Source organism: Streptomyces atroolivaceus, from assembly GCF_000717025.1.
In the GTDB taxonomy this organism is placed as follows: Bacteria; Actinomycetota; Actinomycetes; order Streptomycetales; family Streptomycetaceae; genus Streptomyces; species Streptomyces atroolivaceus.
In genome coordinates this window covers 516,271-573,941 of sequence record NZ_JNXG01000001.1, presented here as the reverse complement: position 1 = coordinate 573,941, position 57,671 = coordinate 516,271, and the positions used below count along the sequence as shown (strand labels likewise).

Annotated in this window: 46 protein-coding genes, 3 tRNA genes and 3 pseudogenes (2 of these 52 only partly in view); 28 read left to right on the top strand and 24 right to left on the bottom strand. The window is 69.7% G+C overall.

Features of this window, described 5'->3' with window-relative positions:
- Together OO67_RS02555 and OO67_RS02550 are read left to right on the top strand one after the other, a co-directional pair.
- Positions 1-223: the 3' portion of a type II toxin-antitoxin system VapB family antitoxin gene (locus OO67_RS02555; protein ID WP_003955420.1), read on the top strand. It extends 74 nt beyond the left edge of the window; the window shows 223 of its 297 coding nt (coding positions 75-297); its start codon lies off the left edge, out of view; it ends in the stop codon at positions 221-223.
- Between the two features lie 141 nt (positions 224-364).
- Positions 365-961, top strand: coding sequence for a LytR C-terminal domain-containing protein (locus tag OO67_RS02550; protein WP_033297021.1), 597 nt, complete (start codon positions 365-367; stop codon positions 959-961).
- Between the two features lie 39 nt (positions 962-1,000).
- Here OO67_RS02550 and upp read toward each other — a convergent pair whose 3' ends face one another.
- Entirely contained in the window at positions 1,001-1,636 is a 636-nt protein-coding gene (gene upp, locus OO67_RS02545; RefSeq protein ID WP_033296892.1) for a uracil phosphoribosyltransferase, read from the bottom strand.
- 115 nt (positions 1,637-1,751) lie between these two features.
- On the opposite strand from upp, the gene OO67_RS02540 reads away from it, so the two are divergent.
- The 6 genes from OO67_RS02540 to OO67_RS02520 all read left to right on the top strand — a co-directional run bounded on the left by OO67_RS02540 (position 1,752) and on the right by OO67_RS02520 (position 4,347).
- Positions 1,752-1,988 (top strand): hypothetical protein, encoded by a 237-nt coding sequence (locus OO67_RS02540; RefSeq protein WP_033297020.1) that lies wholly within the window; start codon positions 1,752-1,754, stop codon positions 1,986-1,988.
- 205 nt (positions 1,989-2,193) lie between these two features.
- Positions 2,194-2,766: a tRNA adenosine deaminase-associated protein gene (locus OO67_RS02535; RefSeq protein WP_033296891.1), complete on the top strand. Its 573-nt coding sequence runs from the start codon at positions 2,194-2,196 to the stop codon at positions 2,764-2,766.
- A gap of 81 nt (positions 2,767-2,847) precedes the next feature.
- Positions 2,848-3,276, top strand: coding sequence for a tRNA adenosine(34) deaminase TadA (tadA, locus tag OO67_RS02530; protein WP_033296890.1), 429 nt, complete (start codon positions 2,848-2,850; stop codon positions 3,274-3,276).
- A gap of 79 nt (positions 3,277-3,355) precedes the next feature.
- Positions 3,356-3,440: transfer RNA gene (locus tag OO67_RS02525), tRNA-Ser, on the top strand.
- A gap of 198 nt (positions 3,441-3,638) precedes the next feature.
- A complete protein-coding gene (locus OO67_RS38520; RefSeq protein ID WP_157841647.1) occupies positions 3,639-4,055 on the top strand; it encodes a hypothetical protein in 417 nt (138 codons plus the stop codon).
- Positions 4,048-4,347: a hypothetical protein gene (locus tag OO67_RS02520; protein WP_157841646.1), complete on the top strand. Its 300-nt coding sequence runs from the start codon at positions 4,048-4,050 to the stop codon at positions 4,345-4,347. Before OO67_RS38520 ends, OO67_RS02520 begins: the two co-directional genes overlap by 8 nt.
- Positions 4,348-4,395: 48 nt before the next feature.
- On the opposite strand, the pseudogene OO67_RS02515 reads toward OO67_RS02520, so the two are convergent.
- The 3 genes and pseudogenes from OO67_RS02515 to OO67_RS02505 all read right to left on the bottom strand — a co-directional run.
- Positions 4,396-4,898, bottom strand: a pseudogene (locus OO67_RS02515) (tyrosine-type recombinase/integrase); the annotation flags it as partial.
- Between the two features lie 9 nt (positions 4,899-4,907).
- Positions 4,908-5,339, bottom strand: coding sequence for a hypothetical protein (locus OO67_RS02510; protein ID WP_033296888.1), 432 nt, complete (start codon positions 5,337-5,339; stop codon positions 4,908-4,910).
- Positions 5,340-5,728: 389 nt separating this feature from the next.
- A complete protein-coding gene (locus OO67_RS02505) occupies positions 5,729-6,025 on the bottom strand; it encodes an SDR family NAD(P)-dependent oxidoreductase (protein ID WP_157841645.1) in 297 nt (98 codons plus the stop codon).
- Positions 6,026-6,118: 93 nt separating this feature from the next.
- Between OO67_RS02505 and OO67_RS02500 the strand changes: the two genes are divergently transcribed.
- The 6 genes from OO67_RS02500 to OO67_RS02480 all read left to right on the top strand — a co-directional run bounded on the left by OO67_RS02500 (position 6,119) and on the right by OO67_RS02480 (position 11,510).
- Positions 6,119-6,766, top strand: a complete 648-nt coding sequence (locus tag OO67_RS02500; RefSeq protein ID WP_033296886.1) for a TetR/AcrR family transcriptional regulator — start codon at positions 6,119-6,121, stop codon at positions 6,764-6,766.
- Between the two features lie 118 nt (positions 6,767-6,884).
- A complete protein-coding gene (locus OO67_RS02495; protein ID WP_244300031.1) occupies positions 6,885-8,513 on the top strand; it encodes an MDR family MFS transporter in 1,629 nt (542 codons plus the stop codon).
- Between the two features lie 386 nt (positions 8,514-8,899).
- Complete coding sequence (locus tag OO67_RS38880; RefSeq protein ID WP_014155101.1) at positions 8,900-9,064, top strand: hypothetical protein; 165 nt, start codon at positions 8,900-8,902, stop codon at positions 9,062-9,064.
- 10 nt (positions 9,065-9,074) lie between these two features.
- Complete coding sequence (locus OO67_RS02490; protein WP_033296884.1) at positions 9,075-9,368, top strand: Dabb family protein; 294 nt, start codon at positions 9,075-9,077, stop codon at positions 9,366-9,368.
- A 186-nt stretch (positions 9,369-9,554) separates the two neighbouring features.
- Complete coding sequence (locus OO67_RS02485; RefSeq protein WP_033296883.1) at positions 9,555-10,412, top strand: RNA polymerase sigma factor SigF; 858 nt, start codon at positions 9,555-9,557, stop codon at positions 10,410-10,412.
- Between the two features lie 234 nt (positions 10,413-10,646).
- Positions 10,647-11,510, top strand: coding sequence for an RNA polymerase sigma factor SigF (locus OO67_RS02480; RefSeq protein WP_033296882.1), 864 nt, complete (start codon positions 10,647-10,649; stop codon positions 11,508-11,510).
- Between the two features lie 337 nt (positions 11,511-11,847).
- Here the strand turns inward: OO67_RS02480 and OO67_RS02475 are convergent, their stop codons facing one another.
- Positions 11,848-12,063: a hypothetical protein gene (locus OO67_RS02475; protein WP_033296881.1), complete on the bottom strand. Its 216-nt coding sequence runs from the start codon at positions 12,061-12,063 to the stop codon at positions 11,848-11,850.
- 337 nt (positions 12,064-12,400) lie between these two features.
- On the opposite strand from OO67_RS02475, the gene OO67_RS02470 reads away from it, so the two are divergent.
- The 5 genes from OO67_RS02470 to OO67_RS02450 all read left to right on the top strand — a co-directional run bounded on the left by OO67_RS02470 (position 12,401) and on the right by OO67_RS02450 (position 17,902).
- The gene (locus OO67_RS02470; RefSeq protein ID WP_033296880.1) at positions 12,401-12,913 is read left to right on the top strand and encodes a MarR family winged helix-turn-helix transcriptional regulator; all 513 of its coding nucleotides are present in this window, start codon (positions 12,401-12,403) and stop codon (positions 12,911-12,913) included.
- A gap of 101 nt (positions 12,914-13,014) precedes the next feature.
- Positions 13,015-15,432 (top strand): MFS transporter, encoded by a 2,418-nt coding sequence (locus OO67_RS02465; RefSeq protein WP_465269764.1) that lies wholly within the window; start codon positions 13,015-13,017, stop codon positions 15,430-15,432.
- Between the two features lie 198 nt (positions 15,433-15,630).
- Entirely contained in the window at positions 15,631-16,446 is an 816-nt protein-coding gene (locus OO67_RS02460) for a YceI family protein (RefSeq protein ID WP_033296878.1), read from the top strand.
- 29 nt (positions 16,447-16,475) lie between these two features.
- Entirely contained in the window at positions 16,476-16,946 is a 471-nt protein-coding gene (locus OO67_RS02455) for a PPOX class F420-dependent oxidoreductase (protein ID WP_033296877.1), read from the top strand.
- An 11-nt stretch (positions 16,947-16,957) separates the two neighbouring features.
- Positions 16,958-17,902: an NAD(P)-dependent oxidoreductase gene (locus tag OO67_RS02450; protein WP_208860942.1), complete on the top strand. Its 945-nt coding sequence runs from the start codon at positions 16,958-16,960 to the stop codon at positions 17,900-17,902.
- 18 nt (positions 17,903-17,920) lie between these two features.
- Here OO67_RS02450 and OO67_RS02445 read toward each other — a convergent pair whose 3' ends face one another.
- From OO67_RS02445 to OO67_RS02410, 8 genes are all read right to left on the bottom strand, one after another.
- Positions 17,921-18,694: a TetR/AcrR family transcriptional regulator gene (locus tag OO67_RS02445; RefSeq protein ID WP_033296875.1), complete on the bottom strand. Its 774-nt coding sequence runs from the start codon at positions 18,692-18,694 to the stop codon at positions 17,921-17,923.
- 79 nt (positions 18,695-18,773) lie between these two features.
- Entirely contained in the window at positions 18,774-20,273 is a 1,500-nt protein-coding gene (locus OO67_RS02440) for an MFS transporter (RefSeq protein ID WP_033296874.1), read from the bottom strand.
- A 198-nt stretch (positions 20,274-20,471) separates the two neighbouring features.
- Entirely contained in the window at positions 20,472-22,670 is a 2,199-nt protein-coding gene (locus tag OO67_RS02435; RefSeq protein WP_033296873.1) for an ArnT family glycosyltransferase, read from the bottom strand.
- Positions 22,667-23,977, bottom strand: a complete 1,311-nt coding sequence (locus OO67_RS02430; RefSeq protein WP_033296872.1) for a bifunctional glycosyltransferase family 2/GtrA family protein — start codon at positions 23,975-23,977, stop codon at positions 22,667-22,669. The genes OO67_RS02435 and OO67_RS02430 overlap by 4 nt, the downstream gene beginning before the upstream one ends.
- Positions 23,978-24,002: 25 nt before the next feature.
- The gene (locus tag OO67_RS02425; RefSeq protein ID WP_033296871.1) at positions 24,003-25,643 is read right to left on the bottom strand and encodes a HAMP domain-containing sensor histidine kinase; all 1,641 of its coding nucleotides are present in this window, start codon (positions 25,641-25,643) and stop codon (positions 24,003-24,005) included.
- Positions 25,644-25,647: 4 nt separating this feature from the next.
- Entirely contained in the window at positions 25,648-26,385 is a 738-nt protein-coding gene (locus OO67_RS02420) for a response regulator transcription factor (protein ID WP_033296870.1), read from the bottom strand.
- An 82-nt stretch (positions 26,386-26,467) separates the two neighbouring features.
- Positions 26,468-27,349: an amidohydrolase family protein gene (locus OO67_RS02415; protein ID WP_051709076.1), complete on the bottom strand. Its 882-nt coding sequence runs from the start codon at positions 27,347-27,349 to the stop codon at positions 26,468-26,470.
- Between the two features lie 90 nt (positions 27,350-27,439).
- Positions 27,440-28,327 (bottom strand): DUF2797 domain-containing protein, encoded by an 888-nt coding sequence (locus tag OO67_RS02410; protein ID WP_033296868.1) that lies wholly within the window; start codon positions 28,325-28,327, stop codon positions 27,440-27,442.
- A 260-nt stretch (positions 28,328-28,587) separates the two neighbouring features.
- Between OO67_RS02410 and OO67_RS02405 the strand changes: the two genes are divergently transcribed.
- The 4 genes from OO67_RS02405 to OO67_RS02390 all read left to right on the top strand — a co-directional run bounded on the left by OO67_RS02405 (position 28,588) and on the right by OO67_RS02390 (position 32,192).
- A complete protein-coding gene (locus OO67_RS02405; RefSeq protein WP_033296867.1) occupies positions 28,588-29,343 on the top strand; it encodes an LppU/SCO3897 family protein in 756 nt (251 codons plus the stop codon).
- Between the two features lie 122 nt (positions 29,344-29,465).
- On the top strand, positions 29,466-29,885 hold the full coding sequence (locus OO67_RS02400; protein WP_033296866.1) for a hypothetical protein: 420 nt from the start codon (positions 29,466-29,468) through the stop codon (positions 29,883-29,885).
- A 74-nt stretch (positions 29,886-29,959) separates the two neighbouring features.
- Positions 29,960-30,904 (top strand): RNA polymerase sigma-70 factor, encoded by a 945-nt coding sequence (locus tag OO67_RS02395; RefSeq protein WP_033296865.1) that lies wholly within the window; start codon positions 29,960-29,962, stop codon positions 30,902-30,904.
- Positions 30,905-30,995: 91 nt separating this feature from the next.
- Positions 30,996-32,192 carry an NAD(P)/FAD-dependent oxidoreductase gene (locus OO67_RS02390; protein ID WP_033296864.1) on the top strand — a complete coding sequence of 399 codons (1,197 nt, stop codon included), beginning with the start codon at positions 30,996-30,998 and terminating at the stop codon, positions 32,190-32,192.
- A gap of 587 nt (positions 32,193-32,779) precedes the next feature.
- Here OO67_RS02390 and OO67_RS02385 read toward each other — a convergent pair.
- Both OO67_RS02385 and OO67_RS02380 read right to left on the bottom strand, forming a co-directional pair.
- Positions 32,780-32,852, bottom strand: a tRNA-Arg gene (locus OO67_RS02385).
- A gap of 205 nt (positions 32,853-33,057) precedes the next feature.
- A tRNA-Ser gene (locus tag OO67_RS02380) sits at positions 33,058-33,148 on the bottom strand.
- A 465-nt stretch (positions 33,149-33,613) separates the two neighbouring features.
- On the opposite strand from OO67_RS02380, the gene OO67_RS02375 reads away from it, so the two are divergent.
- A complete protein-coding gene (locus OO67_RS02375) occupies positions 33,614-34,084 on the top strand; it encodes an SSI family serine proteinase inhibitor (protein ID WP_033296863.1) in 471 nt (156 codons plus the stop codon).
- A 345-nt stretch (positions 34,085-34,429) separates the two neighbouring features.
- On the top strand, positions 34,430-38,560 hold the full coding sequence (locus OO67_RS02370; protein WP_033296862.1) for a PAS domain-containing protein: 4,131 nt from the start codon (positions 34,430-34,432) through the stop codon (positions 38,558-38,560).
- 145 nt (positions 38,561-38,705) lie between these two features.
- Here the strand turns inward: OO67_RS02370 and OO67_RS02365 are convergent, their stop codons facing one another.
- The 3 genes from OO67_RS02365 to OO67_RS02355 form a co-directional block, all read right to left on the bottom strand.
- Positions 38,706-40,352: a long-chain fatty acid--CoA ligase gene (locus tag OO67_RS02365; protein WP_033296861.1), complete on the bottom strand. Its 1,647-nt coding sequence runs from the start codon at positions 40,350-40,352 to the stop codon at positions 38,706-38,708.
- A gap of 188 nt (positions 40,353-40,540) precedes the next feature.
- Positions 40,541-41,095, bottom strand: coding sequence for a SigE family RNA polymerase sigma factor (locus tag OO67_RS02360; protein WP_033296860.1), 555 nt, complete (start codon positions 41,093-41,095; stop codon positions 40,541-40,543).
- Positions 41,096-41,310: 215 nt separating this feature from the next.
- Positions 41,311-41,628: a hypothetical protein gene (locus tag OO67_RS02355; RefSeq protein WP_033296859.1), complete on the bottom strand. Its 318-nt coding sequence runs from the start codon at positions 41,626-41,628 to the stop codon at positions 41,311-41,313.
- A gap of 252 nt (positions 41,629-41,880) precedes the next feature.
- On the opposite strand from OO67_RS02355, the gene OO67_RS02350 reads away from it, so the two are divergent.
- The 3 genes from OO67_RS02350 (at position 41,881) to OO67_RS36165 (ending at position 44,641) form a co-directional block, all read left to right on the top strand.
- The gene (locus tag OO67_RS02350; RefSeq protein WP_033296858.1) at positions 41,881-42,762 is read left to right on the top strand and encodes a bifunctional DNA primase/polymerase; all 882 of its coding nucleotides are present in this window, start codon (positions 41,881-41,883) and stop codon (positions 42,760-42,762) included.
- A gap of 100 nt (positions 42,763-42,862) precedes the next feature.
- On the top strand, positions 42,863-43,168 hold the full coding sequence (locus tag OO67_RS02345) for a hypothetical protein (protein ID WP_051709075.1): 306 nt from the start codon (positions 42,863-42,865) through the stop codon (positions 43,166-43,168).
- 564 nt (positions 43,169-43,732) lie between these two features.
- Complete coding sequence (locus OO67_RS36165; protein WP_078597564.1) at positions 43,733-44,641, top strand: restriction endonuclease; 909 nt, start codon at positions 43,733-43,735, stop codon at positions 44,639-44,641.
- Positions 44,642-44,969: 328 nt separating this feature from the next.
- Here the strand turns inward: OO67_RS36165 and OO67_RS36160 are convergent.
- The 6 genes and pseudogenes from OO67_RS36160 to OO67_RS02310 form a co-directional block, all read right to left on the bottom strand.
- A pseudogene (locus OO67_RS36160) lies at positions 44,970-45,305 on the bottom strand (IS701 family transposase); the annotation flags it as partial.
- Positions 45,306-45,729: 424 nt separating this feature from the next.
- Complete coding sequence (drmB, locus tag OO67_RS02330; RefSeq protein WP_033296855.1) at positions 45,730-47,532, bottom strand: DUF1998 domain-containing protein; 1,803 nt, start codon at positions 47,530-47,532, stop codon at positions 45,730-45,732.
- Complete coding sequence (locus OO67_RS02325) at positions 47,513-49,993, bottom strand: helicase-related protein (protein WP_244300002.1); 2,481 nt, start codon at positions 49,991-49,993, stop codon at positions 47,513-47,515. Before OO67_RS02325 ends, drmB begins: the two co-directional genes overlap by 20 nt.
- A 695-nt stretch (positions 49,994-50,688) precedes the next feature.
- Positions 50,689-52,206, bottom strand: a complete 1,518-nt coding sequence (locus tag OO67_RS02320; protein WP_033296853.1) for a nuclease-related domain-containing DEAD/DEAH box helicase — start codon at positions 52,204-52,206, stop codon at positions 50,689-50,691.
- Entirely contained in the window at positions 52,203-56,924 is a 4,722-nt protein-coding gene (locus tag OO67_RS02315; protein ID WP_033296852.1) for a DEAD/DEAH box helicase, read from the bottom strand. Before OO67_RS02315 ends, OO67_RS02320 begins: the two co-directional genes overlap by 4 nt.
- A 603-nt stretch (positions 56,925-57,527) precedes the next feature.
- Positions 57,528-57,671 (bottom strand): annotated as a pseudogene (locus tag OO67_RS02310) (hypothetical protein) (it continues 164 nt past the right edge of the window).

The window sequence follows — 57,671 nt, the reverse complement described above, 5'->3', positions numbered from 1 at the left end:
TGTCGCGCCGCGTCCGGTCCGCCTGGACCAGCTGGTGACCACCAAGGGCCAGCTGGACCTCGAGACCCTGCTCGCCGAGGACTCCACGTTCTACGGCGACCTGTTCGCCCACGTCGTCAAGTGGCAGGGCGACCTCTACCTCGAGGACGGGCTGCACCGCGCCGTACGCGCCGCTCTGCAGCAGCGCCAGGTGCTGCACGCCCGCGTGCTCGAACTGGGCTGAGCGCGCCACTCCCACCCGTGGAGCATTTCGGGCCTTTCGGGTGTTTTTATGCACGTACGGGTGCCATAGGTTGATCGTTTAGTACGCATCTTCACCGGGTCGCACTACGCTGCGCCCATGAGCATGCTGACCCCTCCCGGCTTGGGCGGAAAGTACCGCATCACGGGTAACACCTACCCCCGCATGCGGCGCCCCCGTCATCGCCGCAAGCTGGTACTTTCGGTCGCCGCCGCCGTGGTGGCCCTCGGCCTGGCCGGCTGGGGCACGCTTCAGCTCATCGACGTCTTCACCGGCGGGAACAAACAGGCGAACGCGGCCGACCGCCCGAAGGTGTGCCCCTCCGCGAGCGCCGCGGCGCCCGCGAAGGCGCTCCCGAAGCCGGCCACCATCAAGGTCAACATCTACAACGCGACGCCACGCAGCGGGCTGGCCAAGGCCGCCGCGGACGAACTCAAGAAGCGCGGCTTCGCCATCGGCAAGGTGGACAACGCACCGGCCGCGTACGACAAGAAGGTGCCCGGCACCGGAATGCTGCTCGGCGGTCCGACGGCCATGAACGGCTCCTTCCCCGTGCTCGCCACCCAGCTGCCGGGAGCCGCGCAGAAGACCGACGCCCGCAGGACCGCGGACGTGGACCTGATCATCGGTACGAAGTTCAAGGCGTTCAGCACCCCCGCGGCGGCGGCCTCGGCACTCACCGCCCTCACGAAGCCGGCCCCGGCACCGTCCTCCTGCTGAGGCGGCGGGGGCCGGTCCGGGGAGCCGGGTCCGCGGGGATCAGTCGGCGGTGCCGTACATCCGGTCACCGGCGTCGCCGAGCCCCGGCACGATGTAGCCGTTCTCGTTGAGCCGCTCGTCGACCGAGGCCGTGACGACCGTGACCGGCGTGCCGGCCAGCTCGCGCTCCATCACCTCGACGCCCTCGGGCGCCGCCAGCAGCACGACCGCGGTGACGTCGTCCGCGCCGCGCTTGATCAGCTCCCGGATGGCCGCGACGAGCGTGCCGCCGGTGGCCAGCATCGGGTCCAGGACGTAGACCTGACGGCCGGAGAGGTCCTCGGGCATCCGCGTGGCGTACGTCTCCGCCTGGAGCGTCTCCTCGTTGCGGATCATGCCGAGGAAGCCGACCTCGGCGGTGGGGAGCAGCCGCACCATTCCGTCCAGCATGCCTAGACCGGCGCGCAGGATCGGGACGACCAGGGGGCGCGGATGCGACAGCTTCACGCCGGTCGTGGGCGTCACCGGGGTCTCGATGTCGACCAGCTCGGTCCGCACATCCCTGGTGGCCTCGTACGCGAGGAGGGTGACCAGCTCGTCGGCGAGACGCCGGAAGGTCGGGGAGTCGGTGCGCTTGTCGCGCAGTGTGGTGAGTTTGTGCGCCACCAGCGGGTGGTCGACGACGTGGATCCGCATGCCGTCAACAGTAACCGTGCCCCGGGCGGGGTTCCCGCCAGTCCGCACTGGCATCAAGCACCTGTTCGGGGGGAAGGTGGGGACATACGTACCCAGGCTTGGGGTGGTGTGTCGATTGCCCGATGGGGAGCAGCGGAATCAGCGGCAGGCCGGACGCGACGCGCGCGACCTGCCCGACGCGCGGGAGAGCGTGCCTGACGCCCAGGAGAGTGACGCGGCGCGCCGGAGACGCAGGGCGCAGTTCCTCCGCGAGCTCCACGAGGCGAAGCAACTGCGCGACCGGGTTCAGCCGCGCAGGGCCCGCGCGGCCCGTATGCGCCAACAGATGCGGATGCGTACGTTCCGCTGGTGAGGACGGTTCCGGCGCGGCAGGACCGGCTCCGGAGCACCGTCGGCGGACGCGCACCCGGAACAACTGATGGCCGACGCAACGGTCGAAGAGGTCTCGCATCGCGCTCGTTTCTGCCACGATGCCGATTGGGCGGGGCCCAGAGCAGCCGGATGACCGTCTGCCCTCCCGTCGGACCGATTCACCTATGACCAGTGGGAGAGTCACGGTGTACTTCGCCGCACTGCTCGCGCGCACCGAAGACGGGTGGGAAGCGAGCGACACGGAGCTCGACGATGTGGAAACCCTGTCCGACCTGACGGATCTGGCCCGTGGGGCCTCGGTGGACGAGGACACGGTCCTGGTCTACATCGAGCAGGAGGACGCCTGGTTCGGCGTCATCCGGGTGGACGGTGAGGAGGACCCCCGTATCTACGTCTCGGACGCGTCCGCCGCCGCCCGCTCCTCGTACGGGGAGATCCTGCTCACCGATGAACTGCTCGGCCGCGAACCGGGGGCCGAGGACGAGATCGCCGCACTCGAGGAGCTCGTCGACCTCGACGGTACGGAGGACGGCGAACCGGAAGAACCCCAGTCCGATGCCGGCAGCGTCCCAGCCGCTGTCACCGGACCCGACCTGGATGACGACCCCGACGCCGTACCGGCGGGGCCGCTCGGCGATCTCGGGGTCCTCGCCGACCTCGGGGTGTCCGAGAAGGATCTGCTGACCCTGCGCACCGACGCCCTGGCGGAGATCGCGGACGCGCTGGGAGCGGCCGAGGTACTGGAGGCCGTCCGCTAGGGTCCGCGGGTGAACGCACCATCGCCCACACCCTCCTCACCGCCTCCGGGGGATCCCGTACGGGACCCGTGGCAGGCACCCATGCGCCAAGCCCTGGACGAGGCCGCGCAGGCGGCGTCGGCCGGCGATGTGCCGGTCGGCGCCGTCCTCCTGGGCCCGGACGGCACCCTGCTCGCCCGGGGCCACAACGAGCGCGAGGCGACCCACGACCCGACGGCGCACGCCGAGGTGCTCGCCCTGCGCCGCGCCGCCGCCGCCCTCGGCTCCTGGCGGCTGACCGGCTGCACCCTGGTCGTCACCCTGGAGCCCTGCACGATGTGCGCGGGCGCGCTCGTACAGTCCCGCGTCGGACGGGTGGTCTACGGGGCACGGGACGAGAAGGCCGGCGCCGCCGGTTCGCTCTGGGACGTCGTACGCGACCGGAGGCTCAACCACCGCCCCGAGGTGATCCACGGCGTCCTGGAGGACCTCTGCGCGGACCTGCTGACGGCGTTCTTCCGGGAGCGCTGAGGCCGCCCGGCACGCGCTCCGGGCCGTCACCCGGAATCGGATTTCGAACCAGGGCCCGGCATGGTCTAAGCTCTCTCTCGGTAGCGTGTCCGAGCGGCCGAAGGAGCTCGCCTCGAAAGCGAGTGTGGGGAAACTCACCGAGGGTTCAAATCCCTCCGCTACCGCAGGTAGATGAAGGGACCGACCCGTTTAGGTCGGTCCCTTCACTGCGTTCCGTCTCAGTTTGCGTCTCACTTGCTGCTCTAGGACCGCCCAACGCGCCGACGCAGACGGGGTACGCCTGAGCGTCCCGTGACGCACAATCGTGGGTGCGGAGTGACGCAGTCGTCGCGTTCACTCCCATCCTGGGGGAGGGGTGGGGCTTGCAATTCGACTTGGTATCCACGCTCGCGGCCGTCTCACTGGTCGGCATCATCAGCGTGGTCAGTGACTCATTGCGCAGCATTCTGCGCGCGATCTTCCGGCGCCCTCGTAGAACCTCCCTGATCGTCGAGATCGACGGTAAGCGCGTGGAGGTGAGTGGTTCCAGCCCAGAGGAAATCCAGACAAGGCTGAATGAGCTACTCAGCAAAGAGACGGATGACGGTGACACGTCCCACGGAAGCACCAGCCAAAGCCATCCTGTAACAGCGGTACCTCAAGACGGCGTCTTCATCGGCCCTGTAGCGGGAGATGCCGCAGCGGCGAACTCGACCACCATCCGCCAGACAGCGCAGCAAGTTGCCCCACCAGTTGTAAACGGCTCCGAGCCTGCCCAAGGGGGCGGGTCAAGTGAGTGAAGGACTCGCGACTCCCAGCGCTGTGAGTGCCGCGCCGGCGGTAGTCACAGATCAGATGCCCGTTACCGCTGCTGCCGTACCTGAGGTCACCACGGTGACCGCCCACTTCAAGCTGGTCTTCATTTGCGTAACGGTGATCACGGTGCTCACGCTCGTGGCTAGCTTGTACATCGGGATCTTCATCGAGAAGCCGACCGACGCTGCAAAGTCAGCGATGGACACCTGTTCCACGCTCGCCAACTTGGGCTTCGGTGCCATGGTCGGCCTGCTGGGTGGCAAGGCCGTGCAATAGCAGGCGGTTTCCGGGCGTGCCTGCCAGCGACACGCCCGGAGGTTCTTCCTACTGCCAGATGAGCCCGTCGACCTGTTCCGCCACGTTGGTCCGAACGGTGTCGACCATGTGCTGATAGCGGGCGGCCATTGCGGTGGTTGACCAGCCCATGAGCCCCATGACGGCCCGCTCCGAGACTCCGAGGATCAGCAGCCCGTCGCGGCCGTGTGGCGAGCGCCATGCAGTCGGCCGTCCCGGACCTTGGCAGCCTGCAACAGCTCCTTCCAGTCGTCGTAGTCCGTACGGGGTGAGGTGCCACAGCCGACGGCGGTGGCAAAGAGCCAGCCCTCTTCCTTCCAGCGGTCCCCGGCAGCGGCCCGCTCAGCGTCCTGCCGTTTCCGGTGGGTACGGAGTAGGTCCACAAGCTGCTGCGGAAGCCCGACCGCCCGGCGGCCGGCGCGCGACTCGGTGTCGGCCGTTTCCGGATTGGTGCGCTGGCGCTGCGGGCAGTACCCAGCCTTGCGGCCACAAGTCTTCCCGTCGGCGCAGCCGTGGGCGTACTGCGGTCGTCGGGCGCGGGTTTAAGCCTGCTTGGGATTGGAGCAGTACCACCCGATCGCTGGCCAAGTGTCGGAGGTGACGCGGCCGCCGGTGTACGCCCGGGCTGCCTGCTCGTCTATCACCCACTCGCCATGGCAAACGTAATCCTCGATGCCCATGTCGTCTTTGTCCCGGATTACGTTGATGCCGTAGTTCAACTGACCATCGATGGTTTTGGCGTAGTCCCGGATGGCTGCCTTGGCCTCCTCCACGGTGGCGTTCGGGATCACTAGGTCCACGCTGCCAACTTTGCTCTTCTCGACCTTGTTAACCACGGTGTAGAGCGGCGTCTTGGGAGTGACCACCGCCTTGGAAGCATCAACCGTCGTGTCTTCCCGGTCGCTGCTGCTGCAACCGGTGAGCGTCGCAAGTATCAGGCCCACCGTGAAGACGGCTGCGATGCGCGTGCACATGATCCCCCCAGGATCTCGTGATGAAGAGGACATCATTGCGGGCCGACCGTGGCGCCTGACCGCAGGGGCATCGACGAGGCAGATTCCTCGGCCTAGTGATTCACGCAGCGCACGGCACAGGGCATGCAGAGGCGGCTTCGGCACAGTCTCGTTCCCTGCCTGTGCTCCGTCTCAGTTTCCGTCTCGTTCACAGTCGTGCACCACCGTTCACGGCCGTACTTCGGGTCTAGAGGGTCGCGGCCGAAAGCCCGTCGCGAACGGCCGTGAACGATGGCGTACAGGCACCTGACCAGCGCGAACAGACCTCGAAAGCGAGTGTGGGGAAACTCACCGAGGGTTCAAATCCCTCCGCTACCGCTCTCACACCCTCCTGAACTGTGAAAACAGCGTCAGGAGGGTGTTTTGCGTGCGGCACGTCCGCACCACGCCGGAAGCGGCGAGGGCGCGCTCCCGGTGGTGGCCGGGCCACGCCCGTCGGACGTCCGGGGCGGTGCCATCAGACCAGCGTTGTCGATGAGCACGTCCAGGCTCGACCGGTCGGCGCGCAGCGGGCCGAAAAAATCGCGGGCCGAGTCCAGGCCCGTCAGGCCGGCCTGGCGGACCGCCAGTTCGTCGCCCGGGTGCCCGGCGGTGATCTCCGCGACCGCCCGGTGCCCCTTGGCCCCGTCCCGCACAGCGAGGATCACGTGCGCACCCTGCTCGCCGGCGCCCGGGTCGGTACCACCGGCTCCTGGAACCACCCGCGAAATAATTTTGCAGGATGTGCATCTTTGCCTACTATGCACGATGTGGCGAAGACGACGACATCCGGACCCGGGCTCCGGGAGCGCAAGAAGCAGGCCACGCGCAGGGCCATCGCGGAGGCAGCCGTACGCCTCGCCGCGGAGCACGGCGTCGAGAACGTCACGGTCGAGGCCATCAGTGAGGCCGCCGGCGTCTCCCCCAGAACGTTCTTCAACTACTTCCCCAGTCACGACGACGCGTTCGTCCTGGTCGACGACGAGGTGGGCGAGCGGGTCAGGGAGTCCGTGCGCCGTGCCCCCGCCGACCGGCCGCCGCTCGAGGTGGTCCGCGACGCCCTCGTCGCCGAGCTCGACGGATTCGAGGGCCGGCAGGAGTTCTGGGCCCTGCAGTCCAAGGTGCTCCAGCGGTCACCGCACCTCATCCACCGCGGCCTGAAGGCGCATGTGGCGGAGGAGCGGGCCCTGTCCGCCGCGATCACCGACTGGCTCGACGCCACCCGGCCGGGCGCGGAAGGGCCGTCCGACGCCGGCACCTTTCCCCGGCTCCTGGCCGCGGTCACCCAGACCGCCTTGCGGGTCGCCATCGAGCACTGGTGCGCCCACCCCGGGAAGACCGCGCTCGCGGACGTCTTCCAGGACGTCTTCGCCCAACTGGCGCAAGGCCTCCCGCGGCCCTCCGCCTAGCCCCGGCACGCCGCCGACCGCCGGGGAGCGCCCCGCACATCACCGACCCTGTTCTGCACCAGTACCGAAGAAGGACACCGTGACCGCAACCGAGGCGCCCGGACAGGCGCCCACCTCCATGTCCAACCGTCAGATACTCCAGGCGATGTCCGGGCTGATGGCGGGCATGTTCGTCGCCATCCTCGCGGGTACGGTCGTCGCCAACGCCCTGCCGAGGATCATCGCCGATCTCGGTGCGAGCCAGTCCTCGTACACGTGGGTCGTGACCTCCGAACTGCTCGCCATGACGGCCACCGTGCCGCTGTGGGGCAAGCTCGCCGACCTGTTCAACCAGAAGCTGCTGCTCCAGCTCTCGCTCGGCCTGTTCGTGGTCGGCTCGCTGGTGGCCGGCTTCTCCCAGGACGTCGTGACCCTGATCGTCAGCCGTGTCATCCAGGGCATCGGCGCCGGTGGTCTGACGGCGCTGGCCCAGATCGTGATGGCCGCCATCATCCCGCCGCGCCGGCTCGGCAAGTACGCGGGGATCTTCGGCGCGGTCTTCGCCGTGGGCACGGTCGCCGGTCCGCTGATCGGCGGTGTCCTCGTGGACACCTCGTGGCTCGGCTGGCGCTGGTGCTTCTTCATCGGTGTGCCGTTCGCACTGGCCGGGATCGTGCTGCTCCAGCGCACCCTGAAGCTGCCGACCGTCCGCCGTGAGGTCAGGATCGACTGGACGGGCGCCTTCCTCATCGTCGCGGGCGTCTCCGCGCTGCTGATCTGGACCTCCCTCGCGGGCAACAGCTTCGACTGGGCGTCCTGGCAGACGGCCGCGCTGGTGGCCACCGGGGTGGTGCTCCTGGTGGCGGCGGTCTACGTCGAGTCCAAGGCCGCGGAGCCGGTCATCCCGCTCGACATCTTCCGCAACCGCACGGTGTCGCTGACGACCCTGGCGAGCTTCTTCGTCGGTATCGCGATGTTCGCGGGAACCGTGTTCCTGTCCCAGTACTTCCAGATCTCGCTGGGCAAGTCCCCGACCGTCGCGGGGCTCATGAGCCTCCCGCTGATCGGTGGTCTGCTGGTCTCCTCCACCGTCGCCGGACAGATCATCTCCGCCACGGGCAAGTGGAAGATCTACCTCGTCTCGGGCGCCGTCGTCATGACGGCCGGCCTCGGTCTGCTCTCGACCATCGACGCCGACACGCACTTCGGCCTGCTGAGCCTCTACATGGCACTCATGGGTATCGGCGTCGGCATGCTGATGCAGAACCTCGTGCTGGCCGCGCAGAACGACGTGCCCGCCCACGAACTGGGCGCCGCGACCTCCGTGCTGTCGTTCTTCCGCAGCCTCGGCGGCACCATCGGCACCAGCGTGCTCGGCGCGATCCTCGCCAACCGGGTGGCCAGCGAGATGGCCAAGGGCCTGTCGGAGAGCGGGATCCCCGTGGCCGGCGGCGGGCACGGCAGCGCCGTACCCGACATGACGAAGCTGCCCGAGCCGATGAAGAACATCGTCGAGCACGCCTACGGCGTCGCGACCGGCGATCTCTTCCTCATCGCCACCCCGTTCGCCTTCCTCGGCCTTCTCGCGGTGCTCTTCATCAAGGAGAAGCCCCTCAAGACGACGAGCGGCATGGAACGCCTGGCCGCCGAGGAAGCCCCCGTGGAGGCCCCCGTGGTCACCTCCGCGGCCGTCCCGGCCCCCCGCAACGGCGCGGACCCCGATGCCCAGGACACCACTCCCGGCACGGTCGGCCTGCGGAAGGACTGACCCGTACGGGGACGCATGACACGAAGGGCCCGGCGCGATGCGCCGGGCCCTTCGGTCGTCAGGTCGGGGGAAGCGGCATCGGGGGGACAAGCCGCTTCCCCCGGTGAGAACGGGGACCGTAGGCCCTCGCCGCGGTCGGGGGGAAGTCACGCGGTGGGAACCTCGTGGAGGTCCCGTTCCTCAGCCCGCGCGTTCCTGAGGACGCGGCGGGCACACACCCCATACTCCCCCCTGCCGTAAGCCGCGCCCGTCGGCAAAGGGCCCGAATCGCCGGGCCCTTCGACCCTAAAGGCCTCATAAGTGATCCGAAACGGCCACCGGATACGGCCATACGTGCGGCTAGAATCACCCGACTGCACAGGTGATCGAAGGGGAGGGGCGGGGCTGTGGTGCAAGCGAGGAAGATCGCGCTCTACATGATTGTGGTCTTCGTGCTGTACACGATCATCACCTCTCCCGAGCGGAGCGCCGACCTCGTTCAAATAGGGTTCGAAGGTGTTTCGAGCGCCGCGCAGGGCGTCGGAGACTTCATGTCCGAGCTCGTGAAGTAGGAGAACCACCATGATCCGCCACCTGGTCCTGTTCAAGCTGAACGACGGCGTGAAGCGTGACGATCCGCGGGTCGTCGCCGGGGTGGAGGCCTTCCGGGAGCTCGGCGGGAAGATCCCCGAGCTGGAGTTCTGGGAGTGCGCCTGGAACATCACGGACCGGCCGGTCGCGTACGACTTCGCCATCAACTCCGCGGTCGCCGACGAGGACGCGCTCAAGCGGTACGTCGAGCACCCCGAGCACCAGGCGGCGGCCGGCCAGTGGCACGCGTTCGCCACTTGGGTGATCGCCGACTACCCCTTCTGACCCTTTCGGACATCCGGTCCCGGCGGCCCCTCCCCTACAGGAGAGGGGCTTCTCGGCATGTTTAAACCAAAACGCCCCCAACACGACTCCATGCGGTGCTTGCACACAGTGGACATGTCTTGTGATGCTATGACCGCTTTTGACGGATGAGTTGACCGTAGTTGACCGCAAAGGGGTGGCGACACCGTGCCGGCCAGTACAGCGCCTCAAGTCCCGCCCCAGAACGTCCAGACGGACGACATCCAGACCGAGACCCCCGACCCCACCACGCCCGCCAGAACCCGGGGCGCGGACACCAGAGCCCTGACCCAGGTGCTCTTCGGGCGGCTCAAGGACCTCGAACCCGGCACCCCGGAGCACCACAGGGTGCGCACCGCACTGATCGAGGCGAACCTGCCGCTCGTGCGGTACGCCGCGGCCCGCTTCCGCAGCCGCAACGAGCCGATGGAGGACGTCGTCCAGGTCGGCACCATCGGCCTGATCAACGCCATCGACCGCTTCGACCCGGAACGCGGCGTCCAGTTCCCGACGTTCGCCATGCCCACCGTGGTCGGCGAGATCAAGCGCTACTTCCGCGACAACGTGCGGACCGTGCACGTGCCGCGGCGGCTGCACGAGCTGTGGGTCCAGGTCACGGGCGCCACGGAGGACCTGACGACCGCTCACGGCCGCTCGCCGACCACCGCCGAGATCGCCGAGCGGCTGAAGATCTCCGAGGAGGAGGTCCTCGCCTGCATCGAGGCGGGCCGCTCGTACCACGCGACCTCCCTGGAGGCGGCCCAGGAGGGCGACGGGCTGCCAGGACTCCTGGACAGGCTCGGCTACGAGGACCCGGCCCTGGCCGGGGTCGAGCACCGCGACCTGGTACGGCATCTGCTCGTCCAGCTGCCTGAGCGCGAGCAGCGGATCCTGCTGCTGCGCTACTACAACAACCTGACGCAGTCACAGATCAGTGCCGAACTGGGTGTCTCCCAGATGCATGTGTCAAGGCTTCTGGCCAGAAGTTTCGCCCGACTGCGATCCGCAAACAGGATCGAGGCGTAGCTGGAACGGGTAGACCCCTGGAGAGCCGGATCCGGGGGCGTAAAAGCCGCACACCCCCTGTTTCCTGCGCAGTTTCCGCGCTGACTTGTCGACATGTCACTACAGCGTGTTGCCGACATGTGACATTCTGCTCGAACCGCGTTTGCCGCAGCCCCACCTCCGGTATTCAGGTGGAGGCTGCGTTCCTCCGATGGTCGTGGCCACCGCGACCGTCCGCGACCTCAAGGGGGTGGCATGTCCGCAGAACAGGGCAGCTCGAAGGTGCTCACGCTCACGAAGAGCGTGCCGGCACCCGCCGTGCTCACCAGCTCGGAAGCCATCGACACCCGCACCCTGTCCCGCTCCCTGTTCCTGCGGCTCGCCGCGCTGGGTCCCGTCTCGGGCCCCGACGGAACCGACAGCCCTGAGCGGGCCTATGTGCGGGACACACTCATCGAGCTCAACCTCCCGCTCGTGCGGTACGCGGCGGCACGGTTCCGGAGCCGTAACGAACCCATGGAGGACATCGTCCAGGTCGGGACGATCGGCCTGATCAAGGCGATCGACCGCTTCGACTGCGAACGGGGCGTGGAGTTCCCCACGTTCGCGATGCCGACCGTCGTGGGGGAGATCAAGCGCTTCTTCCGCGACACCTCGTGGTCGGTGCGGGTGCCACGCCGGCTGCAGGAGCTGCGGCTGGCCCTCACCAAGACCAGCGACGAGCTCGCCCAGAAGCTCGACCGCTCGCCGACGGTGCCGGAGCTGGCCAAGGCGCTCGGAGTGTCCGAGGAGGACGTGGTCGACGGCCTGGCCGTGGGCAACGCCTACACGGCCTCCTCCCTGGACTCGCCGTCCCCCGAGGACGACGGCGGCGAAGGCTCGCTGGCGGACCGCCTGGGGTACGAGGACGCGGCGCTCGAGGGCGTCGAGTACCGCGAGTCCCTGAAGCCGCTGCTGGCCAAGCTGGCCCCGCGCGAGCGGCAGATCATCATGCTGCGCTTCTTCGCCAACATGACCCAGTCGCAGATCGGCGAGGAGGTGGGCATCTCGCAGATGCACGTCTCCCGGCTGCTGACCAGGACGCTCACCCAGCTGAGGGAAGGGCTCATCGCCGACTGACCGCCGGCGGGTCCGTACGGAGCGGCTCATCGGGCCGCCGGGGCACCATGATCGCCGCCCCGGCGGCTTCGCCGCGTCCCGGCCCGGGCACGGCGCGGGAAGCGCCCGCTCGGCCGCGTACGGGAGGCGCACACGCCGGCTCACGCTCCCGCGGCGCCCGGCCCCGTACACACTTCCGCGCCCCGCCGGGCAACGCGGACGCTCCCGCGCCGGCGAGCGGTGCGGGAGCGGTGCGGGAGCGGTGCGGGAGGACGGCGTACGCGCTCACGCGGACGCCGGGCAGACCCCGGCCCCGGAGAGGGGCGGCGGGCCGGCCGTGACGGGGGGCCGGGGACGGTCAGCCGAGCGCGAGCCAGGCGACCGCGCCGAGGACGACGATGACCGCGACGACGGCCACGATCACCCCGGTCTTCGGGCCGGACGAGGTCGCGGCGGGCTGCTGCCTGCGCTGCGGCTCGCCCTCGTCGACAAACGCGCGGAACATCTGCGTGCTGCCCGCCGGGTCGTGAGTGCCCTCGGGGCCCGGCTGCGGGGCGTGGGGGTTGTGTGCCATGGCCCAGGACCCTAGCGAACGCGGGCCTTCCGCCCAACCCCCGGGTCCGTGGGGGCCGATGCCCTCCCTCCTCGCGCACGCCCTCTTCACCTGCCCGCCGGAGCACTCCGCACCGCCTCCACCAGCCGCTGCGAGACCTCCGCCCGCCCCTGGGGCGTGACGAGCGACACATCCGGCGGGCCTCGTGTGCCGTGCGCTGCACGCTTGACCCGACCTCTACGCAGCCTTTTGTGTTCCTTTACTTCTGCAAGCCCCATTTCGTTTGCCTGTAGCAACCAACTGCTTCTATCGTTGCCCTAAGCAACAAGATGAACCTCGCGAGACCTCTGGAGGGCCAGTGGCAGCACGGAGCCAGTACGAAGAACTGGCCCGGCAGCTCAGCGCCGTCGGAGCCGTCAAGCGGGGCCTCGTCCGCATCATGCCCGCCGAGTGTTCCGGCGGCTCGGCCGCCGTGCTGACGCTGCTGGCCCAGTACGGCGAGATGCGGATCACCCGGCTTGCCGAACTCCTCGCCGTGAACATGTCGGTGACGAGCCGTCATGTGACCCACGCGGTGGAGAACGGCTGGATCGAACGGTTTCCGGACCCGGCGGACAAGCGGTCCCGCATCCTGCGGCTGACCCCCGCGGGCGACGAACTGCTCGACGAGCTGGCCCGGCGGACGACCGAGATGTTCGCCCACAACCTCATCGACTGGTCCGACGAAGAGGTCGGTCAGCTGAACACGTTGTTGTCCCGGCTGCGCGACAGCTTCTCCTGCCGCGGCTCCGGGGGGTGCGCCCCCGGAAAGCACAGCGGCGACTGCCGCGCCGGGCGCTCCGACGATTCGCACACCCGTACACCCGTGTAACAGAAGCAAAGACAAGGATTTAAATGGCTACGACCACACCACCCGGTGTGCGGGGCGGCCACGCCAAGCGCGGGGCTGTCGAAGCCCCCGCCGGCGCGCCGATGACACACCGGCAGATCATGGAGGCGCTGACCGGGCTGCTGCTCGGCATGTTCGTCGCGATCCTGTCGTCGACGGTCGTCTCCAACGCCCTGCCCGAGATCATCTCCGACCTCGGTGGCGGCCAGAGCGCCTACACCTGGGTCGTGACGGCCACGCTGCTGGCCATGACCGCGACCACCCCGCTGTGGGGCAAGCTCGCGGACCTGTTCAGCAAGAAGCTGCTGGTCCAGATCGCGCTGATCATCTACGTGGCCGGCTCCATAGTCGCCGGCCTGTCGACGAGCAGCGGCATGCTGATCGCCTGCCGTGTGGTGCAGGGCGTCGGCGTCGGCGGTCTCTCCGCCCTCGCACAGATCGTGATGGCCGCGATGATCTCCCCGCGCGAGCGCGGGCGCTACAGCGGCTACCTCGGCGCTGTCTTCGCCGTCGCCACCGTGGGCGGCCCGCTCCTCGGCGGTGTCATCACCGACACCAGCTGGCTGGGCTGGCGCTGGTGCTTCTACGTGGGTGTGCCGTTCGCGATCATCGCCCTGATCGTGCTCCAGAAGACCCTGAAGCTCCCCGTGACCAGGCGCGAGGGCGTCAAGGTCGACTGGGCCGGCGCGTTCTTCATCAGCGCCGCGGTCTCGCTGCTGCTGCTCTGGGTGACCTTCGCGGGTGACAAGTACGACTGGATCTCCTGGCAGACCTGGACGATGCTCGGCGGCACCGTCGTCCTCATCGCACTGTTCCTGTTCATCGAGACCAAGGCCCGCGAGCCGATCATCCCGCTGCGCCTCTTCCGTAACCGCACCATCACGCTGGCCTCCGCGGCCTCGCTGTTCGTCGGTATCGGGATGTTCGCGGGCACCGTCTTCTTCAGCCAGTACTTCCAGCTGGCGCGGGACAAGTCGCCGACGATGTCCGGCGTCATGACGATCCCGATGATCGCCGGTCTGTTCCTGTCCTCGACCGTGTCGGGGCAGGTCATCACCAAGACGGGCCGCTGGAAGGCCTGGCTGGTCACGGGTGGATTCCTGCTCACCGCGGGCCTCGGCCTGCTGGGCACCATCCGGTACGACACCGAGTACTGGCAGATCGCCGTCTTCATGCTCGTCATGGGTCTCGGCATCGGCATGATGATGCAGAACCTGGTGCTCGCCACGCAGAACCAGGTGGCTCCCGCCGACCTGGGCGCGGCCAGCTCCGTCGTGACGTTCTTCCGTTCCCTCGGTGGTGCGATCGGCGTCTCGGCGCTGGGCGCCGTCCTGGGCAACCGTGTCACCACCTACGTCAAGGACGGCCTCGCCGACCTCGGCCCCGAGGGTGCGGCACTGGGCCACGGCGGAACCGGCGGCGGGGGCATCCCCGACCTGGACGCGCTCCCGGCCCCGCTCCGTACGGTCATGGAGGTCGCCTACGGCCACGGTGTCGCCGACGTCTTCCTGTACGCCGCGCCCGCCGCGCTGGTCGCGTTCGTCCTGACGCTGTTCATCAAGGAGGTCGCCCTGAAGACGAGGGCGGGAGACGACAGCACCTCCGCCGAGGCCGCCGACGCGACCCGGTCCGCCGGGGCCACCGACGGCACCGCGCCGGCCGCCGAGGTCACGACCGGGGTCACCTCGGCCGGCACCCGGCAGGAGCCGGCCGACACGAAGGAGCTGACCATCCAGGGCACGCCCGTACGCGGTGTGGTGCGGGGCGCCGAGGGCGCACCCGTCGCCCGCGCCGCCGTGACACTGATCTCGCTGGGCGGCCGGCAGCTGGGGCGCTCCGTCGCCCAGGCCGACGGCGGTTACGTCCTGGACGCACCGGCCTCCGGCTCGTACGTCCTGATCGCCTCCGCCGACGGCTTCCAGCCGCAGGCGTCCACCGTGGTCGTCGGCGACGAGCCGCTGGCCTACGACATCCTGCTCGCCGGCACGAGCGGTCTCTCCGGGACCGTGCGTACCGCCGAGAACAGCGGCCCGGTACAGGGCGCCATGGTCGTCGTGACCGATGTGCGCGGCGACGTGCTGGCCACGGGCGTCTCGGGCGACGCGGGCGAGTTCACCTTCGGTGAGCTCATCCCTGGCTCGGTGACCGTCGCCGTCACGGCCGCGGGCTTCCGTCCGCTGGCCCTGCCCGTGGAGGTCGGGGGCCAGGGTGTCACCCGGGTCGACGTGGCCCTGCGGTCCGGTGCGCTGGTGCGGGGCGTCGTCAGGGCCGGCTCCGGCCGGGCACCACTGAACGACGCCCGGGTCACGCTGGTCGACGCGGCCGGCAACGTGGTCGCCACGTCGACGACCGGCGAGGACGGCGTGTACGCCTTCACCGACCTGGACGCCGGTGAGTACTCCGTGATCGCGACCGGCTACCCGCCGGTGGCCGGCTCGCTGACCGTGAGCGGGAGCGGGGTCGACGGTCACGACATCGAGCTCGCCCACCCGGGCGAGTAGAACCGGTCGGTCCAGGAACCAAAAGTTCCACATAGACCCCTGGCGGAACAGCGCTTCGAGCGGAGAGGCTGTGGCCGCCGGCGGAAATGGGCCCCGGAGCGGGAACGGCAGGCAGGGGACGGCCTGCCGATCCCGCCCCGGGGCCCGACTCATTGAGTCGCTGCTTCACGAGTGATTTGAGCAAGGAGAGAACACGGGATGGGACTTCGCGCACAGGTACGCACGCGGGACGGCTGGGCCGTCCAGCACGCCGTCGTGACGGTGACCGACATGACGGGCACCCAGGTGATCCGGGCCGCCGCCGACGAGAACGGGGCGGTCCGTACCGAGGACCGCCTGCCCGCCGGCGCGTACACGGTGATCGTCACGGCGGTGGGTTACGCCCCCGCCGCGTCCACCGCACTCGTCACGGCCAGTGGCCGGGCCGAGGCCGGAACCGTGGTGCTGGCCCGGCAGGGCGGGGTGGAACTGCCGCCTCCGGGCACCTGGTCGCTGGACCCGGTCCACTCCTCGGTGGCCGCGGTCGCACAGCACCTGGGGATCTCCAGCGTGCACGGCCGGTTCACCGAATTCGGCGGCCGTATCGAGATCGCCGAGAACGTCCAGCACTCCCGGGTGGAGGCCTTCATCTCCGCCTCCAGCATCGACACGGGCAACGCGATGCGCGACAAGCACCTGCGCTCGGCGGACTTCCTGGACGTCGAGACGTTCCCGGAGCTCACCTACCGCTCCCGTGCGCTGACCCCGGCCGGGCCCGACCGCTGGACGGTGCACGGCGTGCTCACGATGCACGGCATCGCCCGTGACGTCGACCTCGACCTCAGCTACCTGGGCACGGGCCCCGACCCCTGGGGCGGAGTGCGTGCGGCCTTCCACGCCACGGCGGAGCTGCGCCGGGACGACTTCGCGATGAACTACAACCAGGTGCTGCAGGCGGGCATCTCCGCGATCGGCACGACCCTGCGCGTGGAGCTCGACATCCAGGCGGTCCAAGGCGATGCAGTCCAGGCCTAGGGCCCGGGCCAGGGCCTAGGGTTGGCCGTATGGCACCCAACATCGCGACCAACACCGCCGTGGAGCTCGGGGAACTCCTGGACTTCGTGCGGCCGAGGCACCGGGCGATCCTGCTGACCACCCGGTCCGACGGCCGCCCCCAGGGCTCCCCGCTCACCTGCGGGGTCGACGACGCGGGGCGGATCGTCGTCTCGACGTACCCCGAACGGGCCAAGACCCGCAACGCCAAGCGGGACGAACGGGTGAGCGTGATCGTCCTCTCGGACGACTGGAACGGCCCGTGGGTCCAGGTCGACGGCGTGGCCGAGGTGATCGACTCACCGGACTCCGTCGAGCCCCTCGTCGAGTACTTCCGCAACATCTCCGGTGAGCACCCGGACTGGGACGAGTACCGGGCGGCGATGCTCAAGCAGGGCAAGTCCATCATCCGGATCACTCCGGAGCGCTGGGGCCCGGTCGCCACCGGCGGCTTCCCCGCCCACCTGGCCGGCGGCGGGTGAGCGTACCGGTGATGCCGCCCCACCCGGACCGGCTCGCGCGGGCCCGCCTGCTGGCCTCCCCGTCCCTGGGGCCGGCCGTCCTCCGTGAGCTGGAACGGATCACCGGGCGCCCGGCGGGATCCGCGTACGCCGAGGAGCCCGACGGGCCCTTCCTGTACGTGGGGGACGTGCTGCCCGAGCCGCTGCGAACACAGCGGCTGCTGTGGTTCCACAGCGTCAACGCGGGTACGGACGCGCTGCTCGCCGCCGGACCCTGGCCCGAAGGGGCCCTGCTCACCCGGACCGTGGGGCGGATGGGCGAGAGGATCGCCCAGTACACGCTGGCCTGGGTGCTCGCCGAGTGCCAGTCCGTCCCGGAACACACCGCGCAGCACTCCAGGTCCGAATGGCGCCGCCTGCCGTCCGAGCTCGCCGCCGGGCAGACCGCCGTCGTCCACGGCACCGGGCGCATCGGATCCGCGGTCGCCGGCCTGCTGCGGGCCTGCTCCGTGCGCACGGTGGGTGTCGGCCGCACCCCCCGCGCCGTACCGCCGGGCTTCGACCGGGTGGTCCTGGCCGGCTCGGCGGAGGAGACGGCGGCGCTGGCGGACGCCCGGTGGGTGGTGTCCGCCCTGCCCCTGACCGACGCCACCGAACGCTACTTCGACGGCTCCAGATTCGGCGCGATGCGGGGCGCCACCTTCGTCAACGTGGGCCGCGGCGCGACCGTCGACATGGCGGCGCTGGAGTCCGCCCTGCGCGGCGGGACGGTGCGCAGGGCCGTCCTGGACGTGCTCCCCGACGAACCCGCCGGCCCCGCCGACCACGCCTGGCGGATGCCGCGCACGGTGATCACGTCGCACTCGGCCGGTATCACGGCCGACGAGGACGTCGCAGCCGACTTCGAGGCCTGCTGGGAGGCGGTCACCGGGGGGCGTACGCCCGCGCTGGCCGTGGACACCCGGCGCGGCTACTGAAGGGCCCGGCACACCCCGCTACGGCTGGTGCGCCGCACGGTCGCACATCGCCTCGATGCCCGCGATCAGGAGGTCCAGCGCGAACACGAAGTCGCGCTCGCGCATCTCCTCCACGGTGTCCCCTCCCCGGGCTTCCATGAGGCTCTCCGAGGGCTCCATGACCCGCTTGAGCTCGGGGTCCGCGCGGATCGTGCCCATCGCCCGCCGGAAGTACTCGTCCTGGGTCAGCCCCGCCTCCACGGTGCGCTGCACGAAGTGCCCCTCGATGCTGCCGAACCCGTAGACGAACTGGAAGACGGCCGACATCGCCCCCGTCCGGTTCTCCAGGGGCAGTCCGGTGGCCCGGATGACGTCCTGGACCGCGTAGGAGAACAGCATCGAATGCGGTCCGATGTTCAGGAAGCTGCCGATCAGCGTCGACACCCAGGGATGGCGAACCAGCATCTCCCGGTAACTCACGGCCAGTTCGCGCAGCCGGTCGCGCCAGTCGGCGTCCTCGGGGGCCGCCGGGATCTCGCCGAAGACGGTGTCCAGGGCGAGCTCCAGCAGGTCGTCCTTGGTGTCGACGTACCAGTAGAGGGACATGGCCGTGACATCCAGCTCGGCGGCGAGGCGGCGCATGGAGAACTTCGCGAGCCCGTCGGCGTCCAGCAGCCGGACGCTCGCCGCGGTGATCCTGTCGCGGTCGAGCCCGGCAGGCTGGTCCGTCCTGCGGGTGCGCGAGGGTGTCCGCCGGTCCAGCCACACACTGACCCGGGACGGGTTCTTCACATGGTCTGCCGCGGACCCCATGGCGCACGCTCCTTGTCTTGCGGTGGCACTCCTGCGTACCGGCACCCTCGTCCGATGCTATGCCCGTCACCTGCGGCTCTCAGTCCGCTTCCGCGCGCTCCGCCCTCCGCAGCAGGGCCGCGGCCAGCAGCCCGCCGGCCAGGACCGCCGCGGCGCCGACGAGTTGGCTGGTCTCCAGGCCCGAGGCGAAGGCGTCCGTGACGCGCTCACGCTCCGCCGCCCCGTCCGCGGCGGCGAGCGCGGCGGGAAGGGAGGCGGCCCCGACGACACCCGGTACGAGCGCGGTGAACCGGGAGTTGAGCACGGCCCCGAGCACGGCCACCCCGAGTCCGTTGCCGAACTCGGCGAGGGTGCCGTTCACTCCGGCGCCCACGCCCGCCTTCTCCGGCGGGATGGCGCTCATGATCGCGTTGGCCATCGCGGGCATGGCGAGCGCGACGCCCGCCCCCATGACGACCAGGCCGAGCAGCATGCCGCCGTAGTCCCGCCCGCCCAGCAGGGCGACGGCCCCGAGCCCGGCGGCCAGCAGGCACATCCCGGTGGCGATGACGGCGGGCGTACCCGCCTTCCCCACGAGCCGGGCACCGAGCCCCGTGAGGTTGAGGGCGACGACGGTGAGGGCGAGGGGCGCCGTGCGCAGCCCGGCTTCGAGCGGCTCGTAGCCCAGGACGAACTGCAGGTGCTGGGTGAGCAGGAAGAGCGAGCCCGTCATGCCGAAGGCGACCAGGATCACGCCGGCCACAGCGCCGGTGAACCTCTGGTTGCGGAAGAAGCCCATGTCCAGCATCGGATACGGGACGTGCAGCTCCCACAGGACGAACCCGGTGAGCACGGCCACCCCCGCGGAGCCGGTCAGCATGACCTGCCCGGAGGTCCAGCCGTGCTCCGGTCCGGAGATGATCGCGTACACGACGGCCACCATGCCGACGGTGGAGAGCAGCGCCCCGACCAGGTCGGGACGGTCACCTCGGGGAGACCTGGACTCCGGGACGAGCCTGACGACCGCGACCAGCCCGAGGATCGCCACGGGGATGTTGATGAGGAAGATCGCCCCCCACCAGAAGTGGTTGAGCATCGCTCCTCCGAGCAGCGGGCCGGCCGCGAAGCCCAGGGAGTTGACGGTGGACCAGATCCCGATGGCCTTGACGCGCTCGGCGTCGTCGAAGATCTGCACCACCACCGCGAGGGTGGTCGTCATCAGCAGCGCGCCCCCGACGCCCATCCCCGCCCGGGCGGCGATCAACTGCCCGGAGGACTGTGCGAGCCCCGCGGCCAGTGAACCGACACCGAACAGTGCGAGGCCCGCGACCAGCATCCTCCTGCGGCCGTAGCGGTCGGCGGCACTGCCCGCGGTGAGCACCAGTCCGGCCTGGACGAGCGCGTAGGCGTTGATCATCCACTGCACATCGGCGGTGGAGGCGTGGAGGTCCTCGGTCAGCGAGGGGATCGCGACGTTCAGGACGGTGTTGTCGAGCAGCACGGTGAGCTGGGCGAGGCAGATGACTCCGAGGATCAGCCAGCGCCGCGCATGGCCGCTCCGGGGCTCGAGGCCGTTCTGCTCGGCGGCGGTCGCCGTCATGCGGACTCCTGTTCCGGCGCACTTGTACGGTGTACGGGACGTGTTCCCGTACACCGTAGAGCACACCCTGTACGCCGTACAACGCTTTCTCGCCCGGTGGCGTCCCGGGTGCGCGAAGGCGGTGGCCCCGGAGCAGGTCTCCGGAGCCACCGCCCTTCTTCGCCGCCGTCCTCGTCCTCGGGGGGAGCGGCCCGGGGGCTAGCCCTTCGGCTGGGTGAGGTCGTAGAAGGTCGCGCTCCCCGCTGTGACCTCCTCGAAGTTCTCCTCCACCCAGGTGGAGATCTGGGAGGAGGCGCCTTCACCGCCCATACCGCCGCCCATGCCGCCCGAGATGAAGTAGTGGATCTCTCCGTCCTCCACGTACTGCTGGAACCGGGCGAGTGTCGGGGACGGGTCGCTGCCGTTGAATCCGCCGATCGCCATCACCGGGTCGCCGGTGGCGAGTTGGTAGCTCGCGGCGTTCTGCGAACCGATGGCCGCGGCTGCCCATGTGTAGGCGTCGGCGTTCTGCGTCAGGAGCGTCCTGGCCTCGGAGTCCACGGAGGCGCCGTTGAGCAGGCCTCCCATGCCGCCACCGCCCATGCCGCCTTCCCCTGTACCGCCGCCGGGCATACCGCCCTGCCTGCCGCCGGAAGCCTGTCCCTGCCCCTGTTGGCCCTGTGTGCCCTGGCCCGGTGTGCCGCCGCCCGGGAAGCCGCCACCCGGCGCGTTGCCCTGCTGGTTGCCCGGCGGCCGGCCGCCCTGCTGCGTGCCCTGGCCCGGGGGCTGCATGCCGCCGCCGGGTCCGCCGCCCTCGCCGCCGCCCGGCCCGCCGCCGGGGCCGCCGCCCATGCTCGCGCCCGACGGACCCGCGGTGACGATCGAACCCTGGTGCCCGGTGCCGAGCGTGCTGATCGTGTACGCCGTCGGCCCGGCCAGCGACGCCGCCATGCCCAGACCCGCCACGCCCAGCACGAGCACCCGGCCCAGCCGTGCCGCGAGCAGCAGCCCCAAGGCGCCCACGAGGCCAACGGTCAGGACGGCCCAGCGCAGCCACGGGACGTAGTCCGGCGTGCGCCCCAGCAGGACGTACGCCCAGACGGCCGTCGCAGCGACGGCCGCGCCGAGCGCGGCGCCCGCCCACCACTTGCTCCGTTCCTCCCAGAGGACCGTGGCGCCCATGCCCACCAGCGCCGCGATGTAGGGCGCCAGGGCCACCGTGTAGTACTGGTGGAAGATGCCGGCCATGAAGCTGAAGACGAAGGCCGTCATCAGCAGCGAACCGCCCCAGGCGAGGAACGCCGCACGGGCCGTGTCGGTCCGCTTCGCCCGCCAGGTCAGCCAGACACCCGCGACCAGCAGGATCAGCGCGGCGGGCAGCAGCCACGAGATCTGGCCGCCGATCTCGGAGTTGAACATCCGGCCGATGCCGGTCTCACCCCATCCGCCGCCCTGGCCGCCGCCACCGCCGCCACCCACGCTGCCGGTCTCCTCGCCGTTGATCCGGCCGAGTCCGTTGTAGCCGAAGGTGAGTTCCAGGAAGGAGTTGTTCTGCGAGCCCCCGATGTACGGCCGCGAGGAGGCGGGCCACAGCTCGACGACCGCCACCCACCAGCCCCCGGAGACGAGCATCGCCAGCGCCGCCAGACCGAGCTGACCGAACCGCTTCCGCACGGACACCGGCGCGAGCGCCGCGTAGAGCACGGCCAGGGGCGGCAGGATCAGGAAGGCCTGCAGGGTCTTCGACAGGAACGCCAGACCCACCGCTGCACCCGCCCAGACCAGCCACTTCGTCCGGCCGCCCTCCAGCGCGCGCAGCACGCAGCAGACGGTGACGGTCATCAGGAGCGCGAGCAGCGCGTCCGGGTTGTTGAAGCGGAACATCAGCGCGGCGACCGGGGTCAGCGCGAAGACCGCCATCGTGATCAGCCCGGCGGCGGCGCTGAAACGGCGGCGCACGGCTCCGTGGAGGACACCGGCCGTCGCGACACCCATCAGCACCTGGGGCGCGAGGATCGCCCAGGAGCTCAGCCCGAAGAGCCGCACCGACAGGGCCATCGGCCAGAGCGTGGCCGGGGGCTTGTCGACGGTGATGGCGTTCGCGGAGTCCAGCGAGCCGAAGAAGAACGCCTTCCAGCTCTGGCTGCCGGCCTGCACGGCTGCGGAGTAGAAGGAGTTGGCGTAACCGGAGGCACTGAGATTCCACAGGTACGCGAGTCCGATGACCAGCAGCATGCCCAGGAAGGCGGGCCTCGCCCAGCGCGGGTCCCCGGGCCTGCCCCTGAGGACGCGCCGCGACAGCCGCTCCCGCCTGCCCTCGGCGCGCGCGGTCGCCCCCGGAGTGCCGGGCGGTTCCTGGGGCGCCCCTGGGTTGCCGGGCGGTTCCTGGAGGTGGCCGGAGTGGGTGGCGGCGGTCATCGGACGTTCCTCAGTTCGTGTGCGGCACCCGTGCGGGCGTCCTGGTGGTCGGTGCGCCGGTCGGGGAAGACCCAGGCGCGGAAGAGCAGGAACCGCAGCACCGTTGCCGCGAGGTTGGCCGCGATCAGCACGGCGAGTTCCGTACCGTGCGACGCCGATCCGCACGCCGTGCCCAGGGCGGCGAGCGAACCGCTGGTGAGGGCGAGCCCGATCGCGAAGACGACGAGCCCCTGCGCCTGGTGGCGCACGGAACCGCCCCTGCCGCGCACACCGAAGGTGAGCCTCCGGTTCGCCGCCGTGTTGGCGACGGCGGACACCAGGAGCGCGGCGGCGTTGGCGAACTGCGCGCCGACGCCCAGCCGGAAGAGGGAGTACAGGGCGAGGTAGACCAGGGTGGAGAGCGCCCCCACGACGCAGAAGCCGACCAGCTGCCTGGCGAGTCCGCGCGGCACCCCGGGCACGGCCCGGTCACGCGGGTCGTCCCCGAAGGGCCGCGCCAGCCGGTCCAGCGGCAGGGCTCCGGTGGCGAGGGCCCGGCCCACCCGCCAGACGCCCCTGAGGTCCTCGGTCGCGGTCCTCACGATGTGCACGGTGGAGTCCGGGTCGTCGACCCAGTCGACCGGCACCTCGTGGATGCGCAGCCCGGCCCGCTCGGCGAGCACCAGCATCTCGGTGTCGAAGAACCATCCGGTGTCCTCGACCATCGGCAGCAGCCGCTGCGCGACCTCGCGCCGTATGGCCTTGAAGCCGCACTGGGCGTCGCTGAACCGGGCGGCGAGCGAGGAACGCAGGATGAGGTTGTACGCCCGCGAGATGAACTCCCGCTTCGAGCCACGCACCACCCGCGAACTGCGGGCCAGACGCGAGCCGATGGCCAGGTCGGAGTGCCCGGAGATCAGCGGCGCGACGAGCGGAAGCAGGGCGTTCAGGTCGGTCGAGAGGTCCACGTCCATGTAGGCGAGGACGGGGGAGTCCGAGTGGGACCAGACGGTCCGCAGCGCCCGTCCCCGGCCCTTCTCCTCCAGCCGGTACGACCGCACCTCGGGGATGAGCTCCGCGAGCCGGGCCGCCACCTGGGGCGTGCGGTCGGTGCTCGCGTTGTCCGCCACGGTGATCCGGAAGCCGTAGGGGAACGTCCGCGCCAGGTGGTCGTGCAGGCGCAGCACGCACGTTTCGAGGTCCTTCTCCTCGTTGTACACGGGGATCACTACGTCGAGTACGGGTACGGGAGCGCCGGCCGCGCCGACCGCTGCGGCCAGGAGATGGTCCCGGGCCGGCAGGGTGCTCCAAGGAGTGTCGGTTCGCATGCGACGACACTCGCCAACCGCGCTGTCACCTCTGTGTGCTGAGCCTGTGGTCCGCCTGTGAGTACGCCGCAGGGGCGCGAGCGGCGTCCCCGCTCACAGAGGTGTCGGCGGTGGTCCCGGCGGCGCTGTCCGCCCCCTCCCCGTACACCGCGTCCGCCGGCAGGTGGACGGCGAACACCGTGCTGCCCGGCACCGACCGCACCTCGGCCAGCCCGCCGTGGGCGGCGACGACGGCCTGCACGATGGCGAGGCCGAGCCCTGTCGACCCGGCGTGCCGGGAGCGCGAGGCGTCGCCGCGGGCGAACCGTTCGAAGACGCGCGGCTGCAGCTCGGCCGGGATGCCCGGCCCGTCGTCCTGGACCTCCAGGGTCACCCAGGGCAGCTCCCTGCGCGCCTCGCGCAGACGGACCGTGACCGTGGTCCCCGGTGGTGTGTGCGTACGGGCGTTCGCCAGGAGGTTGACCAGCACCTGCTGGATCCTGGTCGGATCGGCCGACACCGTCGCGGGCACCTCGGGCAGCTCCAGCCGCCAGTGATGGGTGGCCCCGGGGGCGCCGTCAGGGGCGCGGTCCGCGACCCGGGCGTCGCTCACCGCGTCGATGACGAGTGGCGAGAGATCGGTGCTCTCGTACGAGAGCGGTCGTCCGGCGTCGAGGCGCGCCAGGAGCAGCAGGTCCTCGACCATGCCCGTCATCCGTTCCGCCTCGGACTCGATCCGGCCCAGGGCGTGCCGGGTGTCCGGCCCGGCGTTCTCCCGTCCGCGCCGCGTGAGTTCGGCGTACCCGCGGATCGAGGCGAGGGGTGTGCGCAGCTCATGGCTGGCGTCCGCGACGAACTGCCGCACCCGCGTCTCGCTCTTCTGCCGCGCCTCCAGGGCCGAACCGACGTGCCCCAGCATCCTGTTGAGTGCCGCGCCGACCTGGCCGACCTCGGTGCGCGGGTCGGCCTCCGCATCCGGGACCCGCTCGAAGAGGGCCACCTCGCCGCTGTGCAGCGGGAGTTCGGACACCCGGGTCGCTGTGGCGGCCACCCTGCGCAGCGGGCGCAGCGCGACACCGACCATGGCGGCGCCGGCGATCCCGGCGGCGATGAGCCCGGCCCCGGTGACGCAGACCTCGACGAGGATCAGGGTGGTGACGGCCTTGTCCACCTCGGCCGTGGGGATGCCGACGAGGACGGCCGTGCCACCGGCCGCGGGGACGAACTGCACGCGGTAGCCGCCGAGCCCGGGGAGTTCGACGTCATGGGGGCCGCCGTCCGGGGCCGGGTCCGAGGCTTCGAGTGCGCTCTCCTGCGCGCCGGTCAGCTCCTCGGTGTTCTCCCTCGCCTCCGGGCCGGCCTTCTTGACCACCTTCGACCCGGTGACGGAGCCGTCGGAGACCACGGCGGCGAACGTGTTGAACGGCTGGCCGCCCATCCCGATGAAGTCCAGCTCCTCCCGGCTCTCCGGGCCGCCCGGAGTGATCGTGCCGCTGCCCGGCGGGCGCGCCGTCGCCATCATGGTGAGGTCGTGCAGCTGGTCGTCCAGCTTCCCGTACATGTAGCTCTGGAAGGCGATCGCGGTGACGGAACCGATCACGGCCGCGACCACCGCGATGAGCGTCACCGCGTACACGACGAGCCGGGTCCGCAGCGTCCAGGGGCGGCGCGTGCTCCTCCCGCTCACGGGACTACTCACCGGGCTTGATCAGGTACCCGGCCCCGCGCCGGGTGTAGATCATCGGGGGCCGCCCCGCGTCGATCTTCTTGCGCAGGTAGGAGATGTACAGCTCGACCACGTTGGCCTGGCCGCCGAAGTCGTAGTTCCAGACCCGGTCGAGGATCTGCGCCTTGCTCAGCACCCTGCGCGGATTGCGCATCAGGAAGCGCAGCAGCTCGAACTCGGTCGCCGTGAGATGGATCGAGTCCTCGCCACGGCTCACCTCGTGGCTGTCCTCGTCCAGCACCAGGTCACCCACGACGAGCGTCGACTCGCTGCGGGCGGTGGCCGTACCTGAGCGGCGGATGAGGCCGCGCAGCCGCGCCACGACCTCCTCCAGGCTGAAGGGCTTGGTGACGTAGTCGTCGCCGCCCGCCGTGAGCCCGGCGATCCGGTCCTCCACCGCGTCCCGCGCGGTCAGGAACAGCACGGGCACATCGTTGAGATCGCGCCGCAGCCGGCCGAGCACGGCCAGCCCGTCCATGTCGGGGAGCATCACGTCGAGGATGACCGCGTCGGGCCGGAAGTCACGCGCCGTGCGGACGGCACCCGCACCGTCCCCGGCGCTGCGCACCTCCCACCCCTCGTAGCGCAGGGCCATGGAGAGCAGCTCGGCGAGCGGGGCCTCGTCGTCCACGACCAGGACGCGGATGGGATTGCGGTCGGGCCTGAGCAGTTCTGTACGCCCCTGGGGCGAGGTCGTCGTCATGGCTCAAGCCTGTGAGACGGCCGTGAGAGACAGCTTTCGCCTACCTGTGAATTTCCTGAGAAACGCACGGACGGCCTCGCCCCTACCCGAACAGGGAGCTCGCGTTCCCGTGGCAGACGGCCCGCAGCCAGTCGTCGCCCAGCCCCAGCCGCTCCAGGGCGTGCAACTGATGGGCGTACGGGTAGGGAATGTTCGGGAAGTCCGTGCCCAGCAGGATCCGGTCCCCCAGGTCGGCGAGGCGCCCGCGCTCCGCCGCGGGGAACGGCGTGAAGTCCTCGGTGAAGTCCGTGAACGCCATGGTCGTGTCGAGCCGCACCCCGGGGTACGCCGCGGCCAGGGCGAGGAACTCCCCGTACTCCGGCATCCCCATGTGGGCCACCACGAGCTTCAGACGGGGGTGACGGGACAGCAGGCGGCCGACCGGCGCGGGACCCGTGTACGCGCCGGGCGCAGGCCCGGAACCGCAGTGCGTCACCACCGGGATCCCGGCCTCCGCCAGCAGCCCCCACACGGGCTCCAGCAGAGGATCGTTCGGGTCGTAGGCGCCCACCTGGAGGTGCGACTTGAAGACGCGCGCCCCCGCCTCGACCGCCTCGCGCACATACGTCTCCACGCCCTCCTCCGGGAAGAAGGTCGCCGTGTGCAGACAGTCCGGCACCCGGGCGGCGAAACCGGCCGCCCAGCCGTTCAGCCAGGCCGCCATGCCGGCCTTGTGCGGGTAGAGCATCGAGGTGAACCGGAGCACACCGAACGAGCGCAGCAGCGCGAGGCGTTCGTCCTCGTCCCGCCGGTAGGTGATCGGCCACTCCAGCCCGGTCAGCGGGCCCGCCGAGTCGAAGTACGCCCACACCTTGCTGAGCACCCGCTCCGGCATGAAGTGCGTGTGGACGTCGATGATCCCGGGCAGTCCGAGCCTCCGCCAGAACCGTACGACGTCGTCCCGGTCACGGTCGTCGCCGCCCATCCGCCCCACCTGCCTCGAACGCCTCGTCCATGTCCGGGAAGCTCCCCAGCGCGCTTCGTACGCCCAGGGCCGCGATCCCCGGCGACGATCTCAGAACAGCCCGTCCTGCACACCACCGCCCCCCACGGCCACGACCGGCACACTCACCCCCGCCCGCGGGTCGGCACCCACCAGGTCCCAGCCGGTGACGAGCCGCGTGTCCAGCACGACGATCCCGGCGTCCGGGGTCTCCAGATGCAGATCGGGCCCGGCCGCCGCCACCAGTCGCCCTGCCACCACGCCGCCGTCCACCAGTCCGGTCACCGCCCGCGCGGACGGCCCCGCACCGGCGAGCCCGAACACCCCCGCGTGGTCGACCGCCGCGAACGGCAGCCGCTCCAACGCCTCCGGCCACCCGGCGCCCTCCAGAGCGGCGGCCCGCCGGTACAGCCCTTCGATCTCGGCGGCCCGTTCCGCCTCGCACGGCAGGGCGTCCCGCGCGGCACGCTTTCGCGCGTACGGAATGCGGTCGGGCACCCCGAGCGCCGAGCGCAGCAGTTCCTCCGTACGCCGCGCGGCCATCAGCGGCCCGCGCCCCAGCCAGCTGAACACCACGGCGCCCTGTTCCCGAAGGCGCGCGGCGCCCCGCGCCTCCCCGGTGATCCCGACCTTGACCATGCCCGGCCCGAACCAGGCGAGGTAGACGCGGTACGTCCGTGGGTCGTCGGCGATCGTGTCGGCGGCGACCGAGTGCGCCCGGTCCAGCCGCGCGCACTCCGCGCACCGCGCCCCCGTGCTCCGTACGGGCACCACGGCCCCCACCGGACACGGATTGCCGCGCGCCCCCGTGCAGTGCCGTTCGCCCTCGGCCCGGAACCCGAGCTCTCTCCCGTACGCCAGGACGCTCACCCGCCCCGGGCCGGTCCCGTCACCCCGCTCCCACCCGAGCACGGGCTCACCGTCGGGCCAACGCAGCCCGGTGCACCACCAGCCACTCATGCCGCGCCCCTCTCCCGCTCACGCCCCAAGCTCCGGACGGACGCGCGGCAGGCCTCAGGCGAATATCCGGCTTCCCCGGCGCGGTCGGGCCGGGGAAGCAGCCCCAGCCACTCCTCACACTCCCGCCGTACCCGGCCGACGCCGGCCGCACCGCCGCTTCGGGTCCGGTGCGACCTTAACGGACAGGACTCGGCAAGATTTCTAGAGTAATTTTCTAGAAACATCCTCCAATTGACCCGCCCCCGTCTCACACTGAACCCGTGCCCTCACCGGAGATCCCCCTCTCGCTCACGCCGCGGCAAGCCGCCGACGGCGCCGTCGTCACCGTCCCCCTGCCGAACGGCGCCACCCGGATCAGAGTCCCGCCCGCCGAGGACGGCGACCTCGTCCGGGCGCACGTCGACGGCCACGAGGTGCTCCTGCGCATCCAGGTCACGGGAGGTGGCACGCCGAAGGGCCGCCCGTGGCCGGCGCTGCTGGGGGTCGCCGCCGTGATCGGGTTCGCCGTGTTCCTCGCCACCGGCCTCGAAGGCGACAGCACGCCCGCCGATCCTTCGGCCGGCTCCTCCCCCTACGCCTCGTACACCCAGGACCCGTACGGCGTGGAGACAGAGGAGGCGTACACGGAGGACCCGTACGCAGCGGACCCCAGCACCTCGGAGCCCGACGCGTCCGAGGAAACCGACGCGTCCGAGGAGACCGAAGACACCTACACCGAGGATCCGTACGACACCGCGAGCGAGGCCCCCGATCCGTACGAGTCCGGCACCTGCCTCAACGGGACCCTGCCGGATTCCACGACCGCGCAGGAGGTCAGCGGCGTCGACGAGGTCTCCTGCTCGGCCTCCGACGCCCACTACCAGGTGATCGAGACCATTCCCCTCACATCGGACATGAGCAGGTGTGACGCCAACTCCCGGACCCAGTACGCCTTCTCGTACCGCTACACCCTCAACGGAGCGACCCTCAACGAGTACGTGTACTGCCTGATCGGGCTCGGCTCGTACGCACGCTGACACCCCGCCCATGAACTTCTCGCTGCCGGCCGCGAGAAGCCCGGGTCGTTTCCTGAAGTACTCAGGCACAACCGAGTACGCGTGCTCCGTTCGGCCGCGCAGCGAGCCGTGATGCTTGGGCCATGCGAAGACAACTCCCGAGACCCGCCCGCCAGCTGTGGGCCATCCTGTTGCAGGCCCTGTCGGCGGTCGCCCTGTGGGCTGCCTGGCTGGGCTGGGACCAGCATCGCGATGTGCACCCCGACGGCTCGACGACCGGCCCGTACGAGGCGTGGCAGGTGATAGGGCTGGTACTGACCCTGCTGGCCCCGCTCTACCTGGCGGCGTCACGGCAGGACATCGCGGGCCCCGTTGTCGGCATCACGGCCGGCCTGACCGCGGCCGCCTTCTACGACTGGTCGGACGACTCCAGCGGGCTCTTCGTGATCGGCGTGGGCACGATCATGGTGGGAAGCCTGATCACGACCTCCGTGTGCGCCTTCTTGATCGCTTCCTGGAAACGAGACGGGCGGGAGCGCGGCACGAGGGGTGGCACGGGCTGACACGGCCACGGCCGGGCAGGTCCGTGGCCGCGGACCGAAGGCCTCCGTGTGCCGTGCGGGCTAGGATCCGGGCCATGGCTCTGACCGTGAACGACGTGGACCGGTTCGAGGCCTCCAGGCCACGCCTGCAGGCCATCGCCTACCGCCTCCTCGGGTCGGCGAGCGATGCCGAGGATGCCGTGCAGGACACGTTCCTGCGCTGGCAGGCCGCCGACGTCGACCGCATCGAGGTCCCCGAAGCCTGGCTGACGAAGGTCCTCACCAACCTGTGTCTCAACCAGCTCACCTCGGCCCGCGCCCGGCGCGAGACCTACGTCGGCCAATGGCTGCCCGAGCCGCTGCTCGCCGGTGACCCGATGCTCGGCCCCGCCGACACCGTCGAGCAGCGCGAATCCGTCTCGTACGCGGTTCTCGCCCTCATGGAGCGGCTCTCCCCCAACGAGCGGGCCGTGTACGTGCTGCGGGAGGCCTTCGACTACCCGCACCGGAGGATCGCGGAGATCCTCGACGTCTCCGAGGCCGCCTGCCAGCAGATCTACCACCGCGCCAAGAAGCACGTCGCGGAGGGCAGGGCCCGGACCGAGGTCGGCGAGGCCGCCGCCCGGCGGATCGTCGGCGAGTTCCTCGATGCCGCCACGAGTGGCCGGACCGAGCCGCTCGTGCGGCTGCTCACCGACGACGCCGTCTCGATCGGCGACGGCGGAGGAAAGGTCCCGGCCCGTGCCACGGCGTTCGAGGGCGCCATCGCGGTGGCGAAGTTCATGCGGGGCCTGTTCAAGCCCGGCAAGGCCAAGCGCAACCTCGTGGGAGGCTCCCCCGAGGTCTACGCCGCGACTGCCAACAACACCCCTGCCCTCGTGGTGGTCCTGGACGGCCGGGTCATCGGCGTCATGTGTCTGGAGATCACCGCCGAAGGTATCGCCGCTTTCCGCAGCCAGGTCAACCCGGACAAGCTCGAACGCGCGACCCGGCGATGGGCTGTCTCCGACCACGGGGAGCCCTTGCTCAACGCCTTCTGACCTCAATGTGAGGTGCTTCACACGGAACTCCTGTCAGGAAACGGGTGGCTGCCCGGTTCAGGTGGCGAACCCGCGAGACAGGAGCAGAGAGATGAAGCACCGAATCATCGTCCTGGGAGCCGGATACACCGGAGCCATAGCCGCCGGTCGCCTCGCAAAGCGACTGCGCGCCGAGGACGTCGCCATCACGCTCGTCAACGCCGAGCCCGACTTCGTCGAGCGCGTCCGGATGCACCAGCTGGCGGCCGGCCAGGACCTCGCCCCCCGGCCCTTCAGCAAGATGTTCGCGGGCACCGGCGTCGAAGTGCGGCTCGCGAAGGTCACCGCTGTCGACGTCGGCCGGAGGACCGTCGCCGTCACCGAGGCGAACGGCACCCAGGAGCTGGAGTACGACAGCCTCGTCTACGCCCTCGGCAGCGGCTGGGACGATCAGGGTGTCCCCGGCACGACCGAGCACGCCCACGAGATCGCCGGCCGCGCCGGTGCGCTCCGGTTGCGCGAGCGCCTGGCCGGCCTGGCTGCCGGACAGCATGTGCTCGTCGTCGGCGGCGGCCTCACCGGCCTGGAGGCCGCGACCGAGATCGCCGAGGCCCGACCGGATCTCGACGTCGCCCTCGCCGCCCGCGGCGGGCTCGGTGACTGGCTCTCGCCCAAGGGGCGGGGTCACGTGCGGAAGGTCTTCGCCGGGCTCGGCATCACCGTGCACGAGCACACCACCGTCGCCGGGGTGGAGGCCGACCGCGTCGCCACCTCCGACGGCACGTCCGTGCCGGCCGCGGTCACTGTGTGGACCACCGGTTTCGCGGTCCACCCGATCGCACAGGCCACCGCGCTGGAGGTCACCGACACGGGCCAGATCGTCGTCGACCGGACCATGCGTTCGGTCTCGCACCCCGATGTGTACGCCATCGGCGACGCGGCCATGGTCATGGGGCCCGGCGACAAACCGCTGCGGATGTCATGCGCCACGGGCACTCCCGCCGCTTGGCAGGCCGCCGACGCCATCGCAGCACGCCTCACCGGCACGAAGGTCCCGACCACCCCGCTCCGCTACTTCAACCAGTGCATCTCGCTGGGGCGCAAGGAAGGACTGATCCAGTACGTCACCGCTGACGACCGCGCCGTCCGGGCGGCCCTGACCGGACGGTTCGCCGCCCTCTACAAGGAGCTGGTCTGCAAAGGCGCGGCCTGGGGCGTCGCCAACCCGACGCTCGGGATGCCGACCCGGCGCCGCCCCGTCGTGCGGAAGCACGGCCGGACGGGCTCTGGCGTCAGGGCCTCGGCCTGACCGGCCTGGCCCCCGCGGGCCGTGGGCGAGGACGCGAAGAGGCTCCGCCTCTTCCGGCCCGCAGTGAACCGGACGCCCGCCCCGGCCGCCTGGTCCGCACTCACTTCCGCTCCACGGCGGGCCAGGCAAGGCCGACGACACGAGAGGCCCCGGGTTCCCCCTGGGGCCGCCGGCCCTGCGCACTCGACGCCCGCTGGTGTCAGCTACTCAGCTACTGATGGGTGCCCTGGTCACGCCGAAGACCCTGACGGCTCCGGTGGCCCTGCCTCACCCAGGTCTACCGTGCCGGAGCCCTGCACCACCTGACGGCGACCACGGCCAGACCTACGCCGGCGATGAACGTGACGGCGACGCCGACCATGCCGCCCGAGCCCATCATTCCGATCATGTTTGTCTCCTCAACTGCCTGTCGGCAATAGCCCGCGATACACGACCGTGTTCCGCGTGGAGATCAACATGGCACCCCGCCCCTGCTCGTGGAACCCAAGGCGGAAAACGCTGAGGACCGTCTGAGCTTGGTTCTCCTTCAGCAGACAGGACAACGCGAGAGGCCCTCAGGATTTCTCCTGAGGGCCTCTCGCCTGCTGTGCACTCGGCAGGATTCGAACCTGCAACCTTCTGATCCGTAGTCAGATGCTCTATCCGTTAAGCTACGAGTGCGTGGCCTTGGTGTGATCCTTGGCCTTGCCTCCCGGGTTTTTCTTCCTGGTCGGCGTTGCGGGAACAACATTACATGACCTGCGCCGTGACGCGAAATCCATTAGCCACACCCCACCTGACCTGCGAAAACACTGTTCTGAAGCAGATTTTCGCGGCCAGGTACGACCGAAGCCCCGTGCCAGGGGCACGGGGCTTCGGGATCCTGCGGAGGCGGAGGGATTTGAACCCTCGATGGGCTTTAAGACCCAAACCGCATTAGCAGTGCGGCGCCATAGACCGGACTAGGCGACGCCTCCAGCACACCTCGCGCAAGCGCGAGTGGTGCGTGCAGATGATGACACAGTTGAGCGTGCTGTCACCAATCGCCGCCCACGGTACTAGGCAGGTGGGCAGCTAGGCAAAGCGCCCTGCGGCGGGTGTTCGCGGACAGATGGAGGTTCCTGCGCGCAGGCTTCGCGGCCTGGTGGTTGTTCCTGCCGGCAGGCTTCGCGGCCTGGTGGATGTTCCTGCCGGCAGGTGTTCACGGCCCGGTGGATGTTCCCGCTCGCGGGTTCCCATCGCGCGCCCGGTCGGGTGTTCGGGCGCGGCTCTTCCGGTCGGCCCCCCATGAGTTGCGAAACGTGCGGGCGTGAGCAGCGTTAGAGAGGACGAGGGCTCCGCCCTCCGTCCGTCACCCCCGTGTCCCCGGTACGCGCCCCACCCGTCGTGTCCCGGAGCAGGCCGGCGCGCTCCTGGGCGCGCCAGAACAACAGGAGCCCCGCATGCTGCGCCGTCTCACCCTCACCGCTGTCGCGTCCCTCGCCGCGCTCTCCGCCGCCGCGCCCGCCGCCACGGCCTTCTCCCCCCTGGTGCCCCTGCCTCCCCTCCCCGTGCTGCAGGGGGACTGGCCGACCACGCAGGACACGGGGACGCGGCTCACCGTGACGGTCTCGGAGTCCGGCAATCCGGCGGCCGACGGGGTCTTCGAGCTGGAGTGCGGTCCCGCCGGCGGCAGTCACCCTGCCGCTCAGCGCGCATGCGACCTGCTGGACGAGGCCGCGGCGTCGGGGGACAACCCCTTCGTGGCCACGGACCGCAACGCCATGTGCACCCAGCAGGCCGGCGGACCGGCCTCCGCCCGGGTCCAGGGCACCTGGCAGGGGGAGGACGTCGACGCGCGCTTCAGCCGGGCCAACGGCTGCGAGATCGCTCGCTGGAACAACCTCGTTCCTGTGCTGCCCTCCGCGAGGTAGCCGGTTCGGCGGGGCGTGCGCCGGGGACTTCAGCCGGGCCGAAGGGCGCACACCGGGGCGCGTGCAGGGCTCCCCCAGGCGCCCGGGCGCCGGGTTCCGGGGCCCCTCCGGAAGGCCTCCTGGCACCGACGGGAACGTATCGGCGCACGTCAGAGGGGGCGCTCGCGGTCACGGCACGGACCACCGGCATACACCGTGTGCACAGAACCTTGGTGAGAGCTCCCCCTCATCCGCCGCCCGCCACGCGCTCCCTGCCTTTAGACTCCTCCCGTGACAGCCTGAGGCCCGAGGGGCAGGATGGGGCCCGCTGTCGGCAAGGTGCGGTATTCAGGGAGGAAGCGTCTCGTGAGCAGCAGGCCATCCCGAGGCGCTGCTCGCCTCGCAGCCATACTCGACGCCCTCCCGGACGGGCTCCTGCTCGTCAACTGCAACGGAACGGTCGTCAACGCCAACACCATCGCCCTCGAGATGTTCGAGACCCCGGGCACCGCGCTCGTGGGCCGCGGACTGCTCGATCTGCTTCCGGAGTTCGACTCCAGACTGATCCCGGGGTCGATGCGCAGGCCGGATGCTGCGGACGAGCAGGGCAGGACCAAGCCGACGCGGATGACCGCGCGCCGGACCGACGGCACCGACTACCCCGTCGAGGTCACCAGCGCCTCGCTGGACAGCGGCCAGGCCGGCTACAACGACATCCACTCCAGCTACACCGGTGACGAGCTGCTCATGCTCGTCGTACGGGATCTCTCCGGCACCGTCGACACCGAGGCCGAGCTGGCCCGTTCGCAGCGCCAGACCGAGATGATCCTGCGGGCCGCCTCCGAGGGCGTCGTCGGCACGGACACGGACGGCCGGGTAGTCCTGGTCAACCCCGCCGCAGCCCAGATCCTCGGCTTCCGGGCGAGCGACCTCGGCGGCAAGGAACTCCACCCGCTGATCCTGCACTCGCGCGCGGAGGGCGACCCCTTCCCGTACGAGGACTCGCCGCTCGCCGACACCCTGAGGTCCGGCCGGAAGCACCGGGTACGCGGGCAGGTGCTCTGGTCCAAGAGCGGCGCCCAGGTGCCGGTGGACCTGACGACGGCCCCGGTACGCGACGGGGACCAGCTGGTCGGCGCCGTCATGACGTTCACCGACCGCAGGCCCTACGAGGAACTGACACAGCAGCACACCGAAGAGGTAGCCGGGCTGACCGAACGGCACGCGGCCGAGATCGCCGAGCTCACCGAGAGCCACCGGGCCGAAGTCGCCGCGCTCACCGAACGGCACGCGGCCGAGACCGCCGACCGGACCGAGCGGTACTCCTCCGAGCTGGAGGAACAGGCGGAGCGTCTCACCGGCCTCGGCGCGCGGCACACCCAGCTGACCGCCGTGCTGGGTGAGTCCCTGCGCGGGCCGCTGGAGGAGCTGCGTGGCGAACTCTCCGCCCTGGCAGCCGACCCGGCGGGCCAGCTCTGGCCCGAGGCCAACCAGATCCTCCACCACCTCGCCGCGGGCTACGCGCGCATGACGACGCTCGTCGACAACGTACTGAGCTACCAGCGCCTGGACACAGGGGCCGAGGAGCTAGACAAGCAGACGGTGCTGCTCGACGCCGTGGTGACCGCCGGCATCGACGGCGCGGTCGAGCTGATCGGCCCCGGACGTGCGCAGTTCGCGGTGCACGCGCCCCCGATCGAGGCCGAGGTCGACGCCGGCCGGCTGATCACGGCGCTCGCCCACCTCGTCGCCGACGTGGCCGGCGTCGACTCGACCGGCAAGACCCGTCCGGTGCCGGGCGGCGGCTACGTCGACTCCACGGTCGTCGTCGCCGCGGCGCAGCGCGGTGACGTCGTACGGATCGAGGTGCGCGGACCCTTCGCCGGGGGCGACCCGGTGCATGTGCCGATCGTGCGCGGGATCGTACGCGCGCACGGCGGTGTGCTCCAGACGCACGAGATGCCGGGGATGAGCGGCAGTGCGTACGTCCTGGAGGTGCCGCTCGGCACGGGCGCCGGGACCATCGTGCCCGAGCCCGTCCCGGCGCCTCAGGAAGCCGTCGAGGCCGAGCCGGCGCCGCAGCCCTCGCAGGGCGGACGGCGAAGGGCGCGCAGGGGCTCGACGGACGCGTTCCTGGGCAGCCCCGCCGACCCGGGGGCGGCCGGTCAGGACGCCGGTGACACCGCCGCAGCTGAGCCCACCGGCCGGCGCCGGGCACGCCGCGAACCCACGGTCCCGCAGCAGCTGGAACAGGACATGACCCCGCCTCAGCCGAGCGAGGGCTCCGGTCGCAGGCGCGGCCGGCCCAGCCCCGCCGAGACGGGGACGGACAGCGCGCCGGAGCAGCCCCGGCAGGCACTGGCACTCCCTGCGGCGTCCTCCGCCCCCTCGGAGGGGTCCGTGGTCACGGCGGCCGAGGGTGCGCAGGGAGGCGGGGGACGCCCTCAGCGCGGGCAGACGGTACCGCCCCAGGGTGTGCCCCAGAACGCCCCCGGGCGCCAGGGCGGTGGCCGGCCCGCGCTGCCCGCCCTCGCCTCGTCCGAGGTCCACGGCCGGCAGGAGCAGCCGCAGCCGGACCAGCAGCCCGGAGGGCGACGGGCCCGCCGTGCTCTCGCGGCGGCGCAGGAACGCGCTGCCGCCGCCGAGCCCTCGGGACCTCGTACCGCCTTCGCACTGCCGCCCGCCGCGGCGGACCGGATCCCGCCGATGGCGCCCGGCTCGCCCGTCGTGACACCGCCTTCGGTCGTCGCTCCGGCCTCGCCGGCCCCTGTCCCGGCAGCGCCCCAGCCGGTGCCGGGCCCCTCCGGTACGCAGCCGGTCCCGGGCCCCTCCGGTACTCAGCCGGTGCCGGGCCAGGACGGTCCTCCGGCCGGGCGGCACGACGGCGTACGGCACGACGCCGGGCGGGACGACGCCGGGCGGACCGCACCGGACGCGGACCACACACCGCCGCAGCCGCACCCCGTGCCCTCCGGCCGCCGCAGGGCACGGCCTTCGGAGGCCCCGGAGCCGCAGTCCCGGCCCGGGCACCCCGTCCCGGGCCGGCCCCTGCCCGCCGTCCCTCCGCAGCCCGACTGGGCCGGGACCGGCGTTCCTCCGCAGCCCGACTGGGCCGGGACCGGCGTCCCCGTGCAGGGTCCGGTCGCGCCGGCGCACGAGGACGACGTGGACCCGGCCGGCGACGAGTCCTGGGCGGGCTCGGACGGCACCACGCACACGACGGGCACCGCCACCGCCCCGGCCGGTCCCGCGCCGGAACCCGCGCCCGTTCCCGCGCCGGGGCCGCATCCGGCCGACACCGACGCGCCGGGTCCCGTTCCGGACGCGAGGCGCCAGCCGCTGCCCGCCGAGGCGCCCATGCCGGTGTCGTCGGATTCGACCCAGGGCCGCGCGTTCAGCGTGCGGACGCTGGGGCAGGGCGTGCCCTTCGCCCAGCACCTCGCCCATCAGCAGAACCAGACGCTCGGCGGTGCCGGGCGGCGCCGTAAGCTCGCCGCCCCGCCCGAAGCCGAGCGGGCGGCGCCGCCCACGATGGCTCCCGTGCCGCCGCAGCCCGCTCCTGCCCCCGCTCCGCCGCAGCCCGGCGGCACGCAGGGAAGCACCGTGCAGGGCTCCGGATCCGGTCAGCTGTTGTCCCCGCCCGCGTCCGAGGGACGGGCGTACGCCATAGGGGCACCCGACGAGGGCGCCGAGGGGCCGGAGCCGCTGGACGGCCCCGGCGGCGCCGTCGAGGTGGCCAACCGCCCGCAGCCGCAGCCCGTCGACGACGAACTGCCCCCCGAGCCGCTGGACAACCCGCGTCGGCTGCTCGTCTGGCCGGCCCCGGACGTCTCCACCCAGCAGGCCCTCAGCGACCGCGGATACCGCCCGGTGATCGTCCACTCCCGTGAGGAGGTCGACGCCCAGATCGCCGCGTTCCCCGCCGCGCTGTTCGTCGACCCGCTGACCGGGCCGATCACGCGGACGGCGCTGCAGTCACTGCGTCAGGCGGCGGTGGCGGCGGAGGTCCCGGTGCTGGTGACCGCCGGCCTGGGGCAGGCGACCAGGGAGGCGGCGTACGGCGCCGACCCGGCCGTGCTGCTCAAGGCGCTCGCCCCGCGTGACAGCGAGCAGCACCCGCCGAGGGTCCTGGTGATCGAGGAGCACGAGGAGATCGCGCTGGCGCTGACCGAGACGCTGGAGCGCCGCGGCATGCAGGTCGCCAGGGCGTCGGGCGACAGTGAAGCGGTGGACCTCGCGACCCGGATGCGGCCGAACCTGGTGGTGATGGACCTGATGCAGGTACGCCGCCGGCGTGCCGGGATCATCGACTGGCTCCGCGCGAACGGCGCGCTGAACCACACGCCCCTGGTCGTCTACACCTCGGCCGGCATGGAGGAGGCGGACCTGCCGCGGCTCGCTTCCGGTGAGACCGTGCTCTTCCTCGCGGAGCGTTCGACGAGCGACGAGGTGCAGTCCAGGATCGTGGACCTGCTGGCGAAGATAGGGACGAACTGACGCCGGCAGTAACCCGGCGCGGACGACGAGGGCGGTACGGGTCTTCCCGTGCCGCCCTCGTCGCGTTGCTGGGGCCCGGTCACGTCGTCCGTGCACGATTCCTCGGCGTCCCCTGCCGCGTGGCCCTCCGGGAGGGCCGCCCGGCTCAGAGCTGCGTGATGTCCAGCTCGCCCTCGGCGTACTGCCTGCGGATCACCTTCTTGTCGAACTTGCCCACGCTCGTCTTGGGCACCGCCGGGACGATCGCCCAGCGCTCGGGCAGCTGCCACTTGGCGACGGACTGGGCGAGGAAGGTCCGCAGCGCCGCGTAGTCGGCGGTGGCGCCCTCCTTGAGGACGACGGTCGCTAGGGGGCGCTCGCCCCACTTGTCGTCGGGGACGGCGACGACCGCGGCCTCGGCCACGTCCGGGTGCGCCATGATCGCGTTCTCCAGGTCGACACTGGAGATCCACTCGCCGCCGGACTTGATGACGTCCTTGGCCCGGTCGGTCAGCGTGAGGTAGCCCTCGTCGCTGATCACGCCGACATCGCCCGTCTTCAGCCAGCCGTCCTCGCTGAACTTGTCCTCGGGGCGCAGGCCGTCCCCGTCCGCACCGCCGTAGTACGCACCGGCGATCCAGGGGCCGCGGACCTCCAGTTCACCCGCGGACTTGCCGTCCCACGGCAGGTGTTCCCCACCGGGTCCGGTCAGACGCGCCTCGACACCGGCCGGGAAGCGGCCCTGGGTGACGCGGTACGGCCACTCCTGCTCCTCCGTCAGTCCGGCGGGCGGATTGGACATGGTGCCGAGCGGCGACGTCTCCGTCATGCCCCAGGCGTGGCAGAGGCGCACACCGAGCTTGTCGTACGCCTCCATCAGGGAGGGCGGACAGGCGGCGCCGCCGATGGTGACGTTGGCCATGGAGGAGAGGTCGCGCGGCTTGGCGGTGACCTCGGCCAGCAGCCCCTGCCAGATGGTGGGGACGGCCGCGGCGTGCGACGGGCGCTCCTGCTCGATCATGTCGGCGAGCGGAGCCGGCTGCAGGAAGCGGTCGGGCATGAGCATGTTGACGCCGGTCATGAACGTCGAGTGCGGCAGTCCCCAGGCGTTCACGTGGAACTGGGGCACGACGACCAGCGTCGTGTCCTTGTCGGTCAGCCCCATCGACTCGGCCATGTTGACCTGCATGGAGTGCAGGTAGATGGAGCGGTGGGAGTAGACGACACCCTTGGGGTCGCCAGTGGTCCCGGACGTGTAACACATGGCGGCTGCCTGGCGTTCGTCCAGCTCGGGCCAGGCGTAGGAGGTGGGACGGCCGCCGATCAGCTCCTCGTACTCGTGCACCCGGGGCGCGACACCGTCGAGCGCGGAGCGGTCACCGGGGCCGGACACCACCACGTGCTCGACGGAGGGCAGGTGGGGGAGCAGCGGTGCGAGCAGCGGCAGCAGTGAACCGTTGACGAGGACGACCTTGTCGTCGGCGTGGTTGACGATCCAGACCAGCTGTTCGGCGGGCAGCCGCAGATTGAGCGTGTGCAGCACGGCGCCCATCGAGGGGATCGCCAGATACGCCTCGACGTGCTCGGCGTTGTTCCACATGAGGGTCGCGACGCGCTGGTCGCCGTCGACGCCCAGCTCGTCGCGCAGGGCGTGCGCCAGTTGCGAAGCACGCCTGCCGATGTCGGCGAAAGTGCGCCGGTGCGGCTCCGGCTCGCCGGTCCAGGTCGTCACCTGCGACTTCCCGTGGATGGTCATCCCGTGGTTCAGGATGCGGGTCACAGTCAGCGGTACGTCCTGCATGGTGCTCAGCACGGCGTCCTCCCGGTGGGCGCTACGCGGCAGTAAGGGTGCGCTGATTCTGCTCACATACCAAGCGGTATGTCACTACTTCCGGGAGTACGAATCGGTGTCGGCCGGCAGGAGCGGGCCGCACGGCGGGCTGCACGAAGGGCACGGACCGCCGGCGCCGGGGCCGGGGAATCCACCACGGGGAGCCGAGGTCACCGGACCGGGCTGAGCTCGGGATCGTCGCGGAGCTTGCCCAGCGCCCGCGACACGGCACTCTTGACCGTACCGACGGAGACGCCCAGCACCTCGGCCGTCTGGGCCTCACTGAGGTCCTCGTAGTACCTCAGGACGACCATCGCCCGCTGGCGGTCCGGGAGCTTGAGCACGGCTCGCCACATCGCGTCGTGCAGCGACTGCTGCTCGGCCGGGTCGGGTGCGGGAGCGGCTTCCTTCTCGGGCAGCTCCTCGCAGGCGAACTCGTCGACCTTGCGCTTGCGCCACTGCGAGGTGCGGGTGTTCACGAGGGCGCGGCGGACGTATCCGTCGAGCGCCCGGTGGTCCTCGATCCGCTCCCAGGCCACGTACGTCTTGGTGAGGGCGGTCTGCAGCAGGTCCTCGGCATCGCTCGGGTTCGCGGTGAGGGAACGAGCGGTGCGCAGCAGTACGGGGCCCCGGGCCCGCACGTACGACGAGAACGACGGATAGCGGCGGTGTCCGGCGGAGGCAGCGGCCGCCCTGGAGGCGCCGGTGCAGACTGGCGTGGTCATAGGTCCACGCTAGGAGCGGGCGCGGAGGAGGGGATCGGCCCCAGGTCCCGAAGCCACGTCCGCCTCAGGTTGTAGGGGCCGGGCGGGCCCCACCTCCTGAAGGTGGAGGGCCGGCCCGCCCCCCTCAGGGTCCTCACCCCGGGGAAGCCCCTCCTCCGGCGGGGTGGGGCCGGCCCGCGCGACAGCGGGCCGGCCGCGGCCGCGCGGGCCGTCGCTCAGTTCACCCAGAGCGGCGTGAAGATCACATAGACGTTGTACGTGGACTGGTCGATGTAGGCGAAGGGTGAATCGTTCACCTGGACCGTGTTGCTGACGTTGGAGGCGCCGGCGCCGACGGCCTGCTGCTGCGACGTGGACGAGTTACCGGAGTTGTCCCCGCCGACACCACCGGATCCGACGGTCGCCACTCCCGCGTTCGACCCGTCGCTCGCGAACGAACCGTTGTCGGCCACCGCGACACCCCCGAACAGGGCTGCGGCGAGAGGCAGAGCGGCAACGGCGGCCATGGCGCGAGCGGTACGGATGCTTGCCATCAAATTTCCTCCAGAGACCGGGAACGCGGCTTGATACGGCTGAATCCGAGGCAGTCGGCCGACCGCCTCGACGTTGGTCGCGACGTCGCGGGAGCAGAACTGCCCACCGTGCCCCCGGCGAACCTCCCGGGCCGCGTGATTCCCCCGCACGTATGAGGAACGCCCGGCAAACCTCCCGCACGAGGGAATCGTTCCGCCCCGAGCGCACCCAGCCCTCTTCCCTTTTTCGAACGCTTGTACGAACATAGATCCATGGCCACCACCGCCCGGCAGACCGCCACCCTGGCCCTGGCCCACGCGCTCTCCGCCGCCGAGCGCGGGCTCCCCGTCTTCCCGCTGTCCGCCACCAAACTCCCCGCCCTTCGCTCACCGCACCGGGACGAGGACCCGCCCGTACGGTGCCGGGGCACCTGCGGGCTGCCCGGCCACGGGGTACACGACGCCACCACCGACCCCGCCGCCGTCCGCGCGCTCTTCGCCGCAGCTCCGAGGGCCTCCGGGTACGGCATCGCCTGCGGGCGGCCGCCGCACCGCCTCATCGGTATCGACCTCGACGTCGACACCGCCCACGGCAACGACTCCGTGGCCGCACTCCAGCAGCTGGCCCTCCAGCACCTGTTCACCATCCCTGCCACGGTCACCGTGCTCACGCCCAGCGGTGGCCGTCACCTCTGGCTGACGGGGCCGTCAGGGGTCTCCGTGCCCAACTCCGCCGGCCGCCTCGCCCCCGGCATCGACGTACGCGGCGCGGGCGGCTACCTGGTGGGCCCCGGCTCGGTCACGACCCACGGCAGATACCGGCTCGCCCCCGGCACGGCCCACCTGGCACCGGCCCCCTGCCCCCGCGCACTCCTGCGCCTGCTCACGCCTCCACCACGCCCCCGCCACCCCACCGGGCACACCTCCCCCGCCAGGCAGGGTCAGGGCCTGGTCCAGTTCGTACGCGCCGCGCACGCGGGCCAGCGCAACACCCGGCTGTTCTGGGCGGCCTGCCGCGCTTACGAGCACGGCTTCGGCGACGACCTCGCGGACGCCCTCACCGAGGCGGCGGTCCGCGCGGGCCTCACCGAACAGGAGGCCCGCGCCGCGATCGCCTCGGCCGCCCGCCTGACCGCCCCGCGACAGAACCCCTGATCACGCACGCCCGCGTCGACCGGGTGGCCGGCAGCGAGGAACACTCGGCCTGAGGCCCGGCTCTTCCGTCACGCACCATTCCCCTGACAGGATCAGCTCGATGAACGATTCCGCCTGGCCCGACGAGCCGACCCCTGAGCAGGTCCGCCGGGGATGGGCAGCAACCGTGTCCGCGCTGCCCGCAGGCACCCGCGTCACTGGTCAGGTCGTCGCATGCCCACCCTTCGGAGTCTTCCTCCGCATCGACGATGTGCCCGACGCGCTCGGGCTGGCGGACATCGGCTCGATGCCGGCCGGCGCGAGCCTTCCAGCACTGGGAGCACGGATCAGCGGCGAGGTCGTCTGGCACACCGACCACAACCACCAGGTGAGAATCAGACTCAGCGAGTGGCTGGATCACAGCTGAGCCGGGCGCCTGCGGGCCAGGCTCTCCGCACCGGTCGAGGCAGTACGGAGCGCCGTACGGCAACCACGGCGGTCGCCCCGCCCGGCAGCGCCCCTCCGGGCCGGAAACCGGCCCGTAGAACCGGCGCCGATCGATCCGGACACAACTCACGGATCAGCAGGCGCCCGCGCCCTTCCCTCTCCGTCCGCCCGGGCGCTGACGACACATCAGGGTGACGGGCGGACAGCGTGATGGGAAACGGCCCCCGACCGTTTCCGGTCAGGGGCCGTCACCTGCGGTGGGTGTGGGATTTGAACCCACGGTGACTCGCGCCACGACGGTTTTCAAGACCTTTCGCCGATCCAGCGCAGCGGCAACTCCGCCGCAGGTCAGAGGAGTTCTGACGTCCTCGACGATCTGCAATAGCTGCAGTCGTGCCCCCTACGTGCCCCTGAGCTGTCCGCACGCCTCGCGCCAAGGCCACAAGTGGTTGGTGTCACCAAGCGTCCCCGAGGAGGCAGTCTCACATCCGAGGGGTATGGGTCGATACTCTCTCCCCCAGAGAAGTAGGTCTTCGGTCGGGGGATGTCAGTGCTGGACTTCGCAGAACTACCCAAAGATGGCGAAGGGTTCGAGCTACTCGTTCGCGACATCGCGATGATGCTCGGTTACAAGACAAAATGGTCAGGGAGAGGACCTGATGGTGGACGCGACCTCTTGCTGGAGGAGCCAGGATCAGCTCACCTCGGCGAGAAGGCTCGTAATTGGCTCGTCTCGTGCAAGCACACTGCTCATGCTCACGCAGGCAAGGGTCGATCGGTCGGACTAGAAGACCTGGGAGCGGACGGTGGAATCGCCGACGCAGTGGCCCAACATCAGGCGCAGGCCTTCCTTCTTGCTTGTTCCACTCAGCCATCCAGCGCAGTTGTCACACGCCTTGAGGCAATTGAACGCAACCGGGGTATACCAACCCACATTTGGGATGGCGTCGACCTGGAAAGGGCTCTCGATTCGGCGAAAGGCTGGAGCGTCGCGCAACGCTTCCTACCGAAGAGCGCCGGCGGCTGGCGCATCATCAGTGCCGATAAGTCGAATGAATTCGTCGGGATCACGCGAGGCTACTACATTAGATTCGCAAACCGGGTCGGAAGCCGTCTTTATACTCACGTGATGGACGAATGCCTAGATCTCATCGAGCTCCTGCCCCTCCCAGTAGGAGCTGAACTCAGACCGCGATGCGTTTTCTACGACGATGTCCACACCCGCATCTACTGGCAGCTCGACTACTTGCACGAGCCGAGGGATGCAGTTTCCCCAACATTCATGCGCAGCCTTCAAGATCAACTAGTTGCGACATTTGACCATTCCGAAAATATGGGGGGCGTCGACATCGCCTTCCGGATCACTCCCCGGCGCGCCGATCGTGGGGGCGATTGGTACGATCCCGATAATTACGAGTATTACAAGGGGATCGATCTATATGATCGATTTTAACAATAACTATGTGCTTTTCCCTGGTCACCTCGAAGCTGGTGACCAGCGCCCGAGACGCAGAAGGCGAGCGGCCCCTGACCAGATGCATGGTCAGGGGCCTTTGAATCCGAGCGTGTGGCGTTACTACCGAGGCGCACAGATTCTCGACGTCGAGCCCGAGATCGGGGAGGTCGGAGAGATCCCCGAAGAGCCCGATACAGCGGAGGACGACGACTAGTAGGGCTTGGTCATGTTGGTACCGGGGCTGGCATGTCGCGGTGACAGGTGGGGCAGGCACCGGTCCAGGTCGCGAGGAGTATCTGCAGCTCGCGGACGACTCGGTAGAGGCTCAGGCCGACGCCGTCTCTTTTGGGGATCGACTCAGTCGCTGGAGGGTGCGGAAGGCGTGGGCGACCGAGACGAGGGTGACGTGGTGGTGCCAGCCTGACCAGGTTCGGCCTTCGAAGTGGGCCAGGCCGAGGGCCTGGTCCATCTCGCGGTAGTCGTTCTCGATGCGCCAGCGGAGTTTCGCGGTGCGCACGAGGACGGGCAACGGGGTGGTCTCGGGCAGGTTGGAGAGCCAGAACTGCACGGGCTCGTCCTGGTCGGCTGGCCATTCGGCCAGCAGCCAGCGGACCGAAAGCTCGGCGGTGGCCGTGGCCTGGCGGATCTCACGTCCGGCGGGCCAGAGTTGCCTGAGTCCCCAGCTCGGCGGCCGCCTTCCTCCGACTCGGCTGAAGGAGCCCAAGGCCGAGCGCGTCGCGCGTGTGCTCGGAGCCAAAGTCCTTTGAGTAGATCGTCCGGGGCGTGCGCCTCCCTTCGCAGCACGATCCGCCCGTCTCCATTGCCATAGACAAGGAGCCGGGGGCCGGGCCGGCCTCGACGAGAATTCCCATGGGAAGTTCTACGGGGCCGTCCTCACGCACCACGACCTCGTGCACTTCTCGGATCATGACGCCAGGACCGCATCCCGCTCCCGTCGTACGCCGGGGCGGCAGCCGCATCCAGCGTGACCATATCCCGTAGCCGCCTGGCACGGGTTCGCAACCCGAAGCGAGCTGCTTCGGCCCGTCCTGCATAGCGCGTCGCAGGACGGCCTGGAGGTCACATCACCCGGGCCGCCGGACCTCCGCCAGAACACCGTCCAGGAGTCCCCTCACATCGCTTCCGCCCAACACCAGCTGTCGATCGAGCAACCGGTTCCCGGTTTCGCAGGAGGTCTCGCTCACCAGGGAGCACCCATGGCAGGCCGAGAGGTTCAGCTGCGAGGCTCCCTGCCGATCGCTTTCGATGCAGACCGGGTCGTTGGAACAGATGTCCGCGTCGTCCAGAGCGGCCACCAGGAGCGGGATCAACTTCTTGGGCTCCCCGAGTCTGACGAGGCCGCCGAGGGTCCCCTGAGCGTCCCCCGCCGCGGTGTAGATCAAGATCCCGGCGGTCTTGTCCGTACGGTCGGAGTTCGCGTAGATCCGCTCCTGCAGCGCGGCGGATGCATAACCGCTTGCGAACGCCAGTCGCCGGATAAGCAGGTGCGCCAGCGTGTGCAGGGCGATGTACCTGGGTTCCGGCATGTCGAGGCGGCTGGCCCAGGGAGAGTCGGCCCTGCGCTCCTTGAGGATGCCGGCGCGTGCCTCCACCTCCGGTTGCGCCTCCCACTCGGCGAGCTTCCGCTCGTCGAACCGCAGGAAGATCCCCTCCCCGAACAGCTCGATCGCCGGGTAGGTGGGCCAACGCCGCTGGTCCGAGCCCAGATCAACGCTGATCATCGCCGCTTCTGCGTCATGACGCCGGAATCCTCGTAGAGCACGGACCTCACGGACCCTGCGCACCTGCCCGATGCCGCTGATCTTGCCGAGCAGACTCTGCGGCCCTGTGACGCCTTCGAGGCTTCGTCCGTCGACGACGAAGTCGCTTCCCGAACCGTCGCGTCCACCGTCCAGCTTCTTCAGGAACGCCGCCCACTCACCATCCTTGAGATCGAGCAGCATCTCGTCCGGTGCGGTCTCCTCCCCCGCCGCCACGGCGAGGACGGTTTCCGGCGTAACTCCGAGATCGTCGGCGATCCACTCCGCCACCTGCTCCGACAGGGGCCCGCCGTTGTCCGTCACCACCTTCTCGAAGAACACGTGCCCGCGGATCTTGTCGGCCGCCTCCGCGGACTGCGGACGTTCCTCGGGTATGTCGAGAGCCGAGATCCTCTCGGCGATGTAGTTGCCCGTGGCACCGCGCTGAACGGCGACCAGCTCGTACGGGCAGGGCTTCTTGACGGAGTCCTCCGGCTCCCAGGGTTGCCGCCCCGCGCAACGGATCCCGTCCCGGTGCAGAGCCCCCTTCGTCACGAGTTCCGCGAGCCTGCGCTCGTTTCCGCATCCATAGCACTTCACCACCAACGCGGCGAGACCTTCGCCACGGGTAGCCAACTTGTGGAACCTGAGCGCCTTGTAATCGCGGCAGAAACGGACCGCTTCGCTCAGGCTCGCCCCGCGCCCACGATGCGCCCACTTGAACCAGTTGACGTCCTGGGCGTGGCTGCCCTTCTCACAGACGGCGATGTAGCGCATCGGTACGAGCGCGCCGCCACACTCACAGGCGTTACTCCACTTACCTTTCTTTTTCCCGGTCAGCTTCGAGAGCTTGTCGCAGCGTTCGCAGAACCGCCAAGCGGGAAAGCGCCAGTAGGGCAACGCGGGAGTGTCCTTGCCGGCGCGACCCGCATGTTCCGGCGGTTGCCTGAGGACGCCGGCACCGAGGCGCGCCATCAGACGCTCACAGCTGATCTCATGGGCGAATCTCTTGTCCCACCAGGACGTGTCCGGCGCCATGAGCGACTCACCCCGGACGTCGACGATCGCTCCCACACCGAACGGCGAGATCGTCTCGGAGAGGCGCAGGTCATGCCTGATCTTCTCCACGGTGCACCTCCTCCTGCGGCTCCTGGACCTCGACCGCCACGTTTGGCTCCACAGACCTCATCGAGTCTCCGACGAGCCACCCTTCTCCGGGCTGACCGAACCTCTTCAACAGAGCTGCTTGATCCTTCTTCGTGCGCTGGTAGTACAGCGGCTCGTCCGCCTCGCGTGCCTGTGCCGCCCGCCGGTCCCAATCCCTCAGAAGGCTGCCCACCGCAGAGCGCGTCTCCTCCGCTTCGAGACCGTCGGCGCGCGTCACGTAACCGAGAAACCCGTCGACGAGTCGGTCGACCGCTTCGCGGATCCTGTCGTCCCCGAGGTCGAGCCGACCCGCGGCGTCGTTCGGGGCGAGCGCGCTGAACGACTGCCTCAACAGCGCCACGAGTGCGCCGGCGAGCGAGCGGTTGCGCGAGGCCAACGACCACGGCGTGACACTCGTGGGCTCTACGCTCCGGTAAAGAGCCTCGTGATAACCGCGGAAGGTCTCGAAGTGCGATCGGTCGCGGGCCCTGCTCGACCGGAACAGCGTGACAACGACGCCTTGCGTGTCTCCACGCCCGACACGGCTGGTGGCCTGGATGTACTCGGCCGTGGTCTTCGGCTGCCCCACCATGAGCATCAGCGCGAGCCTCGGAATGTCGATGCCCACGGAGAGCATGTTCGACGAGAGGACCACGTCCACGGCCTCCGACGACTCGTCGACCCCGATCCGGAGCGCACGGAGGTCGTTCGGCAGCTCCTCCGCTCCGCGGCGACTCGTCAGTTCGAGGACCTTTCCGGCTCTGACGGGACGCAGCGGGAAACCGAACCTTTCGGCACGAGGCTCCAGACGGCCGTTGACGTCGTCGACGACCAGAGTTCCGGTACGCCCGAGCTCGCGGAGGCTGTTGTGATACATGACCAGCGTCCAGTACGCGTCCCGTGGCACGGCGGACGGAGCGCGGGCGGCGAGTGCCTCCGGCATCTCCACCATGGGGGTGACGGCGGCGATGACGGCCGACGGCTGCGAGACCGACTGCGGCATCAAACCGACGTAGAGACGCCCTTCTCCGCTCTCGACGGGGCGGGAGAAGAACGTGCGGTCGTCGTCGAGCCCCGACGGCGGGTACAGGGCGACTTTTCGTCCGTAGAGCCCTCCCACCTGTTCCTCGGACGCGCGGATGGTGGCCGTCGAAGCCACGATCTTGGGGCTGACCCCCGACCGGCTCAGCAGGAGCTGGATCACCGCGTCGAAAACGGCGACGGTGGTCCCGAGCGGCCCCGAGAGCAGGTGCAACTCATCCTGAATGATCAAGGACGGTTGCTTGAAAATGGTCCCGAGACCGAGCAGCCTCCCGGCTTCCGGCTTGAACTGCAGACGTGCGAACTTGTCGACGGTGGCCAGCAGGATCGTGGGCGGTTCCTCGTACAGCACCTCGTCGACGACCGCGAGCGGAAGCCCGTCGGTGAACTCGCACGACTCGTCGACGCAATGGAGTACGACGTCCGGTCCCACCAGACGCATGCCGTAGTCATGCGTCTTGTCGCTCCTGAGCTTCGGCACCATCGGCGTCAAACACCACGGGCAGCTCTCGACCTGGAACTCGTTCGCCTCTTCCGGACGCGCGGCCTTCTGAAGACGCTTGAGCGCGTCACGCGCCTCTCCACGCGTACCGGGGGTGACTTCGTTGCCGACCCACAGACCGATCGAGAAAGGCGCCATCCCCTTCGCCCGGCCGTCCGTGGCCCGCAACCTCTCCATCGCACAGACCAATGCCGCAGCCCGCTGGAATTGCTGAGCAGTCAGGAGCCGCAGGGTGTAGCGGGTGATGACGGCGGTTCCCCCACCGGCCGTACCGTGGTCGAGCCGTCGGCGGAAGACCTCGATCGCGGCGAGACCCAGGTATGCCTCGGTCTTACCACCACCGGTCGGAAACCAGATGAGGTCGACGAGTCCCCGGTCCTCGTGCCTCTCGTCAACGGTGGAAGCCAGCGAGACTAGCAGGAAGCCGAGTTGGAACGGTCGCCACTCCGGTTCCCGCACCTGGCCCTCCGGATCCCCACGGTTGATCGCCCCCTGCCGCATCTGAAGGCGCATGGCGGCCATACCGAGTGAGAATGCCGTTCGGAGATGTTGCTGTTCCGGTGACCGGAGGAGGTCGACACCCTTCTTCATCCTGCCGACCGTGTTCTCCGAACGTTCGGCGATACGGACGGCCACGGCTTTGTCGTCGCCGAACGCTTCCGCCCGTTCCATCTGCCGGGACGTCCAGCCGGCGAACGCCTCGACGAAGGCGTCCAACGATTGAAGTACCGCTCCGGGGTCCTCGTCGATCTGCTGGAGGTGTCTCAGCTCCAAGGCCCCGGCTTCGGCCGTCCCCTCGTCGAAACCCGTGGTCTCGACGGCGGGCACCACGAACGCCGGGACGGGTTCGAGGAAGATCCGTGTGCAAATCCCAGCCGTAAACTCCCAGTCTGCGGCCATTCCGTGCCCGACCGCGTAGACCTTTCGGTTGCGGTACCGCAGACGCAGCTCGGCGGCTTCCGGATCGGCGTCGAACGAACGCGTCGTGTCGTACTCCAGGATCTCTGCACCAGCGGACGGAGTGACGGCCAGACGGACCTGGAACAGCATCCCGGGGATGTCGAGACGGTCGTCGCCCGTGGACTCGGTCAGAACCCGTACATGGACGGTGACCAACGAGTTTCCCCCGAACACGCGCCAGCGCGATCCGACCTCGACCGAAACACCCCCCACGGACAGGCGTTCGATCTTCTTCTCCCGCCGGAGCTCGATGACGCCAGCGGAGAAGGGAGTACGCCGCCATCCGGGTGGCCCGTCCCCGTCGACGATGGCGTACGTGCCGCACGAGAAGTCGACGCCGATGGAATCGCCGTCGGTGACAAAGGAGATCGCGACGGACGAGGGCCTCCAGTCCTCTGCCAGGGGGACCCCGGCGCCGTTCTCCTCCACCTCGCCGTCCGGGACGTCGGCGGAAACGTCTTCGTCCGTGTCTCCACCGCCGTGAGTCCCTCGATTCCCGGCCTCGACCGGGAACAGCATGCCGACGGCGTACTGCCGGTGAGGCAGGTTCGTCGTGACCTCGTCGTCCCCCGCCTCGGGCCCTACGTAGGACTCTCGAAGGTGTTCCAGGGCCTTCCTCTGAGCCACGGTGAGGTTCACTTGCAGACCTGCTTTCGAAGAAGAGCCTGGAGCCGCTTCTTGTCCTCTTTGGACGCGATCACGTGGAGTGTGACCCGCGCCCTCGTGACTGCCACGTAGAAGGCGGCCAGGCCCCGATCGTCGTACTCACGGGGCAGGCCGCAGACGATGACGTGCTCTGCTTCCAGCCCCTTGGCGAACCGCGGGTTCGTCACGAGGAACCCGGCCTCGCTTCTATAAGGCTCGGCGCCCTGGGAGACGTTGATGATCCAGATGTCTTGACGACGAACGCCGCCCGAGACGAGGTCCCGGGCCACGGATTCCGCCGCGTCGACGTCGGCCGTCCCATCGGACCACCGCCATTCCACTCGGTCACCGTGGACGATGCCCGGGTCTCCGACGTCGGCGCCCAGGTATTCCTGCACGACGTGGACGATCGCCCGGGTGTTGCGGACGTTCCGGTCCAGGTCGTACTGGAGCGCCTCCTGCTGGACCAGCTCACAGACATCCGGGTCGAATTCGCCGTCGACGCGCGCCTGGTTGTTCGGATCCAGGAACATCCTCCATCGACCGCCCTCGCGACCTCCGCGGATCACGGAGTCCAGTGCGTCCATACCCTCGGCGTTCATAAGGTCCTGCGCCTCGTCGACGAAGACGACGTCGTACTGCTTGTCACCTGACAAGTCCGCGAACGGAAGAAGATCGATGTCTCTGCCCTCGATCCGCGGGCCGAAGAAGTCGACGAGGGCGGGTGAGTGGAAGGTGATGAGAACCGACTTTCCCTCGCCCGCCTCCTGCTTTGCGCCTTCCACCAGCACCAGGGACTTTCCGGTGCCCGCACCGCCGAAGACGAGCATCCTCGGGTTTCGGGAGAGCGCGGCCAGGACCCTTGCCTGCCCCTCGGTCGCCCGGTTCTGCTCCTCCAGGACGGCGCCCCGCTGTGCATCAATCACGGGCATCCGCGTGAACTCGCCGAAAAGGCGCGCCCGCAGGGTCTCGGGCCGAGCGATCCTGACTCCGAAGGGTGCGGTCCTGGCCTCACCGGCGACCTTCTCGAAGGCTTCCGTCATCGCCGCGATGGTCATCTGGTCCCTGGCCCACCAGTGGCTCCCCTTCCACTCGACCGCAGCCGGAGGCGCGTCGATGTCGGGGGTGAGGGCGACGGCCTCGGTCGCGACCCAACCGACGCCTTCCTCCTGAAGAATGTCGCGCAACGCGTACATCGCCGACTGCGCCTGGTCCATCGGGGACTCGCGCAGCTTCTTCCAGTCACCGTGGCGGTCGATGGAGTACCAGACGCCGTCGTACTTCCTGACGCCCCCGCCCTTGACCTCGACGATGACGACGACACCGTCCCAGAGCACGACGAAGTCGGCTTCCCCCTGCTGCTTGACCGCATGACTCCGCAGCTTCACCGAGTGGAAGGCGACCGCCCCGTGGGGCTCGTCGATCGCCCGCAGCAGTCGCGCCACCCGCCGTTCGGCGTTGCTGGTGGTCGTCGTCTCGACGTCGGCGAGATCCGGTACCAGGATCATGCTCCCTGCTTTCGCCAGAGGTCTTCGTAGGCGCGGTATCCGAGGAAATCGTTGACCGCCCCGAAGTTGTCGGCGACGTCCACGATGAGGCACTCCGGTTTGCCGCCGTTCGCGGGGCCGCGCAGTCCGCGGCCGGCCATCTGGATGTACGCGCTGGGGCTGAACGTCGGCCTCGCGATGTACAGGGCCCGGACACCCGGTGCGTCGAAGCCCTGGATCAACAGATCGCAGTTGGCCAGGACCCGGATCTCCCCCTTCTTGAACTTCTCGATTACGTCACGGCGTGCCTGCCGTCCGGTCTGGCCGCTGACCGCCTCGGCCGCGACCTGCCGGTAACGAAGCGTGGCGGCGAGGACCTGGGCGGACAGGACGTTCGGAGTGAACACGAGGATCGGCCATTCCGGGTCCCGGCGAAGAATGTCCTCCACGAGGATCCGCATGCGGGCCTGGTCCCGCCCGATGCGGTCGAGAACCTTGGGCTCGAGTTTGCGCCACGACTGCACCTGCTCGAGTTCGTCCGGCTTCAGCGCGACGTCCACGCCCTTCAGCACCTCGTGTCGAACCCGCGCGAGGACGCCCCTCTTCGACAGCTCCTCGTAGGCGTTGCCTCCGAAGGCCCTCATGATGTTGTGGCCGAAGCGGGCCGCCAGCTCCTCCGTCGGCTTGGTGACGACGTCGCTCTTCCCCTTGAACGGGGTGGCCGAGACGCCCACCAGAGGCCGCTCCCAGCTACGGCCGTCGACTCCGAGCCATCTGAGGATCTTCGTGTACATCTTCGACCCGCCCGCCCGGTGCGCCTCGTCGATGAACACCGCGGACGCGCGACTGAGCCACTCGTACTCGGGGGTGTCGGCAACCCTGTCGAGCTTGGCGTCGGTGGCCACGACCACGCTGAACTCGGTGTCGGGCTCGTGGACCACGTTGGAGTTCCAGAGCCTGCCGATGGTCAACGGACGCTCGTCGCCGAGCCATCGCCAGACGGTCTCGAACGTCTGCACCGCCTGCTCGCAGAGCTCCTCCGACTGCGCGATCCAGATCACGGTTCCGCTCATGTCGCCGTCGACAAAGAGGCGCAGCACGGTTTCGGTGGCGACGCGAGTTTTTCCGGCTCCCGTCGGTAGTTCCACCATGCCCTTGCGTGCGCGCCCGTCCGCTTCCCGGGACGTCAGAACCTCCTTTAGCTCCCGGCTGATCTCCTTCTGGAAATCGTGCAGAGGGTTGAGCCTCACGGCACCGGGCACGACGAACTCCTCGTCCTGGTGCCGACCGCGGCGTCCGGCATACTGCGTGCCGAATCCCATCTTCCGGAGCCAGGCAACGGTCGACGCTCCCCCCGACCACGCCGTGGGAACGTCCGTGTACCCCTCGACGCTGAATTGATCTTTGAGGAATCTGATCGAGTCGCTGCCGTAGACCGTCAGGAAGAGCTCCGCAACGGACGTGGAGTCGTCCACCAGGGCCTGCCCTTCGAGTGCCTGCCAGAGCCCCTTCGGCAGGCACTCCTTCAGCGTGTCGTCGCCGAAGAAGATCTCCAGGCGCTCCGCATCACCGGTTGCGGCCCGGGCGGCTTGCCGCTGTTTTTCCAGACGTTGGTCTGCACGTGCTCGGAGGATGTCGCTCAGCTCGGCGTTCGACAGACGCAGGTCGAACGCGCCGTTGGCGATCTGCAGAACGCGCTCTTCGTCGAGGTCGGCATGGACCACAAGAGTCAGCCCCTCGAGATGCCACTCGAGCGTCTGGTCCTCGACGCCGTCCTCGGTGGTCACGCGCTTCGTGATTTGGACGGCCTTCGCCACGGTCGCGTTCACGACCTTGTCCTCGACGAAGGTCGAACGCAGCCCGGCGTACACGTCGATGACGCGCTCCTCGCCCTGCCGGCCGTCGACCAGCAGCGAGAAGGAGAAGCTGTCCTCGAACCGACGACATCCGACCTCCTCGACGAGCAGCTCCGCTTCGTCGGGGTCCGCCTTGAGGTACGGCTTCTGCCTCATGCTGAGGAACGCGCGTTCTTCTTCGGTCGTCGCCAAGTACACCGCGTCGGGTCGCCTCGCCTCGATGACGCGTCCAACCCTGGCGGGGATGAGTGCCGGACGCCCGTCCGGGAATGCGGTCCTGCCGGCAGTGAGGACGAACCCCGTCAGGGCCCCGTTCTTGATCGGCTTGAGGACCTCCGATCGGAGCGCTCCGCGCATGACTTCCGCCGGAACCTCGTCCAGCCCCTTCGGTAGTGCCAGGGCGTCTTCGACGTGGCGCGGTCCGCAGAAGAGAGGCAGCAGGGCCTCGTACTCGACGAGCGACGCGGAGACGACGTGACCGGGAGCCCGGTAACCGCGGCTCGACTTCAGCAGGCCAGCCTGGTCCACCGCCCATCGCACGGGGGAAGCGACTCGGTGGGTGAGCCCCGTGTCGACGTCCGTGCAGAGCCAGTGACCCGTCTCGTCGAGCCTGAGTAGCCTCTCCGTCCAGTGTTCGCGGATGCCCTCAGGCGCCTCCGCCTCCTTCAGCATGAGGAGCGCCGAGAACGGGCCCGGGCCGTCGCCCTTGTCGAACTCGACCTCTTCGACGTGGCGCTCCCCGGGCCCCAACCTCCGGTTCAGCTCATCCAGGACGTACTGGCAGTAGTCGTCGAAATGGACCTCCTCTTCGACCGAGTACGAAGCCACAGGTTCTGTGATGACGCCTGCTGCATGGGCGATCTGGGGAACGCACTTCGTCCTGTCCAGCACTCGGTCGGCAATGCCGTCACCGAGGCCGTCGATGTCCAGTACGTACTCGGGTGACGCCCAGCCACCGTCGCGTGTCGGAACCTTGAGGGCACCTGCCTTGTTGCCCGCCACGACCTTCTGCGCCTGCGCTATGGGCACGTCGACGGCCGCGTCCCAGAACTTCGGAAGCTCGTCATCCTCCGACTCCGGCGACAGCTTGGCCATCCTGGCCTCGAACTTCGCGAGCGGGTCCAGGTCCCGGAAGCCCCTGTCACCGAGCTTCTTCTCGACGCCGGGAACGGCTAGAAAATCCGGATCGACGAAGCACGACCCTTCGACCTCGATGCCCTCCACGCGATGGAGGAAGACCTGACCGCGATCCTTGACGGACTTCATGCCGTCGGTCGTGGGTATGACCTTCGCGGAGCCGATGCCGTCGACTCTGGGATTCCGCAGCACGAAGTCGAACGCTCTCGCGGCAGTGGCCGCGTCGGCCCCCTCCGCCCACTCGCGCAGCCACGACAGGACGCCTCTCTTGGGTACTTTCTCCAGCGCCTTCGCCTCATCCCTCGGCCGCGAGTCGACGAAGGCGGAGGAGACACTGCACACGTAAAGCGTCCGCAGACGCGTCATACGCTGATTGTTGGCGTAGCAACGCCAGTGCGGCACATCGCCACTGGTGTGGGGCGACTTGATCCACTCTTCGTGGTCGCGCTCGGACGCCTCGCTGACGCGGAAGTCGAGAGGACGGAGCTCCGGCGGCGTGCGCAGTGCACCTGCAGCATCGGGGATCAGAGCCCTCTCGCATCCGAGCTGCGGGATATGAACGCAGAGGATCTCATCGCCGAACGAGTGGGTCTCGCGACCACGTGCAGGCATGTAGTCCAAGTGCGCTGCAGGATCGTCGAAGGACGAGACCTTCGGCAACATGTCGAGGAACATCCCGGAGAGAGTCACGAGGATCTCCCGGTTGTACGTGTTCGCGAGCAGCGTGGTGCGGTCGTCGTTCACGCTCCAAGGGGCGTTGAAGAGGGCGGACGCCGACGTCCTGTCCTGGAGCGGGAAATACGACCAGAACCCGCCCGTCTTCAGTTGGGCGAACCGTGCCGGCATGGCGACGGTGACCTTCATCCGGTCACGCGACACCGCTTCACCGACCTCGGTCCGAGCCTCGGGGCTGGGTGCGTGCATCCGATTTTCGACGTACCACTCCTCGTGGTCACCGTCGGGACGCTCGATGCGGAACCTACCGTCACCGAGGTCACGCGACACGTGGCTCGTCACGAAGTCGGCGTCGGCGCCGACGACCCGGAGCCGGACCTCGCGCACCGAGTTGACGAAGAGGAGGAACTCGGAGCGGAACTCCTCGATCTCCCTCCGGAGGTTCTCCAACCTCGACGCATGCGGCAGTCTGACGATCGTCACCGCCCACTCCGCCAGCTCGGCCAGGATCGGGTCCTCGGCGAACTCGACGTCGGCATCGATCCGCGTCAGGGTTCTTAGGACCGGCAGCCTCTTGGATGCGGGGGCGATCGCCGCGAGGGCCGCCTTCGCCTTGGGAGAGTTGAACTCGAAGGCGATCGACCGGCTGAACACCTGCGGAGCGTCGGTGACCGCGAGCACCGACTTGAACCCGAGTCCGAACCGCCCGATCTCCTCGCCTCTCTTACCGCTGAGGTGCGCGTGGGAGAGAGTGGTGAGACCGTTGCGCGAGAACGGACGGCCGGCGTTCGCGCAGTACAGGGTCTGACGGTTGAGGTCGAGGACGATCTCGACCCGCCCGGCCCCCTCCTCGTGCTCGACGGCTCCCGACATCGCATCGGCCGCGTTCTGCACCAGCTCCAACAGCGTGCGGTTCGAGTATCCGCCGACTCGGATGGACTCCTCCTGATTGGCATGCTCCGCAATCAGGTTCGAGTTCGCACGATACGAGTTGATCGCCCGGTCGAAGAGCTCGTCGACCTCGCGAACCAGACACTCGTCGGGAATCCAACGGTCACGATTCGTCGCCACGCCTACCCCGCCCCCGCTGCTGACACAGCAACGCACCGCTGCCAACGCCGCACCGGCATGGCTCCTGAAACGTCGATCACCATATGCATCGACGATGTGTCACGCACCACACCGTCACCCTGCCACGGACTGTAGACGCATCCACTGACAGACCGACCAATTATCGCCAGATCGGTCGCCGGGGCAGGAGAGCAAGAACCTACGCCAAATCTCCACATTTCATAAGGCGCAGATACATCACAGGTCGGTGTCAACGAGTCACTCAGCGAGAGCCGAGACGTCACTGGCTCGGTCACACATGATGTCGGGTCCAGTAAGAGACCGCCGCACGGTTGGCAGCGGAAGGCCCTCGCCCGAGCGGGACAAGGAGCGTTTGGGAGCCGAGCCCCTGCCATGCGGCGTGAAACCAAGCGGGACCACCCACCTGACGAGGGAGAACACGATCCATGCCGACTGGGTCAGCGGCTAAACCTCCTTCGGGACGAAGGGGTCCTCAGGCCGTCCGAGGTAGGCGAAGTCGGCGGACAAAGCCAGAAGCCCATGGCATCTGATCTGGTCAGAGCCACGGGCCTCTCTTGCTATGCCGGTCGGCGGGACCCTGGATCAATAGGCGGACTCACGCGGTTCGCCCGTTGCGGAGGTGACCGCGGCTCGTTGCGATGCGGAAGACGTCCCGCAGAGCCCCGGTCAGCTCTGTCACCAGGCACCGCATCTCGTCGAGCGACGTGTCCTGGTTATCGAGAGCTT

Coding starts and splice junctions, on each gene's coding strand:
- tadA (WP_033296890.1), top strand. CDS start 2,848: ATGCGCCAAGCCCTGGACGAGGCCGCGCAGGCGGCGTCGGCCGGCGAT.
- OO67_RS36165 (WP_078597564.1), top strand. CDS start 43,733: ATGTCAGTGCTGGACTTCGCAGAACTACCCAAAGATGGCGAAGGGTTC.
- OO67_RS02500 (WP_033296886.1), top strand. CDS start 6,119: ATGCACGATGTGGCGAAGACGACGACATCCGGACCCGGGCTCCGGGAG.
- OO67_RS02460 (WP_033296878.1), top strand. CDS start 15,631: ATGGGACTTCGCGCACAGGTACGCACGCGGGACGGCTGGGCCGTCCAG.
- OO67_RS02355 (WP_033296859.1), bottom strand. CDS start 41,628: ATGGCAAGCATCCGTACCGCTCGCGCCATGGCCGCCGTTGCCGCTCTG.
- OO67_RS02495 (WP_244300031.1), top strand. CDS start 6,885: ATGTCCAACCGTCAGATACTCCAGGCGATGTCCGGGCTGATGGCGGGC.
- OO67_RS02450 (WP_208860942.1), top strand. CDS start 16,958: ATGCCGCCCCACCCGGACCGGCTCGCGCGGGCCCGCCTGCTGGCCTCC.
- OO67_RS02440 (WP_033296874.1), bottom strand. CDS start 20,273: ATGACGGCGACCGCCGCCGAGCAGAACGGCCTCGAGCCCCGGAGCGGC.
- OO67_RS02465 (WP_465269764.1), top strand. CDS start 13,015: ATGACACACCGGCAGATCATGGAGGCGCTGACCGGGCTGCTGCTCGGC.
- OO67_RS02435 (WP_033296873.1), bottom strand. CDS start 22,670: ATGACCGCCGCCACCCACTCCGGCCACCTCCAGGAACCGCCCGGCAAC.
- OO67_RS02400 (WP_033296866.1), top strand. CDS start 29,466: ATGCGAAGACAACTCCCGAGACCCGCCCGCCAGCTGTGGGCCATCCTG.
- OO67_RS02325 (WP_244300002.1), bottom strand. CDS start 49,993: ATGGCCGCAGACTGGGAGTTTACGGCTGGGATTTGCACACGGATCTTC.
- OO67_RS02375 (WP_033296863.1), top strand. CDS start 33,614: ATGCTGCGCCGTCTCACCCTCACCGCTGTCGCGTCCCTCGCCGCGCTC.
- OO67_RS02320 (WP_033296853.1), bottom strand. CDS start 52,206: ATGATCCTGGTACCGGATCTCGCCGACGTCGAGACGACGACCACCAGC.
- OO67_RS02480 (WP_033296882.1), top strand. CDS start 10,647: ATGTCCGCAGAACAGGGCAGCTCGAAGGTGCTCACGCTCACGAAGAGC.
- OO67_RS02490 (WP_033296884.1), top strand. CDS start 9,075: ATGATCCGCCACCTGGTCCTGTTCAAGCTGAACGACGGCGTGAAGCGT.
- OO67_RS02390 (WP_033296864.1), top strand. CDS start 30,996: ATGAAGCACCGAATCATCGTCCTGGGAGCCGGATACACCGGAGCCATA.
- OO67_RS02395 (WP_033296865.1), top strand. CDS start 29,960: ATGGCTCTGACCGTGAACGACGTGGACCGGTTCGAGGCCTCCAGGCCA.
- OO67_RS02350 (WP_033296858.1), top strand. CDS start 41,881: ATGGCCACCACCGCCCGGCAGACCGCCACCCTGGCCCTGGCCCACGCG.
- OO67_RS02415 (WP_051709076.1), bottom strand. CDS start 27,349: ATGGGCGGCGACGACCGTGACCGGGACGACGTCGTACGGTTCTGGCGG.
- OO67_RS02445 (WP_033296875.1), bottom strand. CDS start 18,694: ATGGGGTCCGCGGCAGACCATGTGAAGAACCCGTCCCGGGTCAGTGTG.
- OO67_RS02410 (WP_033296868.1), bottom strand. CDS start 28,327: ATGAGTGGCTGGTGGTGCACCGGGCTGCGTTGGCCCGACGGTGAGCCC.
- OO67_RS02430 (WP_033296872.1), bottom strand. CDS start 23,977: ATGCGAACCGACACTCCTTGGAGCACCCTGCCGGCCCGGGACCATCTC.
- OO67_RS02360 (WP_033296860.1), bottom strand. CDS start 41,095: ATGACCACGCCAGTCTGCACCGGCGCCTCCAGGGCGGCCGCTGCCTCC.
- upp (WP_033296892.1), bottom strand. CDS start 1,636: ATGCGGATCCACGTCGTCGACCACCCGCTGGTGGCGCACAAACTCACC.
- OO67_RS02345 (WP_051709075.1), top strand. CDS start 42,863: ATGAACGATTCCGCCTGGCCCGACGAGCCGACCCCTGAGCAGGTCCGC.
- OO67_RS02510 (WP_033296888.1), bottom strand. CDS start 5,339: ATGTGCACGCGCATCGCAGCCGTCTTCACGGTGGGCCTGATACTTGCG.
- OO67_RS02475 (WP_033296881.1), bottom strand. CDS start 12,063: ATGGCACACAACCCCCACGCCCCGCAGCCGGGCCCCGAGGGCACTCAC.
- OO67_RS02420 (WP_033296870.1), bottom strand. CDS start 26,385: ATGACGACGACCTCGCCCCAGGGGCGTACAGAACTGCTCAGGCCCGAC.
- OO67_RS02455 (WP_033296877.1), top strand. CDS start 16,476: ATGGCACCCAACATCGCGACCAACACCGCCGTGGAGCTCGGGGAACTC.